Source organism: Brachybacterium sp. p3-SID957 (assembly GCF_025144775.1).
GTDB lineage: Bacteria > Actinomycetota > Actinomycetes > Actinomycetales > Dermabacteraceae > Brachybacterium > Brachybacterium epidermidis.
In genome coordinates, this window is the sequence record NZ_JALXKT010000016.1 from 1 (window position 1) to 52,588 (window position 52,588).

The following is a 52,588-nucleotide window of genomic DNA, read 5'->3' on the forward strand; positions in this document are numbered from 1 at the left end:
CCCCGCCGCACCCGAGGGCGTGCTTATGGTGACCAGCGACGCGCACTCCGGGTTGAAGCACGCGATCAAAGCCGTGCTGCCCGGCGCGTCATGGCAACGCTGCCGGGTCCACTTCGCCCGCAACATGAAGCGCCCTGGGTCTGATGGAGACTCGCGCTATTTGATTCCGACCAGCCGGTCGCGGTCGGCTTGGACAGCATAGAACGCGTTCTCGAACTCGGCGGGCGGGACGTCGCCGAGGTAGCCGTGGAGCCGCTGCTTGTTGTGCCAGTGCACCCAGCCGAGTGTCGCGAGCTCGAGGTCCTCGACGCTCTTCCACGGCCCGGACCTCGCGGGTCCGCGGACGAGTTCGGCTTTGTAGTAGCCGTTCACCGTCTCCGCCAGGGCGTTGTCATAGCTGTCGCCGACGGTCCCGATCGACGGTGTCGCGCCGATCTCCGCAAGCCGCTCTCCGTAGCGGATCGACGTGAATTGAGAGCCCGCATCGCTGTGACATCGCAGGTCGCCGTGGTGGTGCCCGCGGGACCAGCGGGCCATCTCGATCGCGTCGAGGATCATCTCGGTGCGCATGTATGACGCGACCCGCCAGCCCACGATCATGCGGGAGAACGCGTCGACGATGAAGCACACGTACGCGACACCGGTCCAGGTCGGCACGAACGTCAGATCCGTGACCCACAACCGGTTCGGGGCGGTCGCGGTGAACTCCCGGCGCACCAGATCCGGGTGCCGCGCCGACGCAGGGTCGGGCCTGGTGGTCTTCACCCGCTTCGAGCGTCTCGCGCCCTCGATCCCGGCGGCACGCATCAACCGCGCGGTCTGGTCGCGGCCGATCACGATCCCCGCCCGGCGGGCGGCCTTCCACAGCTTGCGGACCCCATAGACCCGGTAGTTCGTCTCCCACAGCTCGACAAGCTGCGGGATCAGCGCCTCATCCCGCACTGCACGGGCGGACGGCACCCGGGTCTTGGCGGCGTAGTAGCTGCTCGGAGCCACCTGCAGCAGCCTGCAGATGAGCTCGACCCCGAGCCGGCGACAGTCCACGACGTCATCCTTGTTCGCGTCGACGAACGCGACTACTTCCGATAATGGCGGTCGAGCTCCGCCCCGAAGAAAGACGCGGCCCGCTTGAGCACCTCGTTGGCCCGGCGAAGCTCACGGACCTCCTGTTCGAGCTCTTTCACCCGTTGCGCCTCAGCCGAACTCACACCGGGCGTGACGCCGTCATCGATGTCGGCCTGCTTCACCCACATCCGCACCGACTCGACCCCATACCCGAGCTGCGTCGCGACTCGCTGCACCGTCCCCTGGGAGGCGCCGAGTTCGGCGCGCAACGTCCTCACCATCCGCACCGCGGCGGCCTTCTCCTCGTCCGAGTAGCGACGCGTCGTCGGCTTCCCGTTCGACAGTTCCTTCGGCATAACCCCATCCTCGTTTCCAAGGTCAGGAGCCTCCAACAAACTCAGGGCGCTTCATGGGGCATCCCCGCCATGCTGCTGGCCGTGGCCTACTTCTATGCCGCCGCGATCTGCACCACGATCATCAACGACGGCGGCCCCGGCTGGCTGTACCTGCTGGTCCTGCTGTTCGTCTGGGATGCCTTCAAGTTCCTCTGGATCGGACCAGTCAGCCTCGTCCAGCTCGCACACGTCGGGGCGCAGGAACGGAGGGCCCACAAGCTGCCGACGTAGGGGAGCGTGGCGGCGGTCCACGGATGTCGGAGGCCTCCGGCATCCTGGGACGCGGGCTTGGCGCTCGCCCGCCTGTCGTCCCCGCGGCGACGGCAGCGCGCCGGTACCCTATAGGGAGGCGTACCTGTCGGAGGTGACGCACGTAGAAGGAGGAGGTGCTGTGGTGGCGCATTCCAAGGAGCGACCGACTGCTGAGCAGATCGAACTTGCCGAAGCACAGATCGTTGAGCAGTCCAAGCGCATCGACTTCTACATCACTGAGTACTCCGTCGAGATACTCGCACAGAAGGTCCGGGATGGCGAGTATGTTGTTCCCGCCTATCAGCGAGAGTTTACCTGGGAAGATCGACGCAAATCGCGGTTCATCGAATCGTTGATCATGGGCCTGCCCATCCCCTTCATCTTCTTCTGGGAGATGCCGGATGGACGCCTGGAGATTGTGGACGGGTCTCAGCGCCTTCGCACGATTGCAGAGTTCATCTATGGCGGATTGGCGCTCGGCGAACTCGACCCTCTGACTCATCTGTCAGGGTTCCAATTCGACGATCTGCCCGAATCTAGGCAGCGCAAGATCAAGAACCGTTCGGTGCGGGGCATTGTTCTGAACGAGCACGCTGACGAAGCGGCACGACTCGACATGTTCGAGCGCATCAACACCGGCAGCAAGAACGCCAACACCGCCGAAATTCGCAGAGGTGCGCTTGCTGGTCCATTCATCGAACTGGTGATGGAACTTGCCGATGAGCCGCTCTTGGCTCAACTCGCACCGATATCCGCTAAGGCCAAGAAGGAGCGTGGCTACGAAGAGTTGGTCACTCGATTCTTCGCCTACGGCGATGGCTTGGAAAACTACCGCGACCGTCCTTCCGACTTCCTGTTCGCGTATTCCAAGAAGATGAACGAAGAGTTCGCGTCGGACTCGGAATTGGCCGACAGGTATCGCCAACGCTTCAAAACTGTCCTCGACTTTGTCTCACAAAACTTCCCGTTCGGATTCAAGAAGACAGAAACGGGGGCAGCGACACCGAGGACGCGTTTCGAGTCCATTGCGATCGGCGTCGCACTCGCCCTGGAGGAGAAGCCCGAGATTGCTGATCGTGCAGCCGATCAGGTCGATGTCGGCTCGTGGATTAACTTGCCGGAGTTCCAGAGGATCACCAGTTCTGACGGAGCGAACGCGATCGCTCGACTCCGTGGTCGTATCGAGTTCGTCAAGGACAAGTTGGTCGGCGATGGCAACGACTGAACTCGCACCCTTCTTTGACGAGAGGTATGCAGAGATTGAGGCATACCTCTCGTTTCTACAGAACGTTGAAGACGCGGCTCGGGAAGGGGCTCCGCGACTCCGCGGAACTGATGCTCCGATCACAACTGATCAGAAGAAAATTCTGAACTCGAGTCTCTACCTCCAGCTCTACAACCTTGTTGAAGCCACGGTGCTCCGGTGTCTCGAAGCAGTTGTTCTTGCCATCGAAGAGGCCGAGCGCCGCCCGAGCGAACTGAGCATCGGGCTCAGGACCGAATGGGTGCGCTCCATCGCACGCACCCATAGCGACCTAGGCCCCGAGAAGCGTCTCGAAGCAGCTCTTGATCTATGCGAACAGTTGTTGCAGCAGATGCCCATCAGGGGTTTCCAGATTGAGCGCGGGGGCGGCGGAAACTGGGACGATTCTTCGATCGAGAAAATCTGTGAACGAGTCGGCTGCGGGCTGGTATTTTCTCCCAGTGTCGCTAAAGCGGCGAAGCGTCATATTCGCGACGACATGGGTGCGCTAAAGCTGGTCAAGAATCGACGCAATGGACTTGCGCACGGCTCACTCTCGTTCGTTGACTGCAGCGATGGCGTGACGGTATCCGAGCTTCAACGGGTCGCGACCGCCGTAGGCGACTACTTGAAAGAAGCCGTTGCGTGCTTCGTCAGTTTTATTGAAATCGAGATTACTAAGAGTGAAGTGCAAGAAGAGGAGGAAGGGGTGATTGCCTCGTGACGGAAAATGCGAACGCTCCCACCATTCGTGCGATCGACTTGTTCTGTGGGGTTGGCGGGCTCACTCACGGCCTCTCCCGGGCGGGCATCGAAGTTGTAGCCGGAATCGACATTGATCCGGCGTGCAAGTATCCCTACGAAGCCAACAACAAGTCCAGGTTCATTGAGGGCGACGTCAACGAACTCTCTGCGTCTGAGGTGTCGGAGATGATTGGCGGAGCCGACATCAGCATGATTGCGGGATGCGCGCCGTGCCAACCTTTCTCAACCTATAGCCGGTCAGGTAGGAGTAAGAAGCGCGGCGACGACTGGCAGCTTGTTGAGACGTTCGGCAAGCTGGTGAAGGAAGTTCAACCTGATCTTGTCACGATGGAGAATGTTCCTCAGTTGCTCGACCATCCCGTCTTCGATCAGTTCTTGGAGAACTTGACTGGATACTCGGTTGAGTGGTCTGTCGTTCAAGCGGTCCGGGTTGGCATCCCGCAGACGCGCAAGCGCTTGGTTCTCATCGCCTCGAAGCTTGGTGCCAACGGCCTTACGCTGGCGCAAGACAACGGGAGTGTGAAGACCGTTCGCGAGGCCATCGGCCGCCTCCGTCCTATCGGGGCTGGCGAATCCGACCCGAATGACCGCCTTCATGTCGCATCACGATTGAGCAAGACCAATCTTGAACGGATACGCCACTCGAAGCCGGGCGGTACCTGGCGTGATTGGCCCGACGAGCTCCAGGCAGCTTGTCATCGAAAGAGCACCGGTGCCACGTATCCGAGTGTGTATGGCCGGATGTCGTGGGACGACGCGAGCCCGACCATCACGACCCAGTGCTTTGGATACGGGAACGGGCGATTCGGCCACCCCGAGCAGGACCGTGCCATTTCCTTGCGCGAGGCTGCGATCCTGCAGACCTTCCCACCCAAGTACAAGTTCGTACCTCCCGGTGAGCCCGTGCGGTTCAGCGTGCTGGGCCGGCTTATTGGCAACGCTGTACCCGTGCGCCTGGGGGAAGTTGTTGGGCAGACGATCGTCGCGCACGCTTCGCATTTCAGGGCGTCGGAGAACGGCGATGTCAAGGCGTCGAAGCAACATGGGGCTCGCCGGCGAGCAGTCGAGCGAATGCCTCGGTGGGCGTGAGATAGCCCAGTCGGCGGCGGGGTTGATTGTTGATCTCCTCGGCGATGGTGGTGAGGTAGGGCTGGTGATCGGGGATCACCGTGCCCTTGGGCAGATACTCCCGGTAGAGCCGGTTCGTGTTCTCGTTGCTGGGCCTCTGCCAGGGCGAGTGGGGATCGGCGAAGTAGACCGGCATCGCCGTGGCCAGGGAGACCTTCGCGTGCTGGGCCATCTCGCTGCCCTGGTCCCACGCCAACGATGCCTTCATCATCTCGGGCAGGTCGTTGAAATACTCGATGACCGCGTCAGCGGTTGGCTCGGCGTGTTTCGAGGGCAGGGCCAGCAGCCCGGTGAACCCGCTCATCCGCTCCACCAGCGTCGCCGCGCACGAGGCACCATTCTTCCCGATGATCAGGTCACCCTCCCAGTGCCCCGGCACCCGACGCTGGGCGGCGTCCTCACCTCGCTCCGCGATCGGGACCATACCTACGATTGGGCCACCGCGCGTCCGCCCGGTCGTACGTGGTCGGCGCTTGGTCCGCTTGGACTGCAAGAAGATCCCGCGCCGGGCGAGCTCACCGCGTGGGATCGCGTAGATGTACTGGTAGATCGCCTCACCGGAGACGGTGCGGCCCTGGACATCGGGAGAGTTCGCCATACGGCCAACAGTCGGGTCTGCGGCCTCCAGACGCAACCGGCCCGCTATCTCGTTCGGCGTCCACGACGCGGCCAGATCCGCCTCCACCCTCGCCTGCAGCACCGGATCCCGAGCGACCTTCCGCTGCTGCGGGCGAGCCCGCCGACGCTGCGCTCTGACGTCTGCGGTCACGGCTTGGTAGCCGCGGGTCTTCGTCGAGTTCCGGTGAAGCTCCCGCGAGATCACCGACGGGCAACGCCCCAGGTGACGGGCGATCCTCCGCACCGACCAGCCCGCTTTCGAGGCCGTCGAGATCTCCGACCTGTCACTGAACGACAACCCCACCCGCGCCATCCGCACACTCCACCGATCAGACCCCCGCCGACCGGGAGTGTTGCTTCGACGCTATGACACCACCGAGAGGCTCCGACCTTGTTAAGAGATTCCTACACCCCACTAGCCGCCCGCGGCTCCGCTGGCGGGATCGCGGCCAGCAGCATCTTGGTGTAGTCCTCGCGGGGGTCGGCGAACAGCTCGGACGCTTCGCGGTGCTCCACGGCGCGGCCCTTCTGCATCACCAGCACGTCGTGGCTCATCTGCTGCACCACGGCGAGATCGTGCGCGATGAACAGGTAGGTGAGGCCCAGCTCGCCCTGCAGCTCCCGCAGCAGGTCCAGCACCTTGGCCTGCACGGACACGTCCAGGGCACTGGTGGCCTCGTCCAGGATGATCACGTCCGGCTCCAGGGCGAGAGCGCGGGCGATGGAGACGCGCTGGCGCTGACCACCGGAGAGCTCGTGCGGGAAGCGGGAGGCGAAGTCGCGCGGCAGGTGCACCAGGTCCAGCAGCTCCTGCACCCTGCCCTTCCGCGCGCCCTTGTCCTTACCGCCGAGCCGGTGCACCTTTAGCGGCTCCGCGATCGAGGCGCCGATCTCGGTGCGCGGGTTCAGGGAGGAGAACGGGTCCTGGAACACCATCGCCAGGCGGCGTCGCACATCGCGCCGCTCTCCGCGGGACAGCTGGAACAGGTCCGTGCCCGTCAGGGTCGCGGTGCCCGCCTCGGGCTCGACCAGGCCGGTGAGGGCATTCGCGATGGTGGACTTGCCGGAGCCGGACTCCCCCACGATCCCCAGGGTGTGCCCCTTGCGCACCTGGAAGGACACGTCGTCCACCGCGTGGATGGTGCGGGATCCGGTGGGGGTGCGCACCTGGAACTTCACGTCGAGGTCCTGCACGTCCAGCAACACCGGGGATTCCCCCGGCGGGGTGGGTGGGGCGGCCACGCCGATCAGCGGGCGCGCGTCCAGCAGCTCCCGGGTGTACGCCTCGCGGGGGCCGGCGAAGATGTCCTGCACCGGGGCCTGCTCCACGATGTTCCCGTGGCGCAGCACCGTGACGTCGTCGGCCACCTGACCGATCACGCCCAGGTCGTGGCTGATCCAGATCACCGCACTGCCCAGTCGCTCCTGCAGGTCCCACACCAGCTCGATGATCTGCCGCTCCGTGGTCACGTCCAGCGCCGTCGTCGGCTCATCGGCGATCAGCAGCTCCGGCTCGCACGCCAGGGCGATCGCGATCATCACGCGCTGGCGCTGACCACCGGAGAGCTGATGCGGGAAGGAGTGCAGGCGGTCCTCCGGGTCCGGGAGGCCCACCGCCTCCAGCAGCTCGAGTGCCCGGCGCCGGGCCTCCTTCGGGGTGCCGCGGCCGTGGGCCTCCAGCGACTCGGTGATCTGCCGCTGGATTGTCAGCAGCGGGTTCAGCGAGGTCGACGGGTCCTGGAACACGAAGCCGATGCGGGAGCCGTGCACCTTGCGCAGCTGCGCCGGCGTCGCACCGATCAGCTCGGTGCCCCCCGCGAGCACTGAGGAGCCGGTGGCCTTGGAGGCGGGGGCATCCATCAGCCCGGTGGCGGCCAGCACGGTCATCGACTTGCCGGAGCCGGATTCGCCCACCAGGCCCACCGTCTGCCCCTTCTGCACGGAGAACGAGATGTCTTCGACGATGGTGCGCCGGCCGATGGTCACCTTCAGGTCACGCACGTCCAGCACGGACTCACGCAGGGAAGCGCTCATCACTTCATCCTCGCTTCCATCAGGCTGCGCTGCTTGGGGTCCATCACGTCGCGCAGGCCATCGCCGAACAGGTTGAAGGCCAGCACCGTCACGAAGATCGCGGCACCGGGGAACACGGCCATCCACCAGGCCTGCCCGATCCACGACTGCGCATCGAAGATCATCCGCCCCCAGGACGGCTCCGGCGGCTGGATGCCCATGCCCAGGAACGACAGGGTGGCCTCGGTGAGGATCGCGAAGGCGAGGGAGACGGAGGTCTGCACGATCAGCGGCGCCATGATGTTGGGCAGCACGTGCCGGGTGAGGATGAACAGGTGCCCGGTGCCCATGGTGCGGGACACCTGCACGTACGGCTCCACGCTCACCGACAGGGTGGAAGCTCGGGAGACGCGCGCGAAGATCGGCGTGTACACCACGCCCACGGCCAGCATGGTGGTCCACTTGCCGGTGCCCAGGATCGCCACGATCACCAGGGCCAGCAGCACCACCGGGAACGCGAACAGCACGTCCACCAGCCGCATCAGCACCGTGTCCACGATGCCCCGCACGTACCCGGCGGTCACACCGATCGCGGTGCCCACGCCCAGAGCGAAGGCCACGGAGATCAGCGCCACCTGCAGGGAGGTCTCGGTGGAGGCGATCACGCGGCTGAACACGTCGCGGCCGAGATCGTCGGTGCCGAAGAGGTGATCGGCGCTGGGACCCTGCAGGGAGTTCAGCACGTCGGTGGAGTTGATGCCGTAGGGGATCAGCCAGCGGCCGAACACCGCCACCAGCACCACCAGCAGCAGCACCAGGGCCGAGATCACGGTGACCGGGTTGGAGAACAGCACCCGCCAGGTGGGGCGGCGCTGCTCGGTGGGAGCGTCGACGTCGGCCGACGGATCCGCGGGATCACCCGAGCCCGTGGGGTTCGCGGGCTCGGCGGGATCGGCCGGAGTGCCCTGGGCGGCAGGGTCGACGGGATCGGCCAGCTCGGCCGCCTCTGCGGCGGCACGCGGGTCGTTCTGACTCATCGCAGCCTCCTCACGACAGCCGGATCCGGGGGTCGACGACGGCGTACAGCACGTCGACCACGAAGTTCACCAGCAGGAACAGGGCCGCCACCAGCAGCACGCCACCCTGCACCACCGGGTAGTCGCGGGCCTCGACGCTGTCGTAGATCAGCCGGCCCAGGCCCGGCCAGGCGAACACCACCTCCACCACCATCAGCCCCGAGAGGATCGTGGCCAGCTGGATGCCGGTGATGGTGAGGATGGGGATCAGTGCGTTGCGCACGATGTGGCGGCTCAGCACGGTGCGCGGCGCGAGGCCCTTGGAGCGGGCGGTGCGCACGTAGCCGGAGCTCTTGACCTCCAGCACCGCGGATCTGACGTATCTGGTGATGATGGCGGCGGCCACCAGTCCGGAGGTGGCGCCGGGCAGGATCACGTGCCGGGCCCACTGCAGCGGGTCCTCCGTCAGCGCCGTATACCCGTAGGAGGGCAGCCAGCCCAGCACCGCGGCGAACAGCATGATCAGCAGCACGCCCAGCCAGAAGTCCGGCACGGACACACCGAACTGGCTGGTCACGCGCACGATCGCATCGGAGGCCCTGCCCTCGCGCAGCGCCGAGTAGATCCCGGCGGGGATCGCGATCACCAGGGCGATCAGGATCGCCACGGCCGCGAGCGAGGCGGTGGCCGGCAGGCGCTGCAGCAGCAGGTCGGTGACCGAGCGGCCGCTGCGGAAGCTCACCCCGAGGTCCCCGGTGAACACTCCGCCCAGGTAGCTGAAGAACTGCACGATCAGCGGGCGGTCCAGCCCGGAGCGCTCCAGCAGGGCGTCGTAGGAGGACTGGGTGAAGCGGGTCCCCAGGGCCACCCGGATCGGGTCGCCGGGCACCAGGTGCAGCATCGTGAACACCACGATGATCACACCCAGCAGCACCACCAGGGAGTACCCGAGGCGGCGCAGCACGAACTGCACGGTGGGGTTGCGCAGCCACCCGGGCAGGCGGCTGGAGGAGCCTGCTGCGGCGCGCGACCCGGCGGAGCCGGTCGCGGTCACTGGTTCAGGGAGGTGTCGCGGAAGCGGATGGCGGCGTCACCGCGGGCCTCGTAGCCCTCGACCTCCGGCACCCATGCCTGCAGCACCGCCGGGTTGTACAGGTAGATGTAGCTGCACTCGTCAGCGATGATCGTGGCGGCCTCGCCGTAGATCTCCTTGCGGCGTGCCTCGTCGGGCTCGGCGCCGCCCTCCTCCAGCAGCCGGTCCACCTCGGGGTTGGAGTAGCTCTGGCGGTTGTTGGCGCCCTCGGAGTGGTGCTGGGCGTAGTAGAAGCCGGAGGGGTCGATGTTGCCCAGCCAGCCCATCATCAGCATGTCGAAGTTGCCCTCGTTCTGCTCGGCCAGCCAGGTCGCGAAGTCCGCGGTGGAGATCTCCACGGTGATCCCGAACGGCGAGAGCTGATCAGCGATCAGCTGGGCGGAGCTGACCGTCTCGGGGTACTCAGAGGTGGCCATGAAGCGGATCGTGGTGCCGTCCACCCCGCCGGCGGCGTCGAACAGCTCCTGCGCCTTGTCCGGGTCGGTGGAGTAGGTGCTGTACTCGTGGTACCAGGAGGAGGTCTCCGGGATGGCCAGCTGGTTGGCCACGGCCGTGCCCTGGGTGGAGGCCTGGATGATGGCCTCGCGGTCGATGGCGTAGGCGATGCCCTGGCGGGCCTCCACCGTGTCCCAGGGGGCGTTGGCGATGTTCAGCGCCAGGTACCAGTAGTCGTTGGAGGGCACCTGGCCCAGCACCAGCTCATCGTTGCCCTCGATCTGCTCCACCCGCTGCGGCTCGAAGGAGTCCGTCCAGTGCACCTCGGAGTTCTGCAGGGCGGTGACGGCGGTGGACCCCTCGGAGATGAACCGGAAGGTGACACCGCCCAGCGCCGGGGCGCCGCCCCAGAAGTCCGGGTTGGCCTCCAGGGCGATGCTGTCACCAGTGACGTAGTCGGCCAGCTTGAACGGACCGGTGCCGATGGGCGAGGTGACGATGTCGCCGGAGTCCACGTTGTCCTGCTTGACGATCGCCAGGCCCTTGAAGTTGCCCAGGTTGGCCAGCAGGTCCGGGGTGGGGGCACCCACGGCGATCACCACGGTGCCGGCGTCGGGCGCCTCCACCGATTCGATGGCGGCCAGGCGCCAGGCGTTGGCGAGCTCCTCGTCGATGATCCGGTTGTAGGAGTACACGACGTCATCGGCGGTGAACTCGCTGCCGTCGTGCCAGGTGACGCCCTCGCGCAGGGTGAAGGTGTAGGTCAGCTGGTCGTCGCTGACCTCCCAGTCCTCGGCGAGCGCTCCCACCATCTCCAGGTTCTCGTCGGGCTCGACGAGGGTGTCGAAGATGTTCTCCAGCACCTGGAAGGAGAAGTAGGCGGTGGTGCTGTGGGGGTCCAGCTGGTCCGGCTCACCGGCGATCGCGGCGATCAGCTCGGCGCCGTCGACGGCCCCGCCGCCGTCGGAGCCGGCGCCCCCGCCGTCGAGGTCGACGTCCTCCCCGCCGCCGGAGCAGGCGGCGAGAAGCGCTGCCCCCGAGACTCCGGAGGCGGCCAGAAGAGTGCGGCGGTCGAGCTTCATGAGAGGTCCTTCCCCGGGGCGAGATGCTGCGGCATCGCGAGCTGTCTTCCCACTGTGGTCCAGGACACTCTCCGGATGGGTGAAGATTGGACGGATGTGCTGGATCGTTGTGCATTCGTGATCGCTTTCCCAGACTCGTCGGAAGGGCCCCATGACGTTCTCCCTCGCCGTGGTCGACCCGCTGCACGGGCTGCTCGGGACGGCCTCGGCCTCGCGCTCGCTTGCCGTGGGCAACGCCGTGATGATCGTGGATCCCGCCCGTGGCGTCTCGATCAGTCAGGCCGCCACCAACCGCGGACTGCACGGGGCGCTGCTGTCAGGGCTGGAAGCACCGGGTGCCACGCCCGAGGCTGCGCTGGCTGCGGCGCTGGCCACCGATGACCAGCCGGAGCGGCGCCAGTGCGGGGTGCTGGACCTGACCGGCCGCGGTGCCGCCCACACGGGGGAGCTCAATGTCGGCTGGGCGGGCCATTCGCACGGCGGGACGGCCGCAGCGGCCGGCTGGGAGGGCCTCTCGGAGGGCAGCGGCGTGCACATCCACGACGGCCTCCATCGGCCCTCGCTGATCGCGCTGGGCAACTGCCTGGCCGGCCCCGAGGTGCTGGAGGCGATGACCCGCACGGTGCGCTCCTCCGGCTCCGGCGACGGCCTGGCTCTGTCCCTGGTTCAGGCGCTGATCGCGGCCGACGACGCCGGTGGTGACATCCGGGGCCGACAGTCCGCCGCCGTGATGGTGGCCCGCATCGACCCGGAGGCGAGCTGGCCGTTCACCAGCATCGTTGACCTGCGGGTGGACGACGACCCCGAGGCCCCGACCACGCTGCGTGCTCTGCTGGGCACCTGGCTGGACCATGCCGCCGAGCGCAGGCTCGTGGGGAGGCGGTGAGGGCAGGCTGGTGGGTCGGCGCAGAGGGCAGGCTCGTGGGCCGACGCTGAGGGCAGGCTCGTGGGCCGGCGCTGAGCGCACTAACCGGGCGGCGGTGGTCCGGCGGTCGGCTCCCCGCACCCGGGGCCGTCCCTGCGGATGGGGAGTTCTCCCCCTCCCCAAGCTCTCTGGACTTTGCCACCATGGGTGCATGGCTCAACGACAGCGCCACCTTGCCGCCGCACTTCTGGCCGGCGCCGTGCTGCTGCCACTGGCCGCGTGCGAGACGAGCTCCATCAAGAGCAGCTGCGACACGGACAGCTCCTGCCGCATCGAGATCACCGGCAACAGCCTGCACGACCTGCCTCGCCCCCTCGATGCCTCCCACGGCTACGAGAAGCCCGCGGACATGCACGACAAGATCCATCTGGACCAATCGACCGAGGGCGGACCAGCCGCCGTCGAGCTGAACGCCGATCCCTACGAATGCTCGGTCGGGGAATCGTTCACCGTCATCGACACCACCTTCGCCTGCACCGAGATCGGCGAGGACTCGATCGCGCTGGAGACCGTGCGGAACTGACGCCGGACAAAGACGACGTGGATCACCCACACCAGCGCTTTCGTAACTTTCGCAACCGGTGTAGTATCGCAGTTCAGGGGTCGGCAGAACACCCAGGCGCTCGACCTCGCGGGCGATCCCGCGAAATCGTGACCGCACGTACAGCCGATCACCCGCACGCAGCACGGACGACGAGGACTCTCCATGCCTGAATCAGCCATCATTCCCAGCGTCCACACCGTTGAGACCCCCCGGGCAGCCGACGCCTCCGGGAAGCTGCTGAGCTTCGTCGTCGCACACGAACAGCGGCATGGAACCGCCCCGTCCCCATCGTTCTTCCTCACGGGTGCCGACGAGCATGACCGTGTGGAGCTCTCAGCGGAACTCTTCGCGATCCTGAAAGAGGCCGCGACCGCTCTACAGCGCGGCCAGTCGGTGAGCATCGTGGCCAGGGACCAGGAGGTCACCACGCAACAGGCCGCAGAGATCCTCGGGCTCAGTCGGCCGACGGTCGTGAAGCTCATCGATGCGGGTGAGATCCCCGCTCGAATACCTGGCAAGCAACGCCGAAAGCTCCGGTTGAAGGATGTCCTCTGCTACCGGGATTCCCTCCACGATCGTCGGACCGACTTCATCTCCGACACATCGTCCGAGTACGACCAGAGTACCCAGGCTGATATCGCTGAGGCCCTTCGCGAGGCTAGGGACCGGGCCTGAACGTCGGGTGCCCCTGGCACACTGAGACAGGTGTACCGCGCCGTTCTTGACACCTGTGTGCTCGTGCCCGATCTGCAACGGGACTTCCTGTTGCAGATCGCGGCCGAGCACGGCTTCGCGCCACTGTGGGGTACTGGCATCATCACGGAACTCGAGTACGTGCTTCGCCGTCTCGACGAGAGACGTGGTCTGACGGCGAACCACGATGCCCGGCAACGGCTGCTGCGTCAGATGGACGAAGCATTCCCCGGATCCACCATCATCGCTCCGAAGTCTGGCACCTACCCGTACGACCTTCGAGATCCAGACGACGGTCACGTCGCCCACGCTGCGATCATGGGCAAGGCTGACGCGATCGTCACCGATGACCGGCGCAGTGGCCTCGCCAGTTGCGCCGCACTTCAGGAGGCCACGGTGGAGGTGCTTTCCGCCCAGGACTTCGCAGCCAACACAGTGATTGCTCACCGTGCCGAAGCTGTTCGCGCACTCCAGATCCTTGCGAGCCGTCGGCAACGGCCGCCGCAGTCCCCCCGTCAACTGCTCGTCCAGCTGCGCAACCGTCACGGCCTGGATGAGGTGTACGAGCATCTGGCGCCAGCAGTGCCCAGCCAGGGCTGAGCTCCAAATTTCTCCGCGGTCTCAGCCCACTCGGGCGAACTCGGCGACCGCCCCGTACAGCCTCCGGTGCACCGGCCGCAGCTCGGCATAGGCGACAACCGCCGACGGGTCCGGTGCGGTCACGTCCCCACCCTGCTCGGCGAGCGGGACAATGCCGTGGTCCAGATCCAGGGCGTCGGCACCCGCGAGCGCAGCACCGAGCAGGGTCGCATCCGACCCGTCGGCGTGCAGCACGGGCCGACCGGTGACGTCGGCCAGGATCCGCCGCCAGGGTGCCGAGGCCGCTCCCCCGCCGACCACGGGCAGCAGCTGCCCGGCGCTGGCGGGATCGAGCGCGTGCGAGAGGGCCAGTGCGACCCCTTCGAGGGTCGCGGCGTAGAGGTCGGTCGCACCGGTTGTGGCATCGATGCCGAACACCGCCCCGCGCAGGACGTCATCCCGCACGGGGAACCGTTCACCGCCCAACGAGGGCAGCACCAGCAGGCCCGTCGGCCCGCGGCCGCGCTCGCGTTCACGGGCCTCGAGCATCTGATCGGCGGCGGTCGCGTCGGCATCTGAGAGGTAGGCGCGCCGCGCCCAGGCCGCAGCTGCCCCAGCGGCGAGGATCGCGGAGATGTGCAGCTCAGCGCCGCCGCCGAGGGCGAGCCGGTGCGAGGCCGGGTCCGAGGTCGAGATCGAGGCCGGGTTCGAGGTCGAGAGCGATGCCAGGTTCGAGGCACCGTTCGCGGCCCGGTCCGAGCCGCCAGCTGCAGCCCGGTCCTGCGCGGCGCGTCGAACGCTCGCGATCCAGCCGCTGGTTCCCAGGGAGACGTGGTCCTGGCCGGGGGCGAGGCCGGTGATCCCCAGCGTCGCGGCACCCGCATCACCGGGCGCGAGCACGATCGGAACACCGGCGGGCACACCCAGCAGGGCGGGGGCGGACTTGTCGGTGTGGCCCACGACCTCCCCGACGGAACTGGTCAGGTACGGCAGGAGGGCCGGGTCGATCCCGGCGGCGCGGGCCAACGCAGGTGACCAGGTGCGGGTGCAGGCATCGAGCAGTCCGGTGGCCGCAGCGGTGGTCAGGTCGCAGTGGAGCCCGGCCCCGAGGACGTGCGCGAGGTGCCCGGCGGGGCCGAACACCAGGCCGCGGGCGCGACGGACGGACTCGGGCTCGTGGCGCACAAGGCGCCGGAACATCGCGGCGCAGCTGCTGGCGTCCTGCAGGTTCCCGGTGATGCGGTCCCAGTCCTCGCCGTCGCGGGCGAGGTCCGTGCAGATCTCGTCGTGCTCGGTGCCCGCACGCAGGTCGGTGTACAGCACGGCGGGTCGCACAGCACCGTGCTCGGGAGCCAGACCCTCCCGCGCGCCACCCACATCTCTGTGTGCGCCCTCGAGGACCAGGTCCTGCATCTGGCCGGTCAGGCACAGTGCGGCGACCTCGACCCAGGCCGGGAGGACTTCGGTGATCGCGATACGGGCGGCGCGCACCCAGTGGTCCGGGTCCTGCTCGGTGCCGCCGTCCGGGGTGTGACAGGTGGGGTACGCGGCACTCGCCGCGCCGTGGAGGTGCCCCTCGAGGTCGAGCAGTGCGGCCTTCGCCGCAGAGGTGCCGAGGTCGAGGGTGAGCAGACCGAGCATGGGGTCACGGTAGCCGGTCGGATGTGCCCGGCAGTCGCGCCGACGGAACAGGGAGGATGTGCCCGGGACTCACTTCGACTTGGTCATCTGGGGGCCAATGAGCGCGTCATTCGCCCCCAGATGGCACAGTCGATTCTCCAGATGGCGGGTCGGATCGTGAACCGACCCACGACCCTCAGCTCGCAGCGCGCCCACGACCGTCGACTCACCTCGCCCACGGCCCTCAGCTCACAGCTCACAGCTCGGTGGTGCCGGTCCCGCCCGGGGTGTCCCCGCCGGTGACTTTGGCCTTGAGGATCTGGGCCACACCTGCGACCTTGCCACCGGGCAGGCCCCAGTACTGTGCGGACTCACTGGTGACCAGCACCAGGGCCAGGTTCGGATCGTCCACGCCGTCGGGGAAGTAGCTCTTGGCGGAGTCGTCCCACAGCTCGGCGATCTTGGCGCGGTCCTCGACGAACTGGACCTTGCCGGCCACGGACAGCCAGGATCCGGCCTCGGAGACGTTGAGGTTCACCTCGGGGCCCTGGCGCAGGGCGTCGGCCTGATCGCCCTGCAGGCCCACGAACAGCCACACATCGGCATCGTCGGTGACGTCCTGGACGGTCATGGGGTGGGACAGCAGCTTGCCGTCGGCGCGGGCGGTGGTCAGCATGACGATGCTGGTGCCGCGCAGCTTCTCGACGACGTCCTGCTGGGTGAAGTCCTGGTCGGTGCTCACGGTTCCTCCATCGGGTCGAGCGGGTGGTCGAACGGGGTGCGGACCACTGGGCCACACCTGGATGAGCAGGTGCTGCCACGGCGGGCGCCGCGCCCGGTGACGCGTCGACCGTAGGCTCCGCACCTGCGACGGGCACCCAGGAACCCGACCGACCGGTCCCGGGATGCCAGGCAGCTCGTCGCGCACTCCGGCGGCCACCAGCACCCTTCGGGACCGGATGCGTGTGCCACGCCCCCTCGACCATTCGGTCACAGCAGGCCGTCCGTTCATGGGGCCTGCATGTCGTAGCGTGGCCAGGTGACCCACTCCTCCGGCTCCCCGCAGCGGGAGCACACCACCGGCTCCCCACAGCGGGAGCACACCAGCAGCACGCCCGCGGATGACCGGCCGCCCGCCGCCCCCACCGAGGCGGCCACCAGCGGACCCGACATCCCCGTCGGCCTCGACAACGCCCCGGAGGGCCCGGGTGTCTCCGCGGCGGGGTTCGCGGCCCCCGTGCCCGCGATCGTGGCCGGGATCAGCGAGGCCATCGGGAACACTCCCCTGATCCGTCTGGACTCCCTGTTCCCCGACTCCGGGGTGGAGATCCTGGCGAAGCTGGAGTCGGTGAACCCGGGCGGCTCCACCAAGGACCGGCCGGCTATGGGCATGGTGCGCGACGCCCTGCAGACCGGGCGACTGGCCCCCGGCGGCACCGTGGTGGAGTCCTCCTCCGGCAACCTGGGCGTGGCCCTGGCCCGTGCCTGCAACGCCCACGACGTGCGGTTCGTGTGCGTGGTCGACGCCCGTACCAACGCCACCACCGTGCGCACCATCCAGGCGCTCGGCGGGGAGATCGACCTGGTCTCCGAGCCCGATCCAGCTACCGGTGACCTGCTCACCGCCCGCTTCAACCGGGTCAAGGAGCTGCTGGAGGAGATCCCCGATGCGGTGAACCTGTACCAGTACGGCAATCCCGCCAATCCCCGTGCCCACTACGACGGCACCATGCGGGAGATCGCCGAGGCCACCGGGCACCAGGTGGACGTGCTGATGGCGGCGGTGTCCACGACCGGAACCATCGGCGGCTGCTCCGCGTACATCCGCGACCACGACATGAGCACCCGCGCGATCGCGGTCGACGCGGTGGGCTCGGTGCTGTTCGGTGGCACCGCCGCGCCCCGCCCCCTGCCCGGCATGGGTGCGGGCGTGGTCACCGAGCTGTCCCGCCAGGTCGAACCCGATCAGGTAATCCGCGTGGAGGGCCTGGACTGCGTGGTGGGCGCCCGGCACCTGGCACGCAGCGAGGGCATCCTGGCCGGGGGCTCCACCGGCGGCATCGTGCATGCCCTGGGCGGGCTGATCCCCAGCCTCGAGCCCGGCACCCGCGTGGTGTTCGTGGTGCACGACGGCGGCGTTCCCTACCTGGAGACCGTGTACGACGACCAGTGGGTGCGGGAGAACCTCGACGCCGACACGGACGCGATCGCGGAGGGGATCGAGCAGCTGCGCAGGACCGCCCGCCGTGACTGAGCAGCCCTCCGTCCGGGCCGGCACGGCCCATCCGACCGGCACGGCCCATCCGGCCCGCAGCGACGGTGCTGCCCGCCCGATTCGCGACGACCGCACTGCACCGCCCATGGCAGCCGCTGGCACACCGCTTCGCCCGGCCGCCGATGCGCCGCTGCGGATCGCCGTCGTCGGTGCCGGACCGAAGGCGCTGTACGCGCTGGAGGAGCTGTCCGCGCTGCTGGATGCTGCGCGCTCCGCCACGGCCGCCGCCGACGACGCGGGAGCTGCGGCCTCCGAATCGTCAGCAGCATCCGGCCTGACCGTGACGGTGATCGATCCTGTCGCCGTGCCGGGCACGGGCGCCGCCTACCACCCCGGCCAGCCGCACCACCTGCGGCTGAACGTGACCGCGGCGATCCTGGATGAGCCCGCCACCGGCGACTTCCCCGCGTACCCCAGCTGGGTGCAGGACCCGTACCCGCAGCTGGCCGACGAGCCGTACCCGCCGCGCGCGGTGGTCGGCGAGTACCTCGCCCAGCGCTGGCAGCAGATGATCCATGGTCTCTCCCGCCATGCCCGCGTGGAGCACGCCCGGGCCCGGGTGACGGACCTGCGGCGCGAGGGCAGCGCCTGGCATCTGACCACCGACGCTGCTCCCGCGGACGTCGGCCCGGTGGACGAGGTGCTGATCGCCACCGGTCACGCCGCCGGCCACCGGGGAGCCCTGGTGAACCACTGGAGTTCACCCCTCCCCCTGGTCCCGGCGGTGCTGCCCGCTGAGCGGATGCTCAGCGCCGCGCACGTCCCACCCGGTTCCCGGGTCGCGGTGCGCGGCGGGGCGCTGACCTTCATCGACGCCTGCTTGACCCTCACCGAGGGCCGCGGCGGCACCTTCACCGAGAGCACCGAGGTCGACGCGAGCGGCGGCACCGAGGCGGATGTCCCTGCCCGCCTGGTGCACCATCGCGGGCCGCACGAGCCGACCGTGATCCGGCCGATCACCCGGCAGGGTCTGCTGCTGGATGCGAAGCCGGACCCGGGAACACCCCTGACCGAGGTCGGCGAGCGCGCCGTCGAGCAGGCCCGCGCCCGATTCACCTCCGGCCAGGGCATGGGGCCGGACGCGGTGCTGGCGATCGTGGTCGATGCCGCCACCGCCATGCTCGAGGGGACATCCGCACCCAAGAAGCACGCCAGCACCTCTGGACGGGATGCGCGCGATACCGTCGCCGGTTCTCGCGCGGCCGTCGAGCACACGCTGAGCACCGGTGCGGAACCCGATCTGCCCCGTGGCCCGGGGCGCGCCGAGGCGGCGCTGCGTCGCAGCATCGAGACGGCCCAGGGCCACCGCTCGCCCGGTCCGGCCTGGGCGCTGGGCCGCGTGTGGCAGACCCTCTACTCCCAGATCTCCGCCGCCCTGCGCGGCAGCGACGCAGCCGAGGAGGAGTGGGCGCGCTTCCGGCAGGCCGCCCAGGTGCTGGAGCGCTTCGCCTTCGGCCCTCCGCTGGTCAACGCCCGCAAGCTGCTGGCGATGATCGACTCCGGCGCGGTGGACCTGTCCTGGATGGATGGTGGGACGGGCATCGACGGCAACGGCATCCATGAGGCGCCGGTGGCCGAAAGCTCCGATGCCACTGCCACTGGCCGGCACGATGACGGCACTGCCGCTGGCCGGCACGATGACGCCACTGCCACCGGCCGGCACGACGACACACCGTCTGGCGGCGATGTCGACGTGGTGATCGACGCGGTGCTCACCCCGCCCGGTCTGCTGAACCTCACCGACGAGCTGGCGGGGTCGCTGCTGCGCCGCGGCCTGGTGCAGGTGCGGCCCGGCAGGCGGGGGGCGATGATCGACGAGGCCGGCTCCCCCGTCGGCCGCGATGACGCGCCACTGGTCGCCCCCGACGGTCGGACCGTGGCCGGGCTCGCGCTGATCGGGCGGCCCACCGAGGACCATGTCATCGGCCACGACTCGCTGAACCGCCACCTGCACCACGAGGGCCGATGCTGGGCCCGACGGATCGCGGAGCGCATCACGGGCGCTGACGACGCCGCTCCCGCCGTAACGGCCGCTCCCGCCGTAGCGGCCTCCCCAGCCGTACCGGCGGACGGATCCGCTCCTGCCATACCGACAGAAGGATCTGCTCCTGCCCCCGCCCCCGCTGTCGCCCCCGAGTGAGAGGACCTGCTGTGACCGAGGAGCCCACCCTGCGCGAGGCATGCCAGGGAACCCCACCGCTGTCGGCCCGTCTGGAGCCGTGGATGCATGAGCTGCTGGCGGACCCTGCGACCTGCAGCTCGCTGCTGGAGCGCTACGGGAGCCCGCTGAACGTGCACGACTTCTCCGCGCTGCCGCGCAACGCCGCAGAGCTCACGGAGGTGGCCGAGGCCTCCGGGGTGGACCTGCGGATCTTCGTGGCCCGCAAGGCCAACAAGACCCTTGGCATGGTGCGGGCCGCGCATCGCGCCGGGCTGGGGGTCGACGTGGGCAGTGAGCGCGAGCTGGGCCAGGTGCTCGAGGCCGGTGTGCCGCCGCATGACGTGGTGGTCACCGCGGCCATCAAGCCCGATCCGGTGCTGCGCCTGGCCCTGGAGTCCCGCTCACTGCTGGTGCTGGACAACCTCGACGAGGTGGCCGCCTCCCGGAGGGTCGCCGAGCAGGTCACCGGCGCCCGGAGCGCGGCACCAGGTCGCCCCGCGGACGGGGCCTCTGGTGCCCCCGAGCCGTTCCCCGTGGCGCTGCGCCTCGCGCCCAGGCCCAGCAATCTGATCCCGCCCACCCGCTTCGGGGAGTCGGCCCGCACCTGGCTCGAGCTGATCGACTCCGGCGGCCTGGGCGACCTGCTGCGGGTGGACGGTGTGCACTTCCACCTGCACGGCTATGACCCGATCGCGCGCGCCACCGCCCTCGGGGAGGCGCTGGAGCTGATCGACGCGCTGCGCGAGCGCGGCCTGGCCCAGGACGGCGCGTTCGTGGACATCGGCGGCGGCATCCCGATGAGCTACCTGGACGATGCCGGGCAGTGGGACGCCTTCTGGCAGGCCCACGACCGGCAGGCCTCGGCGTCGGGCCCCGGCGGGGGTGCTCGCGCGGCCGACGATGACCGGCCCGCGGCTGCCCCCGACGCCGGCGGGGACGCCCCCACCGCCCCGCTCACCTGGCGCGGGGAGCCGCTGCGGCAGGTGTACCCCTACCACCAGCAGGTGATCCGCGGGCCCTGGCTGGAGCGGCTCCTGGGCCACGAGATCCGCCCGGGTGTCACTGCTGGGCAGGCCCTGCGAGAGCGCGGGGTGCAGCTGCGCTGCGAGCCGGGCCGCTCCATGATGGACGGCTGCGGCATGACACTGGCGAGGGTCATCCAGCGCACCAGTGCCAGCGACGGCGTGCCCCTGGTGGGGCTGGAGATGAACCGCACCCAGTGCCGCTCCACCTCCGACGACTTCCTGGTGGACCCGATCCTGGTGCGCACCGGCGAGGACGGCGGCCGGAAGCGCTCGGGCCCGTTCGAGGGGTTCCTGGTGGGTGCCTACTGCATCGAGGCCGAGCTGATCCAGCGTCGGCGCCTCGCGTTCCCGCAGGGCGTGGCCGTGGGCGACGTGATCGCCCTGCCCAACACCGCCGGGTACCTGATGCACATCCTGGAGAGCGCCTCCCACCAGATCCCCCTGGCCTCCAACGTGGAGCGCGTCGGCGGTCGGGACGCAGGCGGATCCGGAGGTGACCACCCCAGCGCAGAGGTGGCGGACCGCAGCAGGACGGGCGGCACGGACCACAGCAGCACCGCCGTCGAAGGCAGCGATCCCCGTCCTGATGTGCCCGGGTTCAAGCGCGACGGCATCGACCGGGTGCTGCCCATCCGGGCCTGATCCCCCGCTTGAGAGCCCCGGACATCCCCCGGTGCATCCCAGGGCCAACCCCGTACCGCGCCCGACCCGCCGCTCCCTAGCGTGCCGGCGGGCGTGGCCATCGGTGCCGGTCTGGCGCTGAGCATCGGCGCGGCGATCGAACTGGTGCGCCGACGTCGCACTGTCCACGCAGCGGCCGGTGCTGTCGCCACCGGGCGAGCCGGCCTCACACATCCCGGAATCGACCGGCGAACTGCGCCGGGGTCATCCCGGTGGTGGTGCGGAAGTCGCGGGAGAAATGGGCCTGGTCGGCGTACCCCAGCTCCGCTGCGACATCGGCCAGGCGCCCTTCCCTCTCACGCAGGCGGCCGGCCGCCTCGTGCAGGCGCCGGCGCCGAATCAGCCAGGCAGGGCTGAGGCCCAGGCGACGTGCGGTGAGCCGCTGCAGCGCGCGCTGCCCGATGCCGAACCTCTCGCACAGCTGCCCCACGGAGACCACGGCAGGATCGCTCTCCACCGTCTCCACCAGGGCGTTCACCAGCAGGGACTCCTCATCGGGCGCACCCAGGGACGCCACCCTGGACTCCAGCTGCTCCTGGCAGCGTGCGTGGATCTCCGGGTCCGACGGGTCCGCTGCCATCAGCGCCGTGATCTCGGCGGTCAGTCCCCGCAGCGCTTCCACATCGTCGAGACCGCACCAGCTGTCGGTGAGGGCGGAGACCGGCCCGTCGAGCAGGCGCGCCCCGGCGGCCGGCGCGAACATCACTCCGAAACCCCAGCCTCGGCCCCGCAGCTCCGTCACGGACAGGCCGCGCGTGGGCCCGGCGAAGCGGGAGTAGGCCGGGGTGGTGATGGCCAGGCAGATCGGGTACTGCAGCACCTTCTGCACGGCCGCATCGCCCTCCGGCACCTCCCACACCGGCACCCAGTACCGGCGGATCCACGGCGTGAGCTGCGGCGCGGGCGCGTACCGGGCGATGGCGAAGGTGCGATCGGCGGGATCGCGCAGGTGCGCCCGCTCCACGTCGTCCTCGGGCCTGGCCATGGGCACACGATAGAGGCCGCCCCGAGACGGTGCCGTCGGAAAAGTTCAAGACCTCCGCCGTCGGCCCCGCCTACAGTCGCGGCGACGCCCCGGGGCACCTGCGCTCCGGTCACCGCACAACCACGGAGGACACCATGGGACAGGCACCACCGACCTCGATCCAGCAGACCTGGCGCGAGCACGAGAAGCCGTTCACGGCCGTGATCACCCAGGTGCGTGACTGGGACGCGCCCAGCCCCTGCGAGGGATGGGCCGCCCGCGACGTGCTCGCCCATGTGATCGACACCGAGCGCGACTTCCTGCGGGATCACGGCCATCCCCTGCCCGACGGCGCACCCGCCGACAGCAGCGGCTCCGCCGTGGACCAGGAACCGTCCCAGAGGTGGTTCGCCCACGCCGCTGCTGTCGATGCGCTGCTGGCCGACGAATCGATCGCCGACGAGCGCTTCGACGGCTTCTTCGGCCCCACCACCATCGGGGATACCTGGGCCCGCTTCTACTGCTTCGACCTGCTGGTGCACCGCTGGGACATCGGCACCTCCCAGGGCCTCCGGGTCGACCTCAGCGACGAGGAGCTCGCTGCGATCGACGACGCTGTGGACGGCTTCGGTGAGCACGCCTACATGCCGGGAATCTTCGGCCCACCGGTCGAGGTGGGCACAGATGCGTCCCGTCAGGTGCAGGTGCTGGCACGCACGGGGCGGCACGCGACCAGCTGACGGCGCGGCCATGCACGGGGCGGCCTGGCGCTCGGCGGCCCGCGACCTGCTGACGGCGTTGCCAAGCGCAGGGCGGCCTCGCGCTCGGCGGCACGCGACCTGCTGACGGCGTTGCCAAGCGCAGGGCGGCCTCGCGCTCGGCGGCCCGCGACCTGCTGACGGCGTTGCCAAGCGCAGGGCCGCACGCGAGCCGGTGGCGGCGCGGCCTCGGTCTGACCCGACGCGACAGGAGCTGTTCTGACGGATGCGCTCACCTGACGTTCCTGCGGGAACGTGAGGCGCCCGACTGTCCCCGGTTACGGGCGAGTACCTTCCAGGATCTGGAAGCTGGCGGCACGGAACTAGCGGATCACCCGGCTGCCCGATGCCCAGGCCAGCACCTGATGGCCAGGCCGGCACCTGATGGCCAGGCCGGCATCTGATGGCCAGGTCGGCACCTGATGAGCCACCCGGCTGCCCGATGGCCAGGTCGGCGCCTGATCGGCCGCCCCGAATGCCTGATGGGCCAGTGAACGGAAGGCACTGCCCGCCCCGTCGGATCAGAGGAACGGACGCAGCGGGATCAGCGCGGTCTCGGCCAGGCGCGCCATGCGGTGGCGATCACGCCATCGCGGAGAGGTGAGCACCTCGCAGTGCTCGGAGTCCCGCTCGAACACCGTCTCCATGTTCGCGGCGAAGTCCTCGTCGATGATCTCCACGTTGGTCTCGTAGTTGAACGAGAGGGACAAACGGTCGATGTTGGCGGTGCCCACGGTGGACCAGATGCCGTCGATGGTGGCCGTCTTGGCGTGGATCATCGCGGCGTCGTACAGCAGGATCGTCACCCCGGCCTCGAGCATCTGCCCGTAGAAGCCGCGCGAGGCGAAGTCAGCCACGATGTGGTTGGACTTCCCGGGCACCATCACACGTACGTCCACCCCGCGACGGGCGGCCTGGGTGAGGGCGTGAAGGATCTGCTGGTCGGGGATGAAGTACGGGGTGGTGATGTAGATGTGGTCGCTGGCCCGCTCGATGGCCGCCAGGTACAGCTGCCGGATCGGGTACACCAGCTGCACCGGCAGGTTCGCCGCCACCCGCACCTCCGGATCCCAGCTGTCCGGCGGGATCCAGAGGATCTTGTCGTCCTCCTCGGCGTGCTCGTTCCACGCTCGCTTGATGGAGTTGCGCAGCCCCCACACGGCCGGCCCCTGCTCACGGATGTGGGTGTCGCGCCACTGCCGCGCGTAGAGGTCACCGATGTTGTAGCCGCCGATGAAGCCGGTGTGGTCATCGACCACCAGGATCTTGGAATGGTTGAAGCCGGTGTGGCGCAGCAGGCCCTTCCAGTACGGGCGTGCGATGGCAGGCAGCCGCTTGACGCGCACCTTGTCCGAGAAGCCTGCGTAGAATCGGCGCGGCACCACCAGGTTGCCGAAGCCGTCGTACAGCACGCGCACGTCCACTCCGCGGTCGGCGGCGCGGTTCATGGCGTCGATGAAGCGCTGGCCGACCTCGTCGCCCTTCCAGATGAAGGTCTCCAGCAGCACGCTCTCGCGGGCCCCGTCGATCGCCTCGATCATGTCGTCGTACACCTCGGAGCCGGAGGTGTACAGGGTGATCCGGGAGTCCTGCACCTGCGCCTCGAAGGTGCCCGGGCGCGGGGCCTCGCGCTCCTTGCGGGAGCGGCTCTTGACGCCGTCCACGGCGATCAGGGCGGCCGCCGCGGTCAGGGGCGGGACTGCGGTGACAGCTGCGCCGATCGCCGCCACCCGTCGCAGCGGTCGCTCGCCTAGAATCGCACGCACGGTGTTCAGAGTCGCCATGTGCTCAGCGTAGAGGGGCTTCTTGAGCCCCGCACTCAGGCGGGCTCGTCATCGACGGGTGCCAGGGGCCTGGTGGCGGGCCCTTCGAGGATCTGGCCGTCGGGGGCGAAGCGGGAGCCGTGCAGGGGACAGTCCCAGGATTTCTCGGCATCGTTCCAGGCCAGCACGCCGCCCAGGTGCGTGCAGATGCCGGAGACCCGGCAGGTGACGCCGTCGATCGTGGACTGGGCGACGGGCCTGCCACCGCGTCGGCCCACGATCCCGGAGCCGTCGGCAGGCTCCACCTCGGGCAGTTCGCGCAGCTCCCCGCGCGCCCAGCCGGAGGCCATGTGGGCGCCGACGGATGCGTTGCGGGCCGCGCCCGTGCCGAGGCTCTTTACGCCGGGCCGGGCACCGTCGAGCGGTTCCAGCCAGGCCGGCGCCTGCCCGGCCTCCAGGCCCGAGATGGCGAGTGCCGCGGCGACCGCGCCGGTCATCCCCCACTTGCTGTACCCGGTGCCGACGTACGCGGTGGAATCCGAACCGGGCAGGGGGCCGATCAGGGGCAGGTGGCCGGCCGGATGGTAGTCCTGGGCGGCCCAGGCGTGAGTGCGGCGGGCACCGGGCACGTGCTGTTCCGTCCATCGCTCCAGGTCCAGGACCTGCTGGGCGGTGGAGCTCGTGCGGCCGGTGACGTGGTCGTTGCCGCCCACCAGCAGCAGCTCGCGGCCATCGTGGGGCACGGAGCGCAGGGTGCGCACCGGGTCGTCGGCACTGATGTGCATGCCGTAGGGACGGAAGCCGTCGCCCACCTCGAAGGTGAGGGCGTAGGAGCGGCGGGCCTGCATGCGCACCGAGTACCCGCCTCGCTCGGTGAAGGGCACACCAGTGGCCAGCACCACCTTCCCGGCACGCACCTGGCCAGCTGTGGTCTCCAGAGTGAAGGGGCCGCGGCGGGGAACGGAGGTGACGCGCACGCCCTCCACCAGGGTGCCGCCCAGCGAGACGAACTCGGCGGCGAGCGCGCTCAGCACGTCCATCGGGTCGAACTGGGCCTGGTCCTCCAGGACCGCGGCACCGGCCACCTCGAAGGGCAGCTCCAGGCCGCCTTCGAAGCGGGCGTCCAGGCCGGCCTCCTGCGCCGCCTCCAGCTCCGAGTGCACGGAGGACAGCCCGGACTTCGTGGTGGCGTAGGTGGTGGCGGGGCGGTGCTGGACCGGGACGTCGTGGGCGCGGCAGAAGTCCAGCAGCCACGACTGACCGTCCCGTGAAGCCTCCACGTACGCCCGCGTAACGCCCGGCCCGTGCTGGGAGCGGATCTGGCTGAGCACGGTGCCCTGCAGCAGGGACAGCTTTGCGGTGGTGTTGCCGGTGGCGACCGCGCCCACGCTGCGGGCCTCCAGCACGGCGACCTGCAGGCCCTGGTGGGCGAGCATGAGCGCGGTGGCCAGGCCGGTCAGTCCGGCTCCGGCCACCACGACGTCGAAGGACGGGTCTGCGGGCAGTTCTGCGGTGCGGATGCGGTGGGGGTCATGGGAGTCCAGCCACAACGATCGCATCGTCGGCTTGGTCGGCGAGTGGGACATCGGGAGCCTCCGCCCTGATCGGTGACGGCCGTCCCTGGTGGACCGGCCGCGGTCCCCCAGCCGATCAGAACCGCCCGGAGAAGGCAACGATCCGGTCGGAACGGGACCGACCGGTCGCATCGCGCCTCAGGCCTGCCCGCTGTCGAAGTAGTCGCGCACGTCCTGCGGGACGGCCGGCACGTCGTAGGGCACGCCGCCGTTGCGGATCGACTCGGCGCCCAGCACGCCCGTGGCCACGGCCTCGCGGGCCGCGACCGCGGAGACATCGGTGGCGCCGCCGTCACGGGCGAACCGCAGGAACTCGGCGATCAGGTTCGGGTCCGCCCCGCCGTGGCCGCCGTCACCGCGGTCGATGACCTCCACCGCGTCAGGCCGGCCGGCACCGGAGTAGCGCGACTCCCAGATGTGGATCTGGTCGCCGCCACCGTCACCCATGTTCTCGATGCGTCCCGCGTCCCCGATCACGGTGTAGTTGCGCCAGTAGTCGGGGGTGAAGTGGCACTGCTCGTAGGAGGCCAGCACGCCGTTGTCCAGGGTCATGTTGATCATCGAGATGTCCTCCACGTCGATGACGGGGTTCATCTCCTTCTGGGCGGTGGGCGGCCAGATGTCGGCGTCGTACCAGTCCCACATGCGGCGGTCGGAGTTGTCGCGGCGATCGGTGATGTCGCCGTACACGGCCAGGTCACCGATCCCGGAGACCCGGCGGGTGTAGCCGCCGGCCAGCCAGTGGATCACGTCGATGTCGTGCGCGCCCTTCTGCAGCAGCAGGCTGGTGGCCTTGGCCCGCTCGGCATGCCAGTCCTTGAAGTAGAAGTCGCCACCGGCGCCGACGAAGTGGCGGCACCAGATGGCGCGCACCCGACCGATGCGGCCCGAATCCACGATCTTCTTCATCTGCCGGATCACCGGCATGTGGCGCATGTTGTGCCCCACGTACAGGCGGGCCTGCTTCTGCTTGGCCATCGCCAGCATCGCGTCGGTGTCCTCGACCCGAATCGCCATCGGCTTCTCCGAGAAGGTGGCGATGCCGGCCCCCAGGGTCTTCAGGGCGATCTCGGCGTGCGCGTAGTCCGGCGCCAGGATCATCACTGCGTCGACCTCGTGCTCGGCCAGCAGCTGGTCCACGTCGTCCACCAGCGCCACGTCCTCGCCGTGGCGCTCACGGGCGAGGTCCTTCCCGCGCTGGGTGGGCTCGGCGACCACGGTCACGCGGGAACCCTCGCCTGGCTTGTGGGCGTGAGTGGCGAGCGTGGAACGCGCCCCGTAGCCGATGACGCCGATGCGTAGGTCGTGCGAGTGCTCTGTGTCGTTCACGGTGGTCACCTTCCCGTCGTGCGGCCGCCGAAGACGTGCTCCTCGACCAGCGCCAAGCGCGTGGGCTGCTTCTCGAGGTCCAGCAGCAGCACCTCGTTGCGCCCCTCGCGGATGACCGGGGCGGGCACGTACAGCGACTGCTGCGGGCCCACGTTCCAGTACCGGCCCACGCAGAACCCGTTGACGTAGGCGACGCCGTGGCCGGCATCGGAGACGTCCAGGAAGGCGTCCTTCTGCTCGCTCGCCTCGAAGGATGCCTGCACCAGGACGGGCAGCGTCACGTCGTCCTCGGCGCCGGGCTCGACCGCGGCGGCACCCGAGGCCAGCGCAGCGAGCTCCTCGGCCATGTCCTCCAGAGGCCATGGATCCGCCTCCCAGTGGTTCAGGAAGCGGATGATCTGCCAGACGCCGCCCAGGATGCCCTTGCGCTCCCCCAGGCTGGGGCCGAAGTTGATGCGGCCCAGGTTCTCCACCAGGATCTCCACCCGCACGGTGCGGTGGCCGCCCTCGGGCAGCAGGCGCTCGGCCAGGTGGGCGAGCTCCACGGTGGCGGGGAACTGCTTGTCGGCCTCCGCACCGAGCACGGCATCGGCACCGGCGGCACCGGCGTAGATGCCGTCCACGTACACCCAGGCACGGTCGTGCAGGTCGTACAGGTGCAGCGGCGCGATCGAGGGGCCGTCCTCGCCGTCGTTGCGGGTGATCTCGATGTCGCGGGACAGGCGCAGCAGGCCCCGCTCCAGCCCCAGGTCCTCGAAGGACGGCGGCTTCGGGTACACCTCGGCACCGCGGGTGAAGCGCTCGGTGCTGCGCAGGGCCACCGTCCTGTCGATCGTGACCTCGCCGGCGGGCAGGGCCGCGGGCTCGGCGTCCAGACCCAGCTGGGCCAGGTGCTCCTCGAGCGCGGGCAGCTGGCGATGCTGCGCGATGACCTCGCGGAAGGCGCGGAACTTCTCGGTGAGCCGGCCGTTCTCGGCGATCGGGGCGTCGTAGTCGTAGCTGGTGGTGGTGGGGCCGTAGGTGCCGTGGTGGTTGGCCCCGGCCGACATCCCGAAGTTGGTGCCGCCATGGGCCATGTAGAAGTTTACGCTCATGCCGTTGTCCAGCATGTCGGCCAGCTCCGAGGCAGCGGTCTCACCGGTGCGGGTGTGGTGCTCCTCGCCCCAGTGGTCGAACCAGCCGTTCCAGAACTCCATGCACATCTGGGGCTGGCCCGGCAGCTCACGCTCGGCCATCTCCAGCACCTGCAGGGTGCGAGAGCCGAAGTTCACGGTGGCCAGCGCTCCCTCGATGGTGCCGCCGGTGAGCCACATGCGGGCGGGCCCGTCGGAGGTCACCAGCAGTTCGTCGATGCCGCGCGCACGCAGGCCGTCGCGCAGGTGCGCCAGGTACTGCCGGTCGTCGCCGTAGCTGCCGTACTCGTTCTCCACCTGCACCATCACCACGTTGCCTCCGCGGGAGGCCTGCCGGGAGGCGATCACGGGGATCAGCAGGTCGAACCAGGCGTCCACCAGCGCTAGGTAGTCGGGATCGCTGACCCGCAGGCGCAGGTTGCGGTCGCGCAGGATCCAGCCGGGGAACCCGCCATTTTCCCACTCGGCGCAGATGTAGGGGCCCGGCCGCACGATCGCATCCAGCCCCTCCTCCCCGGCGATGTCCAGGAAGCGGCCCATGTCCGCGATGCCGGTGAAGGTGGTGGTCTCCGGATCGGGCTGGTGCAGGTTCCAGGCCACGTAGGTCTCCACCGTGTTGCAGCCCATGGCGACCAGGCGGCGCAGGCGGTCGCGCCACTGCTCGGGGTGTACGCGGAAGTAGTGGATCGCACCGGAGATCACCAGGTGCTTCTCACCTCCGCGCAGGAAGCCGTCGGCGGTGGGTTCGAGCAGGGCGGTCATCGGTGGTCTCCCTCGGTGTGAAACGAATAACGCGGTCCAGTCTGACAGGTCCCATCGGGTGCGGGAAGTCCGATCAGTCGCCGGGATGCCCCGTTCTCACCTGGTCTGCGTAGGATCGCCGATCCAACCCAGCACCAGTGGTGCCATCGTCGAGGTCTCGTAGGCGAAGAACAGGAACGGGGAGTCGAGCACCAGCTCCTTGGGATCCTCCGGCGCTGCGGCCTCCTCCATCCCCACGGCTGTGGCAGCCGCAGCCTCCATGCCCTCCGCGTCCACGGTGATCACGGCCTTGTGCACCACGCCGCTGATCAGCAGCTGCTCCTGCGTGGTGATCCCCGAGAAGTCGGCCCCGTCGGTGAAGGCCAGCTCCATCCCCAGGCCCTGCAGCAGCGCGGCCAGGGAGGTCTGCCATTCGATGTCGAAGGCAGGGAGGCTCAGGTCGACCACGTCCGGTCCCTGCGGGCCCTCCAGCACTGCTCCGAGACCAGCGTCCGCTCCAACGCCGTCTGCCGCCTCGGCCAGTTCGTCCATGCTGCCGCCGAGCACCTGCTCCATCTGGGCGCGGACCGAGCGCCGCCCTGGCCAGGTCGCAAGCAGGTCACGTTCGGTGCGTCTGGTGGTGCACCGGCCTCTCTGCTCAACTCCCGGCCTCTTGGACCTACTCCCGGCGACGAGCCCGGTGTCGTGCGAATCTATGAGGATGTCGAGGAAAATCTCGATGCCCATGGGGCCGCCGCGTTGGATCCCCTGGGTCTTCATGGGTGTGGCCGTGATCCTGTTCGCGGTCGCGGCGGGCTTCGCGCTGAACAATCTGCGCTACCGGGATGCCGAGACGGCCACCGGCACCGTCATCGAGCACGTGTACTCCCCCATCCGCAGTGAGGACGACGACGGCCGCTCCAGGACGCGCGATGCCTGGAAGGAAGTGGTCCAGTGGACGGACGTCGACGGCGAGACGCACACCATCGTGGGCGACGTCTCCAGCACCCACCCCAGGGCGATAGGCCGGGACGTCACCGTCCAGTACTTCCCCGACGACGTGGGCAGTGCCCGACTGGCCGGTTTCTGGGATCAATGGCTGGTCACGGTAATAACCGTTGGCATGGGCCTGCTGTTCGGCCTCTTCGGCGTGGTGTTCCTGAGCATCTTCCGCCGCCCGGCACGGGGTGACGGCCTTGGCGGATCGGCGCCGCAGGCTCTCAGCCCTTGACCGAGCCCTCAGTGAGACCGCCGCGCCAGAAGCGCTGCAGCACCAGGATCAGGATCGCCAGCGGGATCACCGACAGCAGGGCACCACCGGTGGTGAGCTGGAAGAACTCCGGCAAGCGGTCCGTCTGCGCCCTCCAACTGTCCAGACCCAGGGTGATCGGGTAGAGGCGCTCGTCGGCCAGCATCACCAGCGGCAGGAAGTAGTTGTTCCAGATCGCCACGAACTGGAACAGCAGGATGGTGACCACGGCCGGGGTGAGCTGCGGCAGCGCCAGCCGGTGGAACAGCCCGATCTCGCTCACGCCGTCGAGCCGGCCGGCCTCCAGCATGGAGTCCGGCACCGCGGCGCCCGCGTAGATGGCGGCCAGGAACAGACCGAAGGGGCTAACCAGGGAGGGGATCAGAACCGACCAGTAGGTATTGGTCAGCCCGATGCTGGCGAACAGGAAGAACAGCGGCAGCGCGGTGGCGGTGCCGGGCACCAGCACCCCTCCCAGCACGAAGGCGTACACGAACTTCCGGCCCGGAAAGCTGTACTTGGCCAGGGCGTACCCGGCGGCGACCGCGAAGTACGTGGCCAGCAGTGAGCCCACCCCGGAGTACAGCAGGGAGTTCAGCGCCCAGCGCGGGAAGATGCCGCCGTTGGCGGAGAGCACCGCGCTGATGTTCTCCACCAGGCGGAACTCGTTGCCGAACCAGAATCCGCTGGTGCCGAACAGGTCCTCGGTGGTCTTGGTGGCGTTGACGACCACCCAGTACACCGGCACCAGGAAGTAGATCGCCACGATCGTCAGCACCGCGGTGACGATGATCGTGGTGGCGGGGCTGCGACCCGCCGCGCGGGCCCCGGAGCGCTCGTCGGCCCCGCGCTTGCCGGCCCCACCGGCGCGGCGCCTGGGCGTGCCTGCACCGGCGGCACCAGAGCCTGGGCGGTCGGTCTCGAGGGTGCCGGTCGCCTTGCCGGCGGCCAGCGCGTTCTTGGAGGCGTCGGTGGCGCTCATCGCTTCCTCTCCGCCCACGAGGAGACCCCCAGGGCGATGGCCGACAGGACGAAGGCGGAGACCGCGATGATCACGGCCTGGGCGGCTGCCATCCCGATCTCGTTGTACTGGAACGCGTACGCGTAGGCGCTCATGTTCGGCGTGTACTCGGTGGTGATGCCCGAGCTCATGGTCTGCAGCAGGCGCGGCTCCGCGAACAGCTGCAGGGTGCCGATGATCGAGAAGATGATCGTGAGCATCAGTGCCGGCCGGATCAGCGGCACCTGGATCGAGGTCACGATCTTCATCGCGCCGGCACCGTCGATGCGGGCCGCCTCGTACAGCTCACCGGGGATCGCCTTCAGCTGCGCGATGATGATCAGCATGTTGTAGCCGGTGTACGTCCAGGTCACGATGTTGGCGATGGACCACAGCACCACGTTCGGCCCCAGGAAGTCGATCTCGATGCCCATCCAGCCCAGCACGTCCACGATGGGGCTGAGGCCCGGGATGTACAGGAACGACCACAGGATCGTGGCGATCACGCCTGGGATCCCGTAGGGCAGGAAGTACGCGGAGCGGAACAGGCCCGGCCACTTGGCGGCGGCGCTCTCCAGCAGCAGCGCCAGGATGGTGGCGGCCACGATCATCACCGTCACCTGCACGATCCCGAACAGCATCATGCGGCCGATGGATTCGATGAAGTTCTGGTTGGACAGCGCCGCTGCGTAGTTGGAGAACCCGGCGAAGGTGCTCTCCGTGCCGTCCTCGCCCAGCAGGCCGCTGCGCTGCACGCGGGTGAAGCTGTAGCCCACCGCCATGATCACTGGGACGATCATGGTGGCGATGAACAGCACCAGGAACGGTGCCATCAGGATCCAGGGTGCGGTCTTGGTCCTCATCGTGCCTCCTCCGCGTTCAGTCCGTTGCCCTGCATGATCTCGACGATCTCGGTCTGGGCGTCGCCCAGCAGGTCCACCAGGGGCCGCTCTCCGTTGATGGCCGCGGTCATGCCGTTGCCGATGATGTCCATGACGCGCTGCATCAGCGGCGCCCAGGTCCATTCGAGGTTCTGCCCCTCGGCCATCGGGACGATCACCTCCTCGTTGTAGTTCTGCCCGGAGAAGAACTCGGAGGGCTGCTGACGGGCCTCGCCGATGTAGTCCGCGGCCGGGGACCAGCCGATGCCGCAGAACTCGATCATGGCGTCGATCCCGGCCGGGTCGGTGCACATCCAGGTGCAGAACTCGAGCGCCTCGGCGGGGTGCCGGCTGGTGGACAGGATCGCGGCGGAGGAGCCGCCGTGGGCGCCGGAGGCGTAGCCGTCCTCCCAGGTGGGCATGGCTGCGGCCGCCCACTTCCCCTCCGCGCCCGGCACCGCCTGGATCAGGGCGTCGCCCCAGGATCCGCAGATGGCGCCGACCACGTTCCCCTCGCCGGCGGCGGCCATCCAGGGGGTGGAGAAAGCGCCGTAGCCGGTGCCCACCAGGCTGTCGGCGAGGATCCCGTCCCAGTACTCGGCCACCCGCATCGAGGGTTCGCCCACCATGTCCACGATCCAGCCGTCCCCCTCGGGGCGGAACCAGTTGGCACCGGACTGCATCATCCAGCCCACCAGGTAGGAGCCGTCGGTGGGATCGAGGGTGAGGAACTGCTTGCCGGCGTCCTTGACGGCGCCGGCGACCTCGCGGAACTCGTCCCAGGTGCCCGGGGGCTGGAGGCCCAGCTCCCCCTCGAGCACCTCCCGGTTGTAGTAGGTGGCCATGGGTCCGGTGTCCTGCGGGACGCCCCACACGGACTCCCCCACCTGCGCCTGCGCGTAGGCGCCGGGATCGTAGGCGTCCTCGTTCTCCTGGATGCCGTAGCGGGTGAGGTCCACCAGGGCCCCGGCGAGGGCGAACTCCGGCAGGGAGCGTAGCTCCACCTGGGCGATGTCCGGCCCACCGCCGGCGGCGACGGCGGAGAGGATCTTGGCGTACCCACCGGCGTTGCCGCCGGGGATCCACACGGCCTCCACCCGGATGCGGTCCTGGCTCTGGTTGAAGACGTCGGCGACCTTCTGCAGGTCCTTCAGCCACGCCCAGTAGGTGACGGTGACGGGCCCATCGGCAGGCGGGATGGTGGGTTCAGCGTTGACGGTGCCGGGGTTCGGCGGGGCGCAGGAAGCCAGGGCCGCGGTGAGCGCGGCACCCGATCCGACCAGCGCACTTCGCCTGCTGAGTCTTCTCATGGGGGCTCCTCGTGGTCGTTCCGCATCCACGGGGCGCCGGTGAGGGGGCTCGGGCGCGCCTCGTCGATGAGGTGGGGATCACATCGTACCAACGGGGAGTCGGGACCTCCGGGACGGTCAGGACACCGAACGGCATCGATCGGAGGCAGGCCCCACGTCCGGACCCGGCGCGTAGGCTCGACGACGAGCCCGCACCTGTGGGCCACGGCGAGGGGCGCGACGGTTGGGCGCACGCCGGTGGGGGGCGCGACGGTGGGGGGCGCGACGACGAAGGACACGACGGTCAGGGACACGGACACATCGGCTAGGGGCACGGCCGCGTTAGCCGACCCCGGTCGCCCCTGAGCGTCGTCCCCGGCCCCACTCCCGGGGTTACGGGTGGGTACGTTCCACGAACTGGAAGCGCACCACCCGGTACCGGAAGCGCACCACCCGGTACCGGAAGCGCACCACCCGCTGCCGCTCGCTCACTGGGATCAGCCATGTCAACCTGGGGCTGATCCGGGCGGTCGACGCCATCACCGGCGACACCCTGGAGTGAGCCTCGGGCGCCCCGGCCGCCGTCCGGCAGATGGGGCGCCCTCCCGCGCCCGTGCGGGTCCTGCGCGGCCGCGAGCCTCAGGCCCCCTGGTGGCCGGAGAACTCCGCGGGGGGGCCGCCGCGGCGGCCCTGCTCGCCCTTGTCCAGGGCGTTGATCGCAGCGACCTCCTCGGGGGTGAGCTCCAGCTGGAGGGAGGCGAAGTTCGAGACGATCCGCTCGGGGGTCTCGGACTTGGAGATCACCACGTTGCCCTGGGCGAGGTTCCAGGCCAGCATCACCTGGCCCACCTCGGCGCCGTGGGCCTCGGCGATGCCGGTGATCACCGGGTCCTCCAGCTCACCGCCGCCCTGGCCCAGCGGCGACCAGGACTCGGTGGCGATGCTCTTGGAGGCGTGGTACTCGCGCAGCTCGAGCTGGGCGAAGTAGGGGTGCAGCTCGATCTGGTTCAGCACGGGGACCACGCCGGTCTCCTGCTCCAGCTGCTCGAGGTCCTCCACCCGGAAGTTGGAGACACCGATGGAGCGGATGCGGCCCTGCTCCTTCAGCTCCACCAGTGCCTTCCACGTGTTCAGCGCCTCGCCCCTGGCGGGGGCCGGCCAGTGGATGAGGTAGAGGTCCAGCTCCTCCAGGCCCAGGTCGGCCATGGTGGCGTCGAAGGAGCGCAGCGTCTGCTCGCGCCCCTGGTCCTGGTTGGGGACCTTGGAGGTGATGAACAGGTCCTCCCGGTCCACCTCGGTGCGGGCCAGGGCACGGCCCACGCCGGCCTCGTTCTCGTAGCCGCGGGCGGTGTCGATGTGGCGGTAGCCGGCCTCGATCGCCTTCAGCACCACGTCGGTGGCGGTGTCGTCGGAGACCTGCCACACCCCATAGCCGAGCTGGGGGATGGAGCGGCCGTCGTGGAACTCGATGGTGGGCTGCGCGGTCATGATGCTCCTTAGCGGGGACGGGCTCGTCGATCGGGTCGGCACGTGCACCGGGGACTCACCACACTACCGAGCACGCCCCGCGCCGGTGGTCACAGCGGCAGCACCCCCAGGCCGATGGGCCTGCTGCTCGGGTCCGCCTCCAGCCACTGCGCGAGCCCCGGCGGGTGCACCTCATGCTCGGCGAGGTGCCCGATGGGCAGCCAGTCCGTGCCATCCTGCCCGGGATCCGGGTCGCTGCCCGGACCCGGCTCCTGACCGTCGGCCAGACCGCACCAGTAGGCCACGTTGACCTGGTGGAACGGAGGGATGGGCACACCGTCGCGCAGTCGGCTCACGGACTGCACCTCGTACACGCAGGCGACCTGGTGCACCTCGACCTCCGCGCCGATCTCCTCGCGGCACTCGCGGACCAGGGCGGCGACCTGGTCCTCGCCGTGCTCCTGCCCGCCGCCGGGCGGGCCGTGCAGCACGGTTCCGTCCGGGGTGACCACACGGTTCATCAGCACGTGCCCGTCCCGCACGATGAGCGCCTTGACGGCCACCCGGGGGCCGGAGCCGGCGGCGGAGCCTGGCCCGGAACGTGGCCCGGAACCAGGCGCGGGACGAGGAGCCGGTGCTCCCGCGGCGGAGCCCGTCATGCGATGGGGTGTCCGGTCAGGTGCTGCTCGGCCAGGCGCAGCAGCTCGGCCTCGTCGGCTGCGCCGAGCAGCGCCGCGACGGCCTGCTCGTCGGTGAGCATGCCCATCATCCGCTGCAGCGCCGGCACCATCGCCTCGGGATCCGTGACCAGCGGGAGCACCAGCAGCTGCGTCTCGACGGTGTCCGCGGCGCGGCCGCCCATCTCGCCGAAACGCACGGGCCGGGCCAGGGTGGCGACCGCCAGGCAGCGCACGCGCACGTGCTCGGCATCGGAGTGCGGAATCGCGGTGGGGATCCGGGTGGGCAGCCCGGTGGGGAAGCGCTGCTCGCGCTCCCACAGCGCTGCCGGGAAGCTCTCCTCCACCAGGCCCTCGGCCAGCAGGTGGCGGGCGATGGTCCCGAGGACCTCCTTCGCGTCCTCGCCCGGGACTGCGTGCAGCACGGCACGGATGGGCACGGCCTCCAGCGGATCCGCGTTCTCGCTGGGGCGCTGATGATCGGTCATGGGGCCTCCCGGGTCGGTGTCACGATTCTGGCACCCTCGCGGGGCCGACGGGGATACTGGAGTCCCGTTCGCCCGAAGGAGCACCGATGCCGGCACCCCGCGACACCGCACTGGTCGTGCGCGCCGCGCGGCTCTACTACGAGCAGGGCCGTTCGCAGACGGAGGTGGCGCAGGAGCTGGGGCTGTCCCGCTCGAACGTCTCTCGGATCCTCACCCAGGCACGGGAGCGCGGCATCGTGGAGATCTCCATCCACGATCCGGACGGCCCCCCGCGCCATCATCCCGCGGTCGAGGCGGCGCTGCGCGCCCGGTACTCGCTGCGTGAGGCCCACGTGGTCTCCGCCCCTCGCACCCCGGGCCTGGAGGCCGTGGCCAGGCAGGCGTCGGCCCTGATCACGGAGCGGGCCGCCCAGGTGCGCTCGATCGGTCTGTCCTGGGGACAGACGGTCCAGCGGGTGGTCGAGCAGCTGGAGCCGGTGCGCCTGCGGCCGGCGCCGCGGGTGCTGCCGCTGGTGGGCGGGCACTCCACGCTGGACCAGTTCGAGTCCGGCGAGTCGGTGCTGCGGGTGATGGCCTCCCGGTTCGGTGCTCGCGCCGAGATGCTCTACGCGCCGGCGGTGCTGGAGGCGGCCACCACGGTGAGCACGCTGCGGCGCGAGTCGAGCATCGCCTCGGTGCTGGAGGCCGCCGCGCAGGTGGAGCTGGCACTGGTGGGCATGGGCTCCATGGGCATGCACTCCTCCCCGCACATCGTGGAGCAGATGGGGCTGAGCGAGCAGGAGCATGCCGCGTTCCTCGCGCAGGAGCCCGTGGGGGACGTGTGCGGCAGGTTCGTGGACGCCCACGGGGTCCCGGTGGGGGCGCCGACGGACCAGCGGGTGCTCGCGGTGACGTTCTCCGAGCTGCTGCGCATCCCCGAGGTGGTGGGGGTGGCCGCAGGCGCGGAGAAGGCCCCGGGCGTGGCCGGGGTGCTGCGCAGCGGCACCATCGACACCGCCGTGGTGGACGTGGACCTGGCGCGCGAGCTGCTGGCCTCCACCTGAGCCCGACCCCCTCCCCCAGGGGCATCGCCGCTCGACATGGGCGAGGGTGGAGCCGAGCCCGGGCGCAGGCCTGTCAGCGAGAACCCGGGCACCGCACTGTCAGCGAGAACCCGGGCACCGCACTGTCAGCGAGAGGCCGGGTACTGCCCCTTCAGCACGGAGATCAGCTGGGCGGTGCGATGGGCATCCACGGTGAGCCGGGTGTCATCGAGGCGGGCGATGGGCGCGGCCAGACGACTGGAGGACAGCAGCCAGGCAGCGTCGGCCGAGGCCACCTGATCGGGGGTCATCAGCTCCTCGCGCACGGTGGCTCCCTCGGCCCGCAGCACCTCGAACACGGAGGCGATGCTGGTGCCCGGCAGCACTCCGGCGTCGGCGGGGGTGGTGGTCCAGGTGTCGCCGTGCTGCACGAGCAGAGTGGAGGTGGGACCCTCCAGGCAGTAGCCGTCGGTGCTCACGAACAGCACGTCGTCGGCGCCGCGGCGCACCGCCTCACGGGTGGCGGCCATGTTGACGGCGTAGCTGAGGGTCTTGGCGCCCGGCAGCAGCCAGGGGCTGGTGCGAGGCACGGTGGTGGACAGCCCCCGGTCCAGGGTGACCACGGCGATGCCCTCACGGCAGCGGGACCAGTCCTCGGCGGTGCGGGCATGTATCCAGGCGGTGGGAGTGCCAGAGCCCTCCACGCCGCGGGTGACCATCACCCGCACCGTCAGCTCGGGCACGGGGGCATGGGCGTCGATCGCCGCCTGCACGGCCTGCGCCAGCACCGTGAGATCCAGGGCGGGCAGCTCCACCAGTTCGGCACTGCGAGCCAGTCGGCGCAGGTGGGGGTCCAGGTTCACGGGGGTGCCGTCGAACACGCCGATGGTCTCGAACACGCCGTCCCCGCGAGTGGCCACCAGGTCCGTCACCAGCAGCTGCGGCTCGTCGGCCTTCCCGAGGCGGAAGGGCTCGGAGCCGTCGGCCGGCGCCCCGGCCGCTCCCATCACCCACACGAGGACGGGGCTGTGGGCGGGCGTGCTGGGCTGTGTCATGGGGGCCTCCGCGTCGGGTTCCCTCCGTGGTGCTCACGGCGGGGGCCGCGACCTGGGCGCGGCCTGGCCCCAGGCTAACCGCACCGGTGCGCGGGGAGAGGGTCATCCACCCGCGTCAGCGGTCCAGGTGCTCGGTGCCGATGGCCTCCCCGGCCTGGGAGCCGGGCACGGCCCCGGAGTCGAACGCGGAGCCCAGCAGGGCCATCAGCTGGTCCCACAGGGAACCGGGCTCGTCCACCGATCCCACGGCAGCACCGATCCGATCGGTGACCATCGAGCCGGCGGAGGCTCCCGCACCGTCCGCCCAGCTGAGATGGAGGAAGGCCCCTGCGCCGACCGCCGCACCGGCATCGGCAGCGCCCCCGGCCGCACCGGCATCGGCAGCGCCCCCGGCCGCACCGGCACCGGCATCCGCCCCGCCACTCCCGGCCTCGGAGCCGCCGCCGGAGCCCGACCCGCCGCCGGAACCGGACCCGCCGCCGGAGCCGCCCGCGGAGTCCCCTGCTCCCGAGCCGCCACCGGAACCCGCGCAGTCGCCGCCACCGGATCCTTCACCGCCACCGGCAGCCCCGTCGGCACCAGCGGCGTCGCCCTCGCCGATCGATGTCCCCACGGCACCGGCAGCCACACCCCCGGCAGCGCCCGCCCCGGTGCCGATGCCCGCGAGGGCGCCCGCACCGAGGCCCGCATGGCCCATCATGTCGTCCAACGGCTCCAGGCCGAGCATGCCGCCGATCTCACGCCCGCCCCCCAGCAGGCTCAGCAGCTGCTCGGCGAGCATCGCACCGGCCAGCAGGTTCCCGATCATGGCGCCGACGGGACCGCCGATCATGCCTCCGACCAGCCCGGCGAGCAGGCCGAGGCGGCCCATCGGGGAGTCCAGCAGGGCAGCCAGCGCGCGCTGCTCGGGAGTGGAGCCGTCACCCAGCAGGGCATCGCGAAGGGCCTGGGCCGCCCCGGAGAGCGCTGCGGCAAGGCCCCCGGCCGCACCCCCGGCCAGGGCTCCGCCCAGGGCAGCGGCGAGACCCGCGCCTGCGGCCACACCGGCCTGGAACGCGTGGGAGGCGCTGAAGAAGTCGATCGTGGAGGCCGCGTCCTGCTCATCGGCGTGCTGGATCAGCAGGCGGGCCCGACGCCGCAGATCGAGGGAGCAGTCCTCCAGGCCGGGGCGCACGACGCCGGCCCACTGGCCACGGAAGCGGTCGGCGTCCTCACCCACCCATTCGACGTCCTCGACCAGCACCTTGAGGCCGCCGTAGAGGTCCTCCAGCAGATCCGAGCGGCGGACCACCATCTGCGCCATCGTGCGCAGGGCCTCGGTGTCCGCCCCCTGGAACCCTGCCATTGCCTGCCCCCTCTGAATCTCTCCGCTGTCCTGCCCCTGACGACGTGTCCCACCGTAGGACCCGCCGGTCACCTGCGCCATGGGGAGGACTCCCCATGGCTGTCCGCCCGCCGACCGTGCGAGCTGGGGCGGACCTCGCACTCACGGGCGAGGGAGCTTCTCCTGCACCCATGCGGGCAGGCGGTCGTCACCGAAGCGCTCGGCCATGTGGCGGGCCACCTGCTCGTCCACCCCGCCCAGGCCGTCGAAGCTGCCCGGATCGGTGTCGTAGTTGAGCTTCGAGCCCAGGGCGATCCGGCTGCGGTCCTCCCCGGTGCGCTCGGCATCCAGGCGCAGGGAGACGAAGGGCTGGCGCTGATCGGCGGCGGCCTGCTGCAGTGCGTCCAGCAGCAGGCTCACCTGCGAATCGGTTCCGAAGCGGGCGTCGCCGCCGCTGCTGGAGCCGTCCGCGTCGGTGACCACGATGCGGCCGGCCCATGCCTCGCCGTCCGGGATGAAGGCGACGGTGAGCTGCTGCCACTGCTCGGTGAGGTCCACCGAGGTCAGCATCACGCGCGCGAGATCCTGCAGCAGCTCGCCCTGCCGCTCCATCGGGGAGGAGTCGTTCTGGGGCTGGGTCATCGGGATCCTCTCGCTTCGTGGTGCGATCGACTCGCGGTGCGACCGGCTCGGTCTCCGATCGACTCATGGTCCGTTCGACGTGGCCGACGGGCTCGGCTCAGTCGTCGAAGGTGGCACCGTCAGGGTAGTTGGGCAGGGTGTTATCGGCGATCACGTCGCCGTTCTCCGTGATGCGCACGTCGTAGCTCTCGGGCACGTACTCCCAGGGTGCACTGCCCTGGTCGGGGCCCACACCGGGTGGCTGCTCATCGCCCCAGTTGAAGCGGGTCTCATAGGAGTACTGGTGGCCGTGCTTCTCGATGCCGTCGGCCATCAGGCTCTCGTAGGCGTAGATGTTGTCGTCCACTCCGCTGCGGGCCTGGTTCACCTCGTCCCACTGGCGGGTGTAGTTGATCTCCTCGCGCACCCCGCCGAACTGGCGGGCCAGGGCGTGCCCGGCGTTGAACTCGATGCTCTCGGTGTCGCCGTCGGCGGTCATGTCGAAGCGCTCGGCGATCTTGGACTGGATGGACTGGCTGCGGGAGGTGTCCGGGTGCAGCTCCACCTCGGGCACGTACATGTGGTCCAGGCGGCCCAGCTCATCGGTGCTGTAGAAGACGTTCTCGTTGACGTGGTAGTTCGCATCTGGGAACACCTCGCGCAGGTTGGGGTTCATCGCGCCCCCGCCGCCGGTGGCCTCGACGTACACCACGCGGCCGTCGCCGTCGGTGTGGTACGTGCCGTGGTCGCCCACCTCGTACCTCGTGTTCGGGGCCAGCTCGATCGGGGCGCCGTCCGCATCCAGGCCGAAGGGCTTCGCGGCGCTTCCCGGTGCCAGCTCGTGATCGGCGTCCACGGTGATCGTGTCCGAGGTGCGGGGCGGCTCCAGCACCAGCCCGGTGCCGTCGAAGGCCAGCGGGGAGTCCGTGCCGATGGCGTCGCTGACCTGCTGAGCGACGGCGCCGGTCATCCGGCCGGTGCCCTCCACCGCCGATTCGGCGGCCGTGCCGAGGGCGTCCCCGATGGCGCCCGCGACACGGGCTACCCCCTGCGCTGCAGCATCCAGCGGGACGCTGAGGGCTGCCAGGGTGATCTGCGGGGTCGAGGCGGCGCGCAGCAGGCCGTCCGGTCCACCCACACCGCCATTGCCGCGCCCACTGTCGGCCCATCGACCACCATCGGCCCCGCTGCCCCCGTCTGCCACGTCACCGGCCGGGTCCGACGCCCGGTCCTGTTCCTCGGCATGGTCGCGGAGGGAACGCCCCTCCTCGCGCAGACGCATCTGGCAGTCCAGCAGGCGGGGCCGGATGCGGAAGGACCAATCGGCACGCAGGGCCATGGCATCCGGGCCCGCCCACGGGACCGCGTTGATCAGTGCTCCCAGGCGGGCGGTCATGTCCTCCAGGGAAGAGGAGCGGTCCTCGAGCAGCGAGCCCATGCGCTGCAAAGCCTGGGTATCAGCACCCTGGAATCCGCTCACTGCACGTCCCCTCAAGCCCGCTGTCAACGATGCTTCCACCGTAAGGATCGGGGGAAGGCCCGGCCATGGGTAGTTCTCCCCATGGCGCACCCGAACACTAAGGTGGCGTACATGAAAAGCGGCTCTTCGCAGTTGAGGGTGTAGAGGTCGTGGGCGCGTCGCTCGTGGGATAGGGGTCGAGGTCTTCCGATGATGGGAGTTCTGACGCAACCCACCGGGAAGACCTCGACGTGCCTGACGCTACCTTCACTCGCCCTGATTTGACCACGTTCGCTCGCCTCGATGACCTGGGACTGGAAGTCGTCGGGCAGCGGCTGGAGCCGGATCGGGCGGTGCTGGCCTGCCGGGTCGTGGCCGATGACGGCTGGTGCCGGCGCTGCGGGTGTGAGGGCGCCTCGCGTGACACGGTGGTCCGGCGTCTGGCGCACGAGCCGCTGGGTTGGCGTCCCACGACGCTGGAGGTCACGGTGCGCCGTTACCGGTGCACCGGGTGTGGGCACGTGTGGCGCCAGGACACCATCGCAGCGGCCGAACCTCGGGCGAAGCTCTCGCGTGGGGCGCTGCGGTGGGCGCCGGTGGCGATCGTGTCTCAGCACCTGACCGTGGCCCGCGTCGCTGAGTCTCTGGCGGTGTCGTGGAACACGGCCAACGCCGCGATCCTGGCCGAGGGGCGTCGCGTGCTGATCGATGATCCGCACCGGTTCGACGGGGTGAAGGTGTTGGGTGTGGATGAGCACGTGTGGCGTCACACCCGGCGCGGGGACAAGTACGTCGCCGTCATCATCGACCTCACCCCGGTGCGCGAGGGCACCGGCCCGGCCCGGCTGCTGGACATGGTCGAGGGCCGCTCCAAGACGGCGTTCAAGCAGTGGCTGTCCGACCGCCCCGAGTCCTGGCGGGCGGGTCTGGAGGTGGTGGCGATGGATGGGTTCTCCGGCTTCAAGACCGCCACCGCCGAGGAACTGCCCGACGCGGTCGCCGTCATGGACCCGTTTCACGTAGTCCGCTTGGCCGGCGACGCGCTGGATGAGTGCCGCCGCCGGGTCCAGCAGGAGACCCGCGGGCACCGCGGCCGCAAGGGCGACCCGCTGTATGCCGCCCGGCGCACGCTGCACACCGGCGCGGCGTTGCTCACCGACAAGCAGAACCAGCGGGTGGAGGCCCTGTTCGACGGCGATGAGCACGTGGCGGTCGAGGCGACCTGGGGCGTCTACCAGCACATGATCACCGCCTACCGCGAGCCTGACAGATCACGCGGCAAGCAGCTCATGTGCCAGCTGATCGACTCCCTCAGCCACGGCATGCCCGCAGGACTGAGCGAACTGCGCAAGCTCGGCCGCACCCTCAAGCGGCGCGCCGCCGACGTCCTGGCCTACTTCGACCGGCCCGGCACCTCCAACGGCCCCACCGAGGCCATCAACGGCCGCCTCGAGCACCTGCGCGGCTCGGCCCTCGGCTTCCGCAACCTCACCAACTACATCGCCCGATCACTGCTCGAAGCCGGCGGCTTTCGCCCGCGGCTACACCCTGCATTGTGAAGAGCCGCATAAGCACATCGTGCCGTATGCGGCCGCACCGAATTGCCCGACGCGGGCCCGGCACAGGTGATGGCCGTCACTTCGGTTTTCGGCTGGGCCCACGCACTGAGATGGAGCGTTGTTCGGGTAATAACTTGCCGCAGCTCGCCGATAAGAGTGCTGTGCGCCATGAGGCAGGCGCCGCTTCGCTCGTTGGCCAGGCCAACCGTTTGCACTGAGAGGCTTGATATACCGATGAGGCCCAAGGTGCTCGTGGTGGCGGCGACGATCACCTCCCTCCTGCTGGCCGGGTGTTCAAGCCCCGAAGAGGAACCTGCCGACGAGGTCCAGGTGATCGAGGGCATGGAGGCGTACGAGGACGCGCCCACCGACGTCGTCGTCGGCGACGACCTTGGCTTCACGCCTGTATCCCTTTACGCCGCCGGCGTCGTCCTCGACATGTCCGACGGAGAGGCGACCGCGCCGACGAAGGACGGTGCGGTCAGCATCATCTCCGCCTTCGACAACGACGGAAACGCAGTCTCCGCCGTCGTTCCCTCATTCGCGGGGCTCGAGCGCGCCGAGCCCGTGGTGCTCGACCACCTGAGCACCGCGGTCTCCCTCGCGATGACCCACCGGGTCTGGCCACCACCGATCCCGTCTCCGCACTCATCACGCAGGAGGTCATCCACTACGCGCCGTCCCTCGATGCACTGCAGGACGCAGTCAGGGATGAGGACGAATCCTCCACGGATGCGGCACTGCTCGAGGTGGTGCACCAAACGCTCGAGATGCTCGAGGGCTGGGGAGACGGCAGCTGGACCCCTCCGGACTACGGTGGCGCGCCCGAGCCGACGTCGGACGTCGGCGGGATGCGCGTCAACGCCCCCGTCCCGACGTCGCAGCTGCCCGACACGAGCCACCACCAGGTCAATCCCCGGCTGTCATCCGATCCATCCTCGGACCGAAGGCTGGAAGCTCAGCCCTGTGACGACGGCGAGCTGACCGGAACCCTCTGTGTGAATGAGGCGACCAGGACAGGCGGCGACAATGTCCTGCTGACGATGGATAGCCATGCCCGGGGCTGGAACGTCCTCTTCCTCGCCGACGACGGCGATACCCAGGCGGAGGTGCTCACTCTTGTTGAGCCGCAGGTGTACCGCGGCAACATCAAGAGCAGCACGCTGTGGGGGTCGTTGAGCGGTGGGGCCGAGTGGCTCGCGTGCCAGGCGTTCGGGAACGACGGCTGCGCTGACTACCTGTACGACCTGAGCCCCGACAAGCCCGGGCTGCAGCTCATCGAGATCACCGCAGACCAGGCCCGCCGCCCCGTCGTCGCTGTGAGTGCAGCGTCCGGCGGGATCGACCCGGTGGCGGAGCGCAACGACAGCTACGGGGTGGACGTCGATGAGGCTCGGGAGGTGGCGCGGATGCTGGACGTGTACAGCATGGTCATCGAGCCCTCCATCTCCCTCGTCTCCGGTGTCCCCAAGATGAAGCCAGAGGTGGAGGCGAAGAGGAGCGACCCCGAAGCGCTCAAGCGGGAGCCGGCGCACTGTGCACTCAGCAGCCTCAAGATGACCCCGGAGCGAGCGGCAGGCCTGTACCGGAGCCTGCTGCAGAAGCAGGGATCCTCGTCGGCTGTGGGCGACTTGGAGTTCTGGGAGGACACCCACTTCCTCAACCGAGTCGGCGAGATCATCTCCGATCCCACCTTCCTCCCGGGCTTCCTGAAGAGCCTGACCGGATGCGACCTCCTCGCGATGGGCGGCGACCTGCTCGTCGATGCCCTGCCCGGCGCGCTCGCGAGAGCTCTTCCCGGCGCGTGCCAGGCGATCACGGCGGTGGACTTCGGCTTCGGTGCCCAGGCCGCAGCAAGCCAGCTGGCCATGTACGACGGGTGGAACACCGGCAGCTTCTATGTCGACGTCCTGCCTCCGCTCATGCATCACGCGGTCGTGGCCGACCGGGAGGCGCGTCTGGAGGAGAACCGCAGGGTTGTCGAGGAGTACGACTGGCGGCACCCCACCGTGACGGTGAGCGACCGCTTCGGGAACCATGAGGCACTGGCGACGCTCGTCGCAGACGACGGCGTGTCGGTGGAGGAGATTTGGCGGAACGGCGAGGAGGTCGTCGACACCCGCGTCTGGTCACCTGCGAAGGACATCGAGCCGCAGGCGGAGGGCTCACTCGACGCCAGCTTCGTCGGAACGACGTACGCGCCCCTTGGGGACCCGCTCTTCTGGAGCGACGGGACGCGCGCCGGCGCCTATCTCGACGTCTCGCGCATGGACCTGCCCGGAGAGGGAGGGCTGCACGGGAACTGCATCTACTCCTACGTCGCCGACCAGCTGACCCTGAGACTGGCTGCCTACGAGTGCAGCGACACCTCCAACAAGTGGGGTGATCTGGGGCTCGACTACCGCTTCGCCTGGCGCGTGACCGACGACGGGCAGCTCGAGCAGTGGGCCCGAGAGCGGTACCTCGACGAGATCAGCGAGCCGTGGACGGAGGGGGAGCCCTATGTCGGCGCCCAAGAGGCCGACGCCGCCCAAGGGTCCCCCCTGAGCACATCCGGCGAGTACTGGCGCTTCACCTCCGACCTGGAGGTCGTGGAGCACGACTTCGGTGAGGGCGTCATCGAGCAGTTCGCCCCCGTTCCGTGGCCCGCGAATCCTGGTCTGGAACGCGACATCTACGAGGAGGACCTGCTGAGCCTGGTCGATGCCATGGAGGCGCGGGGGCAGACGGTCTCCGAGCTCGAGCGCATGTACATGTTGGAGGAGGGCAGCCTGGCCGGAATGAGCCTGGAGGAGGCCGTGCGCCACGTCCGTCCGGCGCTCGACCCGTACGAGTCTCACGTCTACCCGTCATGCCTCTCCGGGCTTCCGGTCAGGACCGAGTGGAGCGACAACCTCTGCGAGCACGACTACTAAGCCTGAATCCACACATCGGGACGGTGCCCGGCACGGGGCGCGCCGGAGCCAGTGGCCAGCAACGATCGACCATCGCCGCTGCCCAACGGCGCGCGCCGAGATCCGCCGGGTCCGCGACCTCGTCCGGAGGGGTCAACTTGATCGACCCGGTGAATCAGACTGAGCTTTGATCCTCCTGGTGAATCAGACTGACCCCTCCGGACAAGGTGTCCTTGTCCGGGCTGGCCGAGGCGGGGGGGGTTGGAGCCATCGCCGCCGAAGGTGTCGGGTGGCGCCCGTCCTCCAGGCGCACGGACGACCGGGACGGGCGGCGGTCGTCACCGCCGCGAAACGCGGCGGGCGCTCGCCGCGACCAGTTCCTCCACGGCTGCGACGAGCCGCTCCGCCGACCCACGCGCGAACGGGCCGGGCATGCCGTAGTACCGGTGCGCGTCCTCGACCTCGTACCCGCCGTACGGGTACTCCTCGGCTGGCGGAAGGTAGCCGGGGCAGCCGTCGCAGTAGCCGGCGACGATCGTCACGCCGTCCCCGACGACGGCGCGCACCGCCTCCGCGGTGGCGGCGAACGGCTCGCCGGGCAGGCCGACGACGGTCGCTGGCCCCCACCGCAGCAGCGTCACGCTGCCCTCCCACCGGTCGGCGACATCGCGCGGCCCCTCCTCTCGCCGAGAGCGGAGTTGTTGGGAAATAACTCCGCTGTCGGCGAGGTAGGGGGCTGGGTCTTGATGGGCGGCTGGGTCTTGATGGGCGGCTGGGTCTTGCTGGGGGGCTGGCTCTGGATGGGGGGCGGGCTCTTGTCGGGAGCGGGGGTGGGTGGTGGCCCAGTGGGACCAGGTGTTGTAGAGGGTGCGTTGGGCGTCGTCCTCGGTGAGTCGGGCGGCTTCGGACCACCGGGCGGACTCGGCCTGCAGTAGTTCTGGCGTGGGGACGTCGAGGAGGAGTGCGACGTCGGCACGCCAGCTACCGAGCGGGCCGTCCGCCTCCGTCGTGGCAGCGCCCACGTGCGCCAGCCCGTCCAGCACGGCTCGGGCGATCCGCCCACCGACCTCCGCGCACGCCTCGAAGGTGCGGCCCGCGGACGGTGCAGTGGTGATCGACGCCGCCGCCGTGTGGCCGGTGTTCGCGTCCCCGGCGCAGCCGGTGAGGAACAGGGCCACACCACCGAGCTCAGCCTCGAGGTGATCCCGCACCACACCGGGGTAGTCGGCGGTGAGCAGGAGGTTGTCGGCCCCCAGGATCACGGGGTGGCAGGCGTACGAGACCAGGACGGCGAGCACGGTGCCGTCGCCCCGCGTCAGGACGACCACGGGCAGGCTCGAGTCCACCGGCCCGTCGGGCCGGCGCCGGTTGCGGGCCACGCCGGGATCCGGCGCCTCAAAGGCCGCAAGAGCCACCGGCTCCCGCCCGGTCGCCGCCTCCTGCACCGCCTCCACGGCCGCGTCCTCCACGCGCGCGAGCCAGGCAGAGTCCACCCGTTCCCCGAGCCGCCCCGGCATGCTCACCGGCCCGCCGTGCGTGTGCGTCGCGTGGACGACGACGTCGCGCACCCCCGAGCACCGCTCCCGGATGCGCCGGCAGGTGTCCTCGTGCAGTCCCACGACGTCGACCGTCACCACCGCGGTGTCGCCCACAACCAAAGCCCGCACGGACAGCCGGTCGTGCGCGCCGACAGCAGGACGCGTGCGCGCGACGAACCCGGACATCAGCGCCCCCGGCTCAGGCGTGACGTCCCGGACCGCCACACCCGCCAGCACGCTCACGCCAGCACCTCGCCGCCGCGCACCACCTCGCGGACCTCGGCCGTCTCCGGGTCGAGCAGGAGCAGGTCGGCAGGGGCGCCAGGGGTGATCCGCCCAGGCGGCACGGCAACCGCGCGGGTCGAGGAGGAGCGGCCAGCGCGCGCCGCGGCCTGCTCCGCCAGCACCCGGGCGGGATTCGCGGTCGCCAAGCGGACGACGTCGGCGACCGGCAGTCCCGTCATCGTCCACGCGGCCGCGACGCACTCGGCCAGGCACCGCACTGCACCGGCCAGGTACGGCGTGCCGGCCACGACCAACCGGCCGTCCGCGCTGAGCTCCACCTGGCCGCCCACCGGTGTGTCATACGTCCCGGCCGGCATCCCGGCCAGCGCGACGGAGTCCGAGACGAGGAAGGACCGCTCGAGCCCCTTCGCGCGCAGCATCGCGGTGAGCGTGTCCGCCGGCAGGTGGTGACCGTCGGCGATGAAACCGGCCCGCAGCCGGTCGTCGGCGAGCTGGGCCCAGATGTAGTTGGGATGGCGGGGCAGCACGGCGTGCGCGCCGTTGCCGAGGTGAGTGGAGAGCGTCGCCCCGGCGTCGACGACGGCGCGAATCTCCTCCGCCGTCGCCGACGTGTGTCCCACGGCCACCTGCACGCCGCGCGCCACCGCACCCGCGGTGAACTCCGCCGCCCCGGGATGGTGCGGGGAGATCGTCACCATCCCGACGACGCCGTCACTCGCCTCCTGCCACCGGTCCAGCTCAGCCAGCGACGGCGGGCGCACGTGGTTCAGGTCGTGCGCCCCGCGCGGCCCGTCCTCCTCCGCGATGAACGGTCCCTCGACGTGCGCGAAGGGCACCGCCCGCGCGAGCCGCGGGTCGGACCGCCGGGCAAGCGCCACCGCCCGTAGCGAGGCGGTGATGGCCTCCTCGGAGCCGGTGATCACGGTCGGCACGAACGTCGTCGTCCCGCGGCGGGCGAGGGCGTCGGCGAGGTCGCCGATGGTCTCGGGCGTGACGTCCGGGCCGTTGACGTCGTACCCGCCGTACCCGTTCACCTGCAGGTCTACGTAGCCGGGGACCAGCCACGGGAGGTCGGCCGCCGCGGACCGGCTCGCGCGCACCTCTGAAATAACTCCGCTGTCGGCGAAGGGGGAGACGCGCAGGACTCGGCCGGACGTCGGGTCGCGGCCTTCCCAGGTGGTCATAGCGACCGGACCCGGCCGCGGAAGCGGTCGAGGAAGCGGCCGTTGGCCTCGTCCCCGCCGGGCGCATTGCCGCTGCGCCAGATCGGCGGGTCCTCACCGCGCGCGACGAGCTCCTCGATCGTGGCGAGCACGAGCCAGTTGAGCACATAGGCGTTGGCGAACGTGGACACCGCCCCGGACTTCTCCGCCGCGCCGTCGATCGCCATGACGGCGTCCCCGATCGGGACCTTGCAGTCGATCGCGACGTCGACCAGCTCGTGCAGGTTGTGCCCGCTCGGGTGGCGGGCGGGGTGGTCCGGCGCGGTGCCGTTCGCGTGCTCGTGGGAGCTGACGCCGATGAGCGTGACGCCCCGCACCCGCGCGGTGAGCGCGGCGTCGATGAGGGCGGCGTTGATCCCGTAGGCGTTGACCAGGACGAGCACGTCGTCCGCGCCCAGCCCCCGGTCTTCGATGACCACCCGCCCGTACCCCGGCGTGCGCTCCATCGCCATCGAGCGCAGCGCCCCGCTGGACAGCAGCGTGCCCTCGTCGAGGATCGCTGCCACGTGCATCAGCCCGCCGGCGCGGAAGAACACCTCCTGCGCGGCCAGGTTGGAGTGCCCGCCCGGCCCGAAGACGTGCACCAGCCGGTCCGCAGCGATCTGGTCCGCCAGCACCCGCGCGGCCGCGGCGACGGCGGGCGCCTCCTCGTCCCGGATCCGGGCAAGCAGCCCGGTCACCCGGTCGAGGTAGGCGGCGCCCAGCGCGGCGACGTCGGTCACGGGGAGCTCCTCCAGGTCGCCGGGTGCCGCCTCCTCGTCGAGGTAGAGCGTGCACGCCGGGTGGGTGCGCAGGACGGTCGCGGGGCACTGCGGGCCGACCGGCTCGGTGAGGGTGCGGCGCACCGCCTCGCGCTTGCGCTCGCCGGGGACGACGCAGAAGAGCCGTTCCCCGGATAGCAGCGCCGGGATCGTCAGCGTGATCGCGTGGGTGGGCACCGCCTCGACGGCGGGGAACAGGCCGTCCTCGACCTGCTGCACCCGGGACCGCTCGTCGAGCTCGACGACACGCACCAGCTCGGGATCCTGCAGGTCGGCGTCCGGCGGGTCGTTGAAGGCGATGTGCCCGTTCTCCCCGATGCCCAGGCACACGATGTCGATCGGCGCGGCGGCGAGCAGCTCGGCGTAGGCGCGGGCCGCTGCCTCCGGGTCATCCCCGGGCTCGATGCGGTGGACGGCACCGAAGCGGACCCGGTCGAAGATCGCGGCGTCCAGCCACCGCCCGAACCGCTGGGGAGCATCAGCATCGAGCCCGATGTACTCGTCCATGTGGAACGCGGTGACCCGGGACCAGTCGATGCCCGGCTCCGCGACCAGCCCGTCGAGCATGTCCTGCTGGCTCGGCGCGGCGGCGAAGACCATCCGCACGGTGGCGTCCGGGGCCCCGTCCAGCCGGCGCCGGAGCTCGGCGGCGACGTCGGCGGCAGCAGCCGCCCCCATGGCCTCGCGGGTGGGGTAGACCTCCACCTGCAGCGTGTCCTGACTCATCGTTCTCCTTTCGTGCCGGCGGTGCCGGTCGGCACCGGCCGGTAGCCGGCCTCCAGCTCCGCGAGGAGCAGCAGCGCGCGCGCCACGTGGAACGGGTCCTTGACCGGCAGCGCGACGACCTTCTCCAGCGGCGCCCCGGTCCGGGTGCGGATCTGCGTCCACTCCCGGCCCGGCCCCTCCGGGAACGTCGCCAGGGTGTAGTCGACCACCCGGTCGGCCCAGTTGGCGATTTCCGCGTCCCCGGTGAGCGTCTCCAGCAGCCGCAGCGCGTACATCGCCTCGGCGTGCGGCCACCACAGCTTGGTGTCCCACGTGTCGGTGACGAGCTGCTCGTACGGGTCGTCAAGCCGCTCGCCGCGGGGTGGCCCGCCGTCGACGTCCACGTACCGCAGCAGGCCGCCGTGCTCCGTGTCCCAGCCGTGCTCGCAGGCGCGCAGCGCGCACCGGGTGAGCGTGCCGACGTCGTCTAGCCCGGTGCCGCCGAGGAGGTCGCGGGCGTGGAGCGCGAACCACACCAGCTCCAGCGCGTGGCCCGGCGTGCGGTGCCGGGAGACGAGCAACTCCTGGCGGGAGGGGTCCGTGGGGGGCATCTCGGCGACGTCGTCGCCGGCCACGTGGCGGGCGGCAATCTCCTCACCCGCGCGGGCGACGACGGCGGCGGACGCGGCCGACCCCGTCACCCGGTGCACCTGCTCGCCCACGCCGAGCAGCATCATCGGCAGGGCGAGCGAACCGTGGCCGGCGGGCACGGGGTAGGGCTCGGTGGGCGCGGCGCCGGCGGCGATGAGGTCGGACGACCGGGTCAGGACGTCGTCGGCCAGGGCGCCCCATCCGCCGTCGGGATCCACGAGGGCGGTGCCGGCAAACCCGAGCGCGGCGAAGAGGTCGGCGAAAACGCTGGCGGCGAGCCCGCCCCGCTCGGCGGGACGCGGCTGGCCGGCCCGGTCGGTGAGGTAGGCGAGGCGCCCGTCGGGCAGGAGCGCGTGGTCCCGGACGAAACGAGAGGTCGAGACGCTCCACGCCGCGTACCGCTCGCCGTCCACGTCCAGCACCCCGGCCCGGGCGGCGAGCGCCACCCGGGCGGTGAGCCAGGCCCAGCGGCCCTGGGACCAGGTGTACTTGTCCGTGCTCACCAGCTGGGTGCCGAGGTTGTCCCAGCAGGTGAGCACCCCGCCGTGGACGTCGTCGGGGCCGTGGGCCCCCCCCCCCGCGCGGGCGGGCGCGGGGGGGGGGGCGGCC

At 70.1% G+C, this 52,588-nt stretch carries 45 protein-coding genes, 1 pseudogene and 1 other annotated feature; of the genes and pseudogenes, 18 read left to right on the plus strand and 28 right to left on the minus strand.

From position 1 onward, the window contains the following. Positions 1-127: pseudogene (locus M3B01_RS05285) on the plus strand (transposase); the annotation flags it as partial. 29 nt (positions 128-156) lie between these two features. On the opposite strand, the gene M3B01_RS05290 reads toward M3B01_RS05285, so the two are convergent. Continuing rightward, positions 157-1,421, minus strand: a protein-coding gene (locus tag M3B01_RS05290; protein ID WP_259790014.1) for an IS3 family transposase whose coding sequence is annotated in 2 segments (ribosomal slippage) — positions 157-1,118 and positions 1,118-1,421 — 1,266 coding nt in all. Because the reading frame shifts where the segments join, the coding sequence is not laid out codon by codon here. Next, positions 988-1,122: a sequence feature (AL1L pseudoknot), on the minus strand. It overlaps the preceding gene by 135 nt. Before the next feature lie 69 nt (positions 1,422-1,490). Here M3B01_RS05290 and M3B01_RS05295 point away from each other — a divergent pair. From M3B01_RS05295 to M3B01_RS05310, 4 genes are all read left to right on the plus strand, one after another. Beyond that, on the plus strand, positions 1,491-1,691 hold the full coding sequence (locus M3B01_RS05295) for a hypothetical protein (protein WP_259790016.1): 201 nt from the start codon (positions 1,491-1,493) through the stop codon (positions 1,689-1,691). A gap of 163 nt (positions 1,692-1,854) precedes the next feature. Further along, complete coding sequence (locus M3B01_RS05300; protein ID WP_259790018.1) at positions 1,855-2,937, plus strand: DUF262 domain-containing protein; 1,083 nt, start codon at positions 1,855-1,857, stop codon at positions 2,935-2,937. After that, positions 2,924-3,679: an MAE_28990/MAE_18760 family HEPN-like nuclease gene (locus M3B01_RS05305; protein WP_259790020.1), complete on the plus strand. Its 756-nt coding sequence runs from the start codon at positions 2,924-2,926 to the stop codon at positions 3,677-3,679. Before M3B01_RS05300 ends, M3B01_RS05305 begins: the two co-directional genes overlap by 14 nt. Next, positions 3,676-4,809 (plus strand): DNA cytosine methyltransferase, encoded by a 1,134-nt coding sequence (locus tag M3B01_RS05310; protein WP_259790021.1) that lies wholly within the window; start codon positions 3,676-3,678, stop codon positions 4,807-4,809. Before M3B01_RS05305 ends, M3B01_RS05310 begins: the two co-directional genes overlap by 4 nt. On the opposite strand, the gene M3B01_RS05315 is transcribed toward M3B01_RS05310, so the two are convergent. From M3B01_RS05315 to M3B01_RS05335, 5 genes are all read right to left on the minus strand, one after another. Continuing rightward, entirely contained in the window at positions 4,745-5,779 is a 1,035-nt protein-coding gene (locus M3B01_RS05315; protein WP_259790023.1) for an IS30 family transposase, read from the minus strand. The two genes, M3B01_RS05310 and M3B01_RS05315, sit on opposite strands and share 65 nt — an antisense overlap. Positions 5,780-5,871: 92 nt before the next feature. Next, the gene (locus M3B01_RS05320) at positions 5,872-7,500 is read right to left on the minus strand and encodes an ABC transporter ATP-binding protein (protein ID WP_259790024.1); all 1,629 of its coding nucleotides are present in this window, start codon (positions 7,498-7,500) and stop codon (positions 5,872-5,874) included. Further along, positions 7,500-8,516 (minus strand): ABC transporter permease, encoded by a 1,017-nt coding sequence (locus M3B01_RS05325; protein WP_228019168.1) that lies wholly within the window; start codon positions 8,514-8,516, stop codon positions 7,500-7,502. Before M3B01_RS05325 ends, M3B01_RS05320 begins: the two co-directional genes overlap by 1 nt. Before the next feature lie 10 nt (positions 8,517-8,526). Next, entirely contained in the window at positions 8,527-9,549 is a 1,023-nt protein-coding gene (locus tag M3B01_RS05330; RefSeq protein WP_259790027.1) for an ABC transporter permease, read from the minus strand. Next, the gene (locus tag M3B01_RS05335; protein WP_259790028.1) at positions 9,546-11,105 is read right to left on the minus strand and encodes an ABC transporter substrate-binding protein; all 1,560 of its coding nucleotides are present in this window, start codon (positions 11,103-11,105) and stop codon (positions 9,546-9,548) included. Before M3B01_RS05335 ends, M3B01_RS05330 begins: the two co-directional genes overlap by 4 nt. Positions 11,106-11,256: 151 nt before the next feature. Here M3B01_RS05335 and M3B01_RS05340 point away from each other — a divergent pair, with 151 nt between their 5' ends. From M3B01_RS05340 to M3B01_RS05355, 4 genes are all read left to right on the plus strand, one after another. After that, the gene (locus M3B01_RS05340) at positions 11,257-11,991 is read left to right on the plus strand and encodes a DUF1028 domain-containing protein (RefSeq protein WP_259790030.1); all 735 of its coding nucleotides are present in this window, start codon (positions 11,257-11,259) and stop codon (positions 11,989-11,991) included. A 190-nt stretch (positions 11,992-12,181) separates the two neighbouring features. Further along, positions 12,182-12,553, plus strand: a complete 372-nt coding sequence (locus M3B01_RS05345) for a hypothetical protein (RefSeq protein WP_259790032.1) — start codon at positions 12,182-12,184, stop codon at positions 12,551-12,553. A gap of 183 nt (positions 12,554-12,736) precedes the next feature. Beyond that, the gene (locus tag M3B01_RS05350; protein WP_193865627.1) at positions 12,737-13,249 is read left to right on the plus strand and encodes a helix-turn-helix domain-containing protein; all 513 of its coding nucleotides are present in this window, start codon (positions 12,737-12,739) and stop codon (positions 13,247-13,249) included. Between the two features lie 30 nt (positions 13,250-13,279). Then, positions 13,280-13,867, plus strand: a complete 588-nt coding sequence (locus tag M3B01_RS05355) for a PIN domain-containing protein (protein ID WP_193865628.1) — start codon at positions 13,280-13,282, stop codon at positions 13,865-13,867. A 21-nt stretch (positions 13,868-13,888) separates the two neighbouring features. Here the strand turns inward: M3B01_RS05355 and M3B01_RS05360 are convergent, their stop codons facing one another. Continuing rightward, complete coding sequence (locus M3B01_RS05360) at positions 13,889-15,487, minus strand: FGGY family carbohydrate kinase (RefSeq protein ID WP_193865629.1); 1,599 nt, start codon at positions 15,485-15,487, stop codon at positions 13,889-13,891. A gap of 235 nt (positions 15,488-15,722) precedes the next feature. Next, positions 15,723-16,208: a pyridoxamine 5'-phosphate oxidase family protein gene (locus M3B01_RS05365; protein ID WP_259790036.1), complete on the minus strand. Its 486-nt coding sequence runs from the start codon at positions 16,206-16,208 to the stop codon at positions 15,723-15,725. Between the two features lie 297 nt (positions 16,209-16,505). Here M3B01_RS05365 and sbnA point away from each other — a divergent pair, with 297 nt between their 5' ends. From sbnA to M3B01_RS05380, 3 genes are read left to right on the plus strand one after another with little or no spacing between them, the layout of a single operon-like run. Then, entirely contained in the window at positions 16,506-17,720 is a 1,215-nt protein-coding gene (sbnA, locus tag M3B01_RS05370; RefSeq protein ID WP_259790037.1) for a 2,3-diaminopropionate biosynthesis protein SbnA, read from the plus strand. Next, on the plus strand, positions 17,713-19,881 hold the full coding sequence (locus M3B01_RS05375) for an FAD/NAD(P)-binding protein (RefSeq protein ID WP_259790039.1): 2,169 nt from the start codon (positions 17,713-17,715) through the stop codon (positions 19,879-19,881). Before sbnA ends, M3B01_RS05375 begins: the two co-directional genes overlap by 8 nt. 11 nt (positions 19,882-19,892) lie before the next feature. Beyond that, positions 19,893-21,569, plus strand: a complete 1,677-nt coding sequence (locus M3B01_RS05380) for a Y4yA family PLP-dependent enzyme (protein WP_259790040.1) — start codon at positions 19,893-19,895, stop codon at positions 21,567-21,569. A gap of 205 nt (positions 21,570-21,774) precedes the next feature. On the opposite strand, the gene M3B01_RS05385 is transcribed toward M3B01_RS05380, so the two are convergent. Beyond that, on the minus strand, positions 21,775-22,593 hold the full coding sequence (locus tag M3B01_RS05385) for an AraC family transcriptional regulator (RefSeq protein WP_239551677.1): 819 nt from the start codon (positions 22,591-22,593) through the stop codon (positions 21,775-21,777). Between the two features lie 134 nt (positions 22,594-22,727). On the opposite strand from M3B01_RS05385, the gene M3B01_RS05390 reads away from it, so the two are divergent. Then, on the plus strand, positions 22,728-23,312 hold the full coding sequence (locus M3B01_RS05390; protein ID WP_259790042.1) for a maleylpyruvate isomerase family mycothiol-dependent enzyme: 585 nt from the start codon (positions 22,728-22,730) through the stop codon (positions 23,310-23,312). Between the two features lie 539 nt (positions 23,313-23,851). On the opposite strand, the gene M3B01_RS05395 is transcribed toward M3B01_RS05390, so the two are convergent. The 5 genes from M3B01_RS05395 to M3B01_RS05415 form a co-directional block, all read right to left on the minus strand. Further along, the gene (locus M3B01_RS05395; RefSeq protein ID WP_259790044.1) at positions 23,852-25,114 is read right to left on the minus strand and encodes a phosphatidylserine/phosphatidylglycerophosphate/cardiolipin synthase family protein; all 1,263 of its coding nucleotides are present in this window, start codon (positions 25,112-25,114) and stop codon (positions 23,852-23,854) included. 35 nt (positions 25,115-25,149) lie between these two features. Next, entirely contained in the window at positions 25,150-26,679 is a 1,530-nt protein-coding gene (locus tag M3B01_RS05400) for an FAD-dependent oxidoreductase (protein WP_259790046.1), read from the minus strand. 126 nt (positions 26,680-26,805) lie between these two features. Continuing rightward, entirely contained in the window at positions 26,806-28,005 is a 1,200-nt protein-coding gene (locus M3B01_RS05405; RefSeq protein WP_259790048.1) for a Gfo/Idh/MocA family protein, read from the minus strand. Continuing rightward, entirely contained in the window at positions 28,002-29,891 is a 1,890-nt protein-coding gene (locus M3B01_RS05410; protein ID WP_259790050.1) for a beta-galactosidase family protein, read from the minus strand. Before M3B01_RS05410 ends, M3B01_RS05405 begins: the two co-directional genes overlap by 4 nt. Before the next feature lie 96 nt (positions 29,892-29,987). After that, positions 29,988-30,437 carry a serpin family protein gene (locus M3B01_RS05415; protein ID WP_259790052.1) on the minus strand — a complete coding sequence of 150 codons (450 nt, stop codon included), beginning with the start codon at positions 30,435-30,437 and terminating at the stop codon, positions 29,988-29,990. A 172-nt stretch (positions 30,438-30,609) separates the two neighbouring features. On the opposite strand from M3B01_RS05415, the gene M3B01_RS05420 reads away from it, so the two are divergent. After that, positions 30,610-31,101, plus strand: coding sequence for a DUF3592 domain-containing protein (locus M3B01_RS05420; protein WP_259790054.1), 492 nt, complete (start codon positions 30,610-30,612; stop codon positions 31,099-31,101). Here the strand turns inward: M3B01_RS05420 and M3B01_RS05425 are convergent. The 6 genes from M3B01_RS05425 to M3B01_RS05450 form a co-directional block, all read right to left on the minus strand. Then, positions 31,091-32,101, minus strand: a complete 1,011-nt coding sequence (locus tag M3B01_RS05425; RefSeq protein ID WP_259790056.1) for a carbohydrate ABC transporter permease — start codon at positions 32,099-32,101, stop codon at positions 31,091-31,093. The two genes, M3B01_RS05420 and M3B01_RS05425, sit on opposite strands and share 11 nt — an antisense overlap. Further along, a complete protein-coding gene (locus M3B01_RS05430; protein WP_259790058.1) occupies positions 32,098-32,982 on the minus strand; it encodes a carbohydrate ABC transporter permease in 885 nt (294 codons plus the stop codon). The genes M3B01_RS05425 and M3B01_RS05430 overlap by 4 nt, the downstream gene beginning before the upstream one ends. Further along, on the minus strand, positions 32,979-34,310 hold the full coding sequence (locus M3B01_RS05435) for an ABC transporter substrate-binding protein (RefSeq protein WP_259790061.1): 1,332 nt from the start codon (positions 34,308-34,310) through the stop codon (positions 32,979-32,981). The genes M3B01_RS05430 and M3B01_RS05435 overlap by 4 nt, the downstream gene beginning before the upstream one ends. Positions 34,311-34,928: 618 nt before the next feature. Then, a complete protein-coding gene (locus tag M3B01_RS05440) occupies positions 34,929-35,777 on the minus strand; it encodes an aldo/keto reductase (RefSeq protein ID WP_259790062.1) in 849 nt (282 codons plus the stop codon). Between the two features lie 89 nt (positions 35,778-35,866). Next, a complete protein-coding gene (locus M3B01_RS05445; RefSeq protein ID WP_193865639.1) occupies positions 35,867-36,415 on the minus strand; it encodes an NUDIX domain-containing protein in 549 nt (182 codons plus the stop codon). Continuing rightward, a complete protein-coding gene (locus tag M3B01_RS05450; RefSeq protein WP_259790064.1) occupies positions 36,412-36,921 on the minus strand; it encodes a PTS sugar transporter subunit IIA in 510 nt (169 codons plus the stop codon). Before M3B01_RS05450 ends, M3B01_RS05445 begins: the two co-directional genes overlap by 4 nt. 86 nt (positions 36,922-37,007) lie before the next feature. Here M3B01_RS05450 and M3B01_RS05455 point away from each other — a divergent pair, with 86 nt between their 5' ends. Next, the gene (locus M3B01_RS05455; RefSeq protein ID WP_259790066.1) at positions 37,008-37,964 is read left to right on the plus strand and encodes a sugar-binding transcriptional regulator; all 957 of its coding nucleotides are present in this window, start codon (positions 37,008-37,010) and stop codon (positions 37,962-37,964) included. Positions 37,965-38,089: 125 nt separating this feature from the next. Here M3B01_RS05455 and M3B01_RS05460 read toward each other — a convergent pair whose 3' ends face one another. The 4 genes from M3B01_RS05460 to M3B01_RS05475 all read right to left on the minus strand — a co-directional run bounded on the left by M3B01_RS05460 (position 38,090) and on the right by M3B01_RS05475 (position 42,423). Next, a complete protein-coding gene (locus M3B01_RS05460) occupies positions 38,090-38,998 on the minus strand; it encodes an aminotransferase class IV (RefSeq protein ID WP_259790068.1) in 909 nt (302 codons plus the stop codon). 115 nt (positions 38,999-39,113) lie between these two features. Then, positions 39,114-40,343 (minus strand): hypothetical protein, encoded by a 1,230-nt coding sequence (locus M3B01_RS05465; protein WP_259790069.1) that lies wholly within the window; start codon positions 40,341-40,343, stop codon positions 39,114-39,116. Between the two features lie 141 nt (positions 40,344-40,484). Then, on the minus strand, positions 40,485-40,964 hold the full coding sequence (locus M3B01_RS05470) for a hypothetical protein (protein ID WP_259790070.1): 480 nt from the start codon (positions 40,962-40,964) through the stop codon (positions 40,485-40,487). Positions 40,965-41,061: 97 nt separating this feature from the next. Further along, positions 41,062-42,423 (minus strand): DNA/RNA non-specific endonuclease, encoded by a 1,362-nt coding sequence (locus M3B01_RS05475; protein WP_259790072.1) that lies wholly within the window; start codon positions 42,421-42,423, stop codon positions 41,062-41,064. Positions 42,424-42,653: 230 nt separating this feature from the next. Between M3B01_RS05475 and M3B01_RS05480 the strand changes: the two genes are divergently transcribed. From M3B01_RS05480 to M3B01_RS05490, 3 genes are all read left to right on the plus strand, one after another. Beyond that, entirely contained in the window at positions 42,654-43,961 is a 1,308-nt protein-coding gene (locus tag M3B01_RS05480; protein ID WP_259790074.1) for an ISL3 family transposase, read from the plus strand. 234 nt (positions 43,962-44,195) lie between these two features. Beyond that, the gene (locus M3B01_RS05485) at positions 44,196-44,945 is read left to right on the plus strand and encodes a hypothetical protein (protein WP_259790076.1); all 750 of its coding nucleotides are present in this window, start codon (positions 44,196-44,198) and stop codon (positions 44,943-44,945) included. A gap of 59 nt (positions 44,946-45,004) precedes the next feature. Continuing rightward, on the plus strand, positions 45,005-46,876 hold the full coding sequence (locus tag M3B01_RS05490) for a hypothetical protein (RefSeq protein ID WP_259790078.1): 1,872 nt from the start codon (positions 45,005-45,007) through the stop codon (positions 46,874-46,876). A gap of 317 nt (positions 46,877-47,193) precedes the next feature. Here the strand turns inward: M3B01_RS05490 and M3B01_RS05495 are convergent, their stop codons facing one another. The 4 genes from M3B01_RS05495 to M3B01_RS05510 form a co-directional block, all read right to left on the minus strand. Further along, entirely contained in the window at positions 47,194-48,636 is a 1,443-nt protein-coding gene (locus tag M3B01_RS05495) for a hypothetical protein (RefSeq protein WP_259790080.1), read from the minus strand. Continuing rightward, a complete protein-coding gene (locus M3B01_RS05500; protein WP_259790082.1) occupies positions 48,633-49,823 on the minus strand; it encodes an N-acetylglucosamine-6-phosphate deacetylase in 1,191 nt (396 codons plus the stop codon). The genes M3B01_RS05495 and M3B01_RS05500 overlap by 4 nt, the downstream gene beginning before the upstream one ends. Further along, positions 49,820-51,349 carry a sugar isomerase domain-containing protein gene (locus M3B01_RS05505; RefSeq protein WP_259790084.1) on the minus strand — a complete coding sequence of 510 codons (1,530 nt, stop codon included), beginning with the start codon at positions 51,347-51,349 and terminating at the stop codon, positions 49,820-49,822. The genes M3B01_RS05500 and M3B01_RS05505 overlap by 4 nt, the downstream gene beginning before the upstream one ends. Beyond that, positions 51,346-52,588: AGE family epimerase/isomerase (locus M3B01_RS05510; RefSeq protein WP_259790086.1), on the minus strand; the 1,243-nt coding region annotated here is incomplete at its 5' end. The genes M3B01_RS05505 and M3B01_RS05510, both read right to left, overlap by 4 nt.

Coding starts and splice junctions, on each gene's coding strand:
- M3B01_RS05450 (WP_259790064.1), bottom strand. CDS start 36,921: ATGACCGATCATCAGCGCCCCAGCGAGAACGCGGATCCGCTGGAGGCC.
- M3B01_RS05315 (WP_259790023.1), bottom strand. CDS start 5,779: ATGGCGCGGGTGGGGTTGTCGTTCAGTGACAGGTCGGAGATCTCGACG.
- M3B01_RS05400 (WP_259790046.1), bottom strand. CDS start 26,679: ATGTCCCACTCGCCGACCAAGCCGACGATGCGATCGTTGTGGCTGGAC.
- M3B01_RS05385 (WP_239551677.1), bottom strand. CDS start 22,593: ATGGCCAGGCCCGAGGACGACGTGGAGCGGGCGCACCTGCGCGATCCC.
- M3B01_RS05505 (WP_259790084.1), bottom strand. CDS start 51,349: ATGAGTCAGGACACGCTGCAGGTGGAGGTCTACCCCACCCGCGAGGCC.
- M3B01_RS05500 (WP_259790082.1), bottom strand. CDS start 49,823: ATGACCACCTGGGAAGGCCGCGACCCGACGTCCGGCCGAGTCCTGCGC.
- M3B01_RS05335 (WP_259790028.1), bottom strand. CDS start 11,105: ATGAAGCTCGACCGCCGCACTCTTCTGGCCGCCTCCGGAGTCTCGGGG.
- M3B01_RS05460 (WP_259790068.1), bottom strand. CDS start 38,998: ATGACACAGCCCAGCACGCCCGCCCACAGCCCCGTCCTCGTGTGGGTG.
- M3B01_RS05340 (WP_259790030.1), top strand. CDS start 11,257: ATGACGTTCTCCCTCGCCGTGGTCGACCCGCTGCACGGGCTGCTCGGG.
- M3B01_RS05395 (WP_259790044.1), bottom strand. CDS start 25,114: ATGGCGACTCTGAACACCGTGCGTGCGATTCTAGGCGAGCGACCGCTG.
- M3B01_RS05390 (WP_259790042.1), top strand. CDS start 22,728: ATGGGACAGGCACCACCGACCTCGATCCAGCAGACCTGGCGCGAGCAC.
- M3B01_RS05490 (WP_259790078.1), top strand. CDS start 45,005: ATGGATAGCCATGCCCGGGGCTGGAACGTCCTCTTCCTCGCCGACGAC.
- M3B01_RS05485 (WP_259790076.1), top strand. CDS start 44,196: ATGAGGCCCAAGGTGCTCGTGGTGGCGGCGACGATCACCTCCCTCCTG.
- M3B01_RS05470 (WP_259790070.1), bottom strand. CDS start 40,964: ATGACCCAGCCCCAGAACGACTCCTCCCCGATGGAGCGGCAGGGCGAG.
- M3B01_RS05305 (WP_259790020.1), top strand. CDS start 2,924: ATGGCAACGACTGAACTCGCACCCTTCTTTGACGAGAGGTATGCAGAG.
- M3B01_RS05465 (WP_259790069.1), bottom strand. CDS start 40,343: ATGGCAGGGTTCCAGGGGGCGGACACCGAGGCCCTGCGCACGATGGCG.
- M3B01_RS05445 (WP_193865639.1), bottom strand. CDS start 36,415: ATGACGGGCTCCGCCGCGGGAGCACCGGCTCCTCGTCCCGCGCCTGGT.
- M3B01_RS05360 (WP_193865629.1), bottom strand. CDS start 15,487: ATGCTCGGTCTGCTCACCCTCGACCTCGGCACCTCTGCGGCGAAGGCC.
- M3B01_RS05295 (WP_259790016.1), top strand. CDS start 1,491: ATGCTGCTGGCCGTGGCCTACTTCTATGCCGCCGCGATCTGCACCACG.
- M3B01_RS05455 (WP_259790066.1), top strand. CDS start 37,008: ATGCCGGCACCCCGCGACACCGCACTGGTCGTGCGCGCCGCGCGGCTC.
- M3B01_RS05425 (WP_259790056.1), bottom strand. CDS start 32,101: ATGAGCGCCACCGACGCCTCCAAGAACGCGCTGGCCGCCGGCAAGGCG.
- M3B01_RS05325 (WP_228019168.1), bottom strand. CDS start 8,516: ATGAGTCAGAACGACCCGCGTGCCGCCGCAGAGGCGGCCGAGCTGGCC.
- M3B01_RS05435 (WP_259790061.1), bottom strand. CDS start 34,310: ATGAGAAGACTCAGCAGGCGAAGTGCGCTGGTCGGATCGGGTGCCGCG.
- M3B01_RS05320 (WP_259790024.1), bottom strand. CDS start 7,500: ATGAGCGCTTCCCTGCGTGAGTCCGTGCTGGACGTGCGTGACCTGAAG.
- M3B01_RS05350 (WP_193865627.1), top strand. CDS start 12,737: ATGCCTGAATCAGCCATCATTCCCAGCGTCCACACCGTTGAGACCCCC.
- M3B01_RS05345 (WP_259790032.1), top strand. CDS start 12,182: ATGGCTCAACGACAGCGCCACCTTGCCGCCGCACTTCTGGCCGGCGCC.
- M3B01_RS05410 (WP_259790050.1), bottom strand. CDS start 29,891: ATGACCGCCCTGCTCGAACCCACCGCCGACGGCTTCCTGCGCGGAGGT.
- M3B01_RS05440 (WP_259790062.1), bottom strand. CDS start 35,777: ATGACCGCGCAGCCCACCATCGAGTTCCACGACGGCCGCTCCATCCCC.
- M3B01_RS05430 (WP_259790058.1), bottom strand. CDS start 32,982: ATGAGGACCAAGACCGCACCCTGGATCCTGATGGCACCGTTCCTGGTG.
- M3B01_RS05420 (WP_259790054.1), top strand. CDS start 30,610: ATGCCCATGGGGCCGCCGCGTTGGATCCCCTGGGTCTTCATGGGTGTG.